Here is a 57671-nt window from a genome sequence, read left to right as displayed (position 1 = left end):
GATGGCGCCGGCGTGGCCCATGGTCTTGCCCTCGGGCGCGGTGAAGCCCGCGACGTAGCCGACGACCGGCTTGGTGACGTTGGCCTTGATGAAGTCGGCCGCACGCTCCTCGGCGTCGCCGCCGATCTCGCCGATCATGACGATCAGGTCGGTGTCGGGGTCCGCCTCGAACGCCGCGAGGGCGTCGATGTGCGTGGTGCCGATGACCGGGTCGCCACCGATGCCGACGGCGGACGAGAAGCCGATGTCACGGAGCTCGTACATCATCTGGTACGTCAGCGTGCCGGACTTCGAGACCAGGCCGATGCGGCCCGGCTTCGTGATGTCGCCCGGGATGATGCCGGCGTTGGACTGGCCCGGGGTGATGAGACCGGGGCAGTTCGGGCCGATGATGCGGGTCTTGTTGCCCTTCGACTGCGCGTACGCCCAGAAGGCGGCGGAGTCGTGGACGGCGATGCCCTCGGTGATGACGACGGCCAGCGGGATCTCGGCGTCGATCGCCTCGACCACGGCGGCCTTCGCGAAGGCCGGCGGGACGAAGAGGACCGAGACGTCGGCGCCGGTCTCCTTCATCGCCTCGGCGACGGAGCCGAAGACCGGGACCTCGGTGCCGTCGAAGTCGACGGTCGTGCCGGCCTTGCGCGGGTTCACGCCGCCGACGATGTTGGTGCCGTCACCCAGCATGAGCTTGGTGTGCTTCATGCCCGTGGCACCGGTCATGCCCTGGACGATGACCTTGCTGTCCTTGGTCAGGAAGATAGCCATGGTGTTCTGACCTCGTCCCTTACTTCGCAGCCGCGAGCTCGGCGGCCTTGTCGGCCGCGCCGTCCATGGTGTCCACACGCTGCACGAGCGGGTGGTTCGCGTCCGACAGGATCTTGCGACCCAGCTCCGCGTTGTTGCCGTCGAGGCGCACGACCAGCGGCTTGGTGACCTCTTCGCCCTTGGAGGCGAGGAGCTCCAGGGCCTGGACGATGCCGTTGGCGACCTCGTCACAGGCGGTGATGCCACCGAAGACGTTGACGAACACGGACTTGACGTCCGGGTCGCCCAGGATGATCTCCAGGCCGTTCGCCATGACCTCGGCGGAGGCGCCGCCACCGATGTCGAGGAAGTTGGCCGGCTTCACGCAGCCGTGGTTCTCACCGGCGTACGCGACGACGTCCAGGGTCGACATGACCAGACCGGCACCGTTGCCGATGATGCCGACCTCGCCCTCGAGCTTGACGTAGTTGAGGCCCTTGGCCTTGGCGGCAGCCTCGAGCGGGTTGGCTGCGGCCTTGTCCTCCAGCGCCTCGTGCTCGGGCTGACGGAAGTCGGCGTTCTCGTCGAGGGACACCTTGCCGTCGAGGGCCAGGATGCGGCCGTCCTTGGTCTTCACCAGCGGGTTGACCTCGACGAGGAGCGCGTCCTCGGCGACGAAGGTCTTCCACAGGGTGACCAGGGCCTCGGCGACGCCCTCGGCCACGTCGGCCGGGAACTTCGCCAGGGCCACGATCTCGCGGGCCTTCTCGATGTCGACGCCGTCGACGGCGTTGACCGGGACCTTCGCGAGGGCCTCGGGGGTCTTCTCCGCGACCTCCTCGATGTCCATGCCGCCCTGCACCGAGGCCATGGCCAGGAAGGTGCGGTTGGTGCGGTCGAGGAGGTACGAGACGTAGTACTCCGCCTCGATCTCCGGGGACAGCTCGGCGATCATCACCTTGTGGACCGTGTGGCCCTTGATGTCCATCCCGAGGATGTCCGTCGCGCGGGCGACGGCCTCGTCCGGGTTCGCCGCCAGCTTCACGCCGCCGGCCTTGCCGCGGCCACCGACCTTCACCTGCGCCTTGACGACCGACTTGCCGCCAAGACGCTCGGTGGCCTCGCGCGCCGCCTCAGGCGTGTCGATCACTTCACCGGCCAGCACCGGTACACCGTGCTTGGCGAAGAGGTCCCTCGCCTGGTACTCGAACAGGTCCACGCGCGTCCGTCCCTTTTCTGATGATCGCGGTTCGTTGTCTGCGTGGGCGTGCCGCGAAGGGCAACGTGACTGCTCTGTCACAAGGGAGGCGTACACGGTGTCCGTGGACGCGGCATGTCCGTCTCGCAGGTTATCGCCGAGGGCCGTAGGTCCCTAAATCGCAGATCACAACAGAGCGGTGATACGGGTCACAGATCGTAGGGGCGGGAGGGCGGTCCGTAGGGGGTGGGGGGTATCGGCAGGTGGTGCCCACGGCAGGCGTGGCTTGGCCTCCCGGCTCCTCACGACGCGCCGGGAGCGCGGGTGAGGGCCGTTCCGAAGGCTGTGTGATATGGGACTCAGTCACCCCGCGGGCACCCGTGCGGGTGGTCCGGAGCCTGCGGATTCCGCACCCGTCCGCGTGGTCCGCCACGACGGAATCCGCACTCCGTCCGGGGTGCGGCCGGCCCCGCGCGGAGGGGGATCGGCACGTCACGCGGCCGGTATCGGCAGGGGCCGCTTCTCCAGGGCGGCCGCCATGATCTCCGGGAAGAGGTCGGGGGTACAGGCGAAGGCGGGGGCGCCGAGCGCGGCGAGGGCCGCCGCGTGCTCGCGGTCGTAGGCCGGGGCGCCCTCGTCGGACAGGGCGAGGAGCGCGACGAACTGGACGCCGGACGCCTTCATCGCCGCCACCCTCTTCAGCATCTCGTCGCGGATTCCCCCCTCGTACAGGTCGCTGATGAGGATGACCACGGTGTCGGCGGGCCGGGTGATGCGCTCCTGGCAGTAGGCGAGGGCGCGGTTGATGTCGGTGCCGCCGCCGAGTCGGGTGCCGAAGAGGACGTCGACCGGGTCGTCGAGCCGGTCGGTGAGGTCGACGACGGCGGTGTCGAAGACGACGAGCCGGGTGGCGATCGACCGCATCGACGCGAGGACGGCGCCGAAGACGGAGGCGTGGACGACGGAGGCCGCCATCGAGCCCGACTGGTCGATGCAGAGCACCACCTCCTTCCGCACCGCCCGCGAGGCGCGCCCGTGCCCGACGAGCCGCTCCGGGACGACCGTGCGGTGCTCGGGCAGGTAGTTCCCGAGGTTGGCCCGGATCGTCCGGTCCCAGTCGATGTCCCGGTGGCGGGGGCGGCTGATCCGCGCGGAGCGGTCCAGCGCGCCGTTCAGCGTGGTCCGGGTCCGGCCGGCCAGCCGCTTCTCCAGGTCGTCGACGACCTTCCGTACGACGGCCCGCGCGGTCTCCCGGGTCGTCTCCGGCATCGCCTTCCCGAGCGAGATCAGGGTCCCCACCAGATGCACGTCGGCCTCGACGGCCGCCAGCATCTCCGGCTCCAGGAGGAGGTGCGCGAGTCCGAGGCGTTCGATCGCGTCGCGCTGCATCACCTGGACGACGGAGGCGGGGAAGTACGTGCGGATGTCGCCGAGCCAGCGGGCGACGGAGGGCGCGGACGCCCCGAGCCCCGCCGAGCGCTCCCGTCCCCCGCGCTCGTCCTGCGCCCGCCGCCCGTAGAGCGACGTGAGGGCCGCGTCCATGGCCGCGTCGGCGCCCGAGAGCGGCCGCCCCGTCCCCTCTGCCTCGCCTCCCCCCAGGACGAGACGCCAGCGCCGAAGACGCTCGTCGGCCGCCGGGTCCGTGGTCGGGTCCGTGGGCGGGCGGTCGGACGCGGGGTCCCCGGTCGGGTCCCCGGTCGGGTCCGTGGCCGGGCGGTCGGACGTGGTCGCGGGCGCGGCCGGATCCGCCGTCGGGGTGGTGGCGGGGAAACCGGCCGGGACGGTGGTCGGGTCGGCGGCGGCCTGGGCCGTGGTCCGGGCGGTGGTCATACGCGGGCCTCCGTGCCGAGGATCAGATGGAGGAGGGGCAGGACGCCGTCCGCCCGCTCCCGGTCGAGGCCGGCGGCGAAGCCGGGGGTCGCGCCGGGTGCCGGGCGGTCCTGACCGCCGGAGCGCGGGCCCCGGGCGACCAGCTCGCCGAGGGTGCGGCGGACGGCGGGCTCGTACGCGGAGAAGGTGCGGCGCAGCAGCGGCAGGACGTCGGTGAACGCCGCGGCCGGCACGGAGGCGAGCCAGCTGTCGACCAGGGCGAGCAGCCGCTCGTCGTGGACGAGGAGGAGGCCGCCGCCGGAGGCTCCGCCGACGAAGCCCTCGATCCAGGCGGCGGCGTCGGGCGGGGTGGTCCCCGGGGAGAGGGCGCGGCTCATGAGCGGGGCGGCCTCGTCGTCGGAGATCCGTCCGTCGTCGAGGAGGATCCGGGCCGCCCGGCCCCGCAGGAGGCCGGGCACGCGGTCGTGGTCGGCGATCCGGCGCAGGACGTCCGCCCAGCGGTCGGCGAGGCCGGCCGCCTCGGGCAGCAGGCCGAGCGCCTGGTGGACGTCGTCGATCCGCTCACGGAGGGCGGCGGCCGCGTCGGCGCCCGCCCCGGCGCACGCGGGCGGGAGGCCGACGCAGATCCGTTCGGCGAGCCCCGCGGCGACGTCGACCAGGGCCTCGGTGCCGGTGCCGCGGACGTCGCCGTAGCGGAGGGCGCGGGCCAGGGCGGGGAGTGCCTGGGCGAGGTGGGCGACGTCGGTGTCGAGGGCGGCCCGGTCGGCGAGCGCCCGCATGACGACGGGGAGGGCGTCGGCGAGTCCGGCGAGCAGGCAGTGCTCGGCGAGGGCGGTGATGTCGGTGAGGGTGGCGGCGCCCCGGGCCCCGGCCTCGGCCTTGGCGGTGGCGGCGGCCTCGACGGTGGTGCCCCAGACGCCGGCCTCGGCGACCCGGACGTGCAGTTCGGGCTCCCAGCGCAGCCGCCAGGTCTCCCGGAAGGTGCCGGTGCCGGTCCGGCCCGCGGCCGGTTCGCCCCAGCCGACGCCGAGGAGCCGCAGCCGGTGGAGCAGGCGGCTGCGCTCGCCGTCCGTCTCCTTGCGCAGGTCGAGTTCGAGCGTGCGCTCCTGCGCCTCGGGCCTGAGGCGCAGGGTGCGCCGACGGCGGGCGAGGTCGCGCTCCAGGGGGACGGCGGGGGCGGTGTCCGGGACCCGGCCGAGGACGTCGCCGACCACGAGGCGGTCCCTGACCAGGTCGAGGGGCACGTCGGAGCCGTCGCACAGGACGGCGCGGACGGCGTCCGTGGTCTCTTCGAGGCCGGGGAGCGGCCGGCCGCGCAGGGCGGCGAGGGTCTCGGCGAGCCGGACGGCCTCGATGACGTGGGCGGGCGAGACGGGGTGGTCCTCGGCCCTGAGGAGTCCGGCGACCTTGGTCATCCACCGCTCGACGGGCCGGTCGGGGGCGGTGAAGAGGTGTCCGTACCAGCCGGGCGCCTCGATGCCCGCGCCGTATCCGGAGCGGCGGGCGAGCCGGCGGTGGGTCCAGGGGACCCAGGTCGTCTCGGTCCGTACCTTGGGCAGGCCCTTGAGCAGGGCCCGGTCGGCGGCGACGGTGGTCTTCCGGGCGAGGGCGGGGACGTGCCAGGCGCCGCAGACGACGGCGACGTCGTCGCCGAACTCCTTGCGGGCGTCGCGCAGCCGGAGCCTCATGTGCGCCTCGCGGACGAGGTCGCGGGGGTGGCCGCCGTGCCCGTACGCCTCGCGCAGGGCGCCCATGGCCTCGGCGAGGGCCTCGAAGGGGGCGGCGGGGTCGCCGTCGCCGCGCAGTTCGACCACGTCCTCCCACCAGCGCTCGGCGTCCTCGTACCCGGCGGCCGCGGCGAGTTCGGCGACCGGGTCGATCCGCGGACCGCCGCCGGCGACCTCGTCCTCGCCGTCGTCCCAGGTGGGGTCGGCGGCGGCGAGGGTGTGCGCGGCGGGCAGGTCGACGAAGCGGACGGCGGCCCCGCGGTCGAGGGCCCAGCGGAGCGCGACCCACTCGGGCGAGAACTCCGCCATCGGCCAGAACGCGGCCCGTCCGGGGTCGTCCACGGCGTGCGCGAGCAGGGCGACGGGGGGACGCATGTCCTCCTCGCCGGCGAGTGCCGCGAGCGCGTCGGCCTCGGCGGGTCCCTCGATCAGCACGGCGGCGGGCCTCCGCGCCTCCAGGACCGCCCGTACGCCCCGCGCGGATCCCGGCCCGTGGTGGCGCACCCCGAGGAGCAGCGGTCCCGCACGCCGCGGCGCGGTCCCCGGGCCGGTCGCCGCGGTCCGGCCGGGGCCCTCGGCCGTGGCCGTGGCGACGGCGGTCACGCGCTCACCTCGCGGCAGGCGCGGTAGAAGTCCTTCCAGCCGTCTCTCTCCCTGACGACCGTCTCCAGGTACTCCTGCCAGACGACCCGGTCGGCGGCCGGGTCGCGGACGACGGCGCCGAGGATGCCCGCGGCGATGTCGGCGGGGCGCAGGACGCCGTCGCCGAAGTGGGCGGCGAGGGCGAGGCCGCCGGTGACGACGGAGATGGCCTCGGCCGTGGAGAGCGTGCCCGAGGGGGACTTGAGCTTCGTCCGCCCGTCGGTGGTGACGCCGTCCCTGAGCTCGCGGAAGACGGTGACGACCCGGCGGATCTCGTCCACGGCCGCCGGAGCGGCGGGCAGCGCCAGGGAGCGGCCGAGCTGGTCGACGCGCCGGGCGACGATGTCGACCTCGTCGTCGGGGGTGGCGGGCAGGGGCAGGACCACGGTGTTGAAGCGGCGGCGCAGGGCGCTGGAGAGTTCGTTGACGCCCCGGTCGCGGTCGTTGGCGGTGGCGATGAGGTTGAACCCGGGGACGGCCTGGATCTCCTGGCCGAGTTCGGGGACGGGCAGCGTCTTCTCGGACAGGATCGTGATGAGCGTGTCCTGCACGTCGGCGGGGATGCGGGTGAGTTCCTCCACCCGGGCCGTCATGCCCTGCGACATCGCGCGCATCACGGGGCTGGGGACGAGGGCGTCGCGGCTGGGCCCGTGGGCGAGGAGCCGCGCGTAGTTCCAGCCGTAGCGGACGGCCTCCTCGGGGGTGCCGGCGGTGCCCTGGACGAGGAGGGTGGAGTCGCCGCTGACGGCGGCGGCGAGGTGTTCGGAGACCCAGGTCTTGGCGGTGCCGGGGACACCGAGCAGCAGGAGCGCGCGGTCGGTGGCGAGCGTGGTGACGGCGACCTCCACGATGCGCCGCGGGCCCACGTACTTGGGGGTGATCACCGTCCCGTCGGGGAGGGTGCCGCCGAGGAGGTAGGTGGCGACGGCCCAGGGCGAGAGGCGCCAGCGGGCGGGCCGGGGGCGGTCGTCGGCGGCGGCGAGCGCCGCGAGTTCGCCGGCGAAGGCGTCCTCCGCGTGCGGCCGCAGGACGTCGGTGGCGGTCCGCGGCCGCCGCGGTCCGGTGTCCGTCTCGACACCGGAACCGGGCTGCGCGAGGGTTTCGGGCACGGGCATGGATCCCCCTTCAGATCGTTCGACCTGTTGTGCGATCCACGGTGCACCATGCCACTGACATTCGACGTCGTCGCCGGTCAGAGGCGTATCGAGGGGCTTCGCAAGTAAGTTGAGGGAGGGTCAGCCCACGATCGGCGAGACCGCGACGCAGCCGCCCGCCATCGCCTGCTCGGCCTTGGCCTCCTTGATGACCTTGCCCTGGTAGATGACCTTGCAGGTGAGGTCGGCGGGGTCGAGCGAGATCGGCATGACGGCGGGCGGCATGATGCCCTGCAACTTCACCGTCTTCTTCCACGGCGTGGCGGGCTTCTTCTCGGACACGACCTCGGGGGCCATCGCGGTGCCGTCGCCGGCGTGGTAGTCGATCGACTCCACGCCCTTGCCGCTGACCTCGTAGGTGACCTCGTAGGTCTGGCTGACGGTCTTGTCGACCTCTTCGGCGGCCTTGTCGGCGACCGCCGAGCAGGCGCCGAGGCCGAGGGCGAGACCGGCGGCGGCGAGGGCCGAGGCGGCGGTACGGGCGGTGCGCTTCATGGCGGGGGTCCCCCAACAACGTGGTGCGTACAAACGGTCGGTACCGCGCAGAGAATCGTAAAGGAACGGTAAAGTCAAATCGTCTTCCCGGAGTCGTCAGGTCACCCCCGCCAGGACCTCGCCGCAGCCGAACCCCCAGGCCGGAGCCGATCCCTGCGGCGTTGTCAGTGGCGGCCTCTACCGTCGGGGACATGAATGCCATGGGGGTGCGCTGGACGGCGGAACAGGTGCTGGCACTGGCTCCTGACGATGCGTCACGCGGAGCGGGGAGCAGACTCGGCACGCCCGGACCCTGGTCCGGCACGGGCCGGGCGGGGGGCGCCGTCTGGGGCCTGTGCAAGGGCAGCGGGGGCGCGCCGTACCGGACGGTCGTCGACACCACCGGTCCCGCGTACGCCTGCACCTGCCCCAGCCGCAAGTTCCCCTGCAAGCACGCCCTGGGCCTGCTGCTGCTCCAGACGGCGAACACGACGGCGGCCGGCGAGACCGCCGTGCCCGACTGGGCGGAGCAGTGGCTCGCCCGGCGCCGCGGTGACGACGGCGCCACGCCCCTCGGGGAGGGGACGGGCGCCGCGGCCTCCGCGCCGGCCGACCCCGAGGCGGCGCGCCGCAGGGCCGAGCGCCGGGCCGCCCGCATCACCACGGGCGCCCGGGAACTGGAGCAGCGCCTCGCCGACCTGCTGCGCGGCGGCCTGGCGACGGCGGAGCAGGCGGGGTACGGCCTGTGGGAGGAGACCGCCGCCCGCATGGTCGACGCCCAGGCACCCGGGCTCGCGGGCCGGGTCAGGGAACTGGGGTCCATCCCCGGCTCCGGACCCGGATGGCCCGTGCGACTCCTGGAGGAGTGCGCGCTGACCCACCTCCTGGACCGGGCCTGGCTCACCGCCGACCGGCTGCCCGACCCCTTCGCCGCCACCGTGCGGACCAGGGTCGGCCTCCACCCGGCGGTCGAGGGCCCGCCGGTCCGCGACCACTGGCTCGTCCTCGCCCAGTACGACTCCGCCGACGCCCGGCTGACGACCCGCCGGATCTGGCTGCACGGCGCGGCGAGCCGACGCACGGCCCTCGTCCTCTCCTTCGGCGCGGGCGGCCGGGCCCCCGCGCTGGCCCTCCCCGTGGGCGCGGTCCTCGACGGCGAGCTCACCCCGCACCCGGGCTCGGGCGGACTACGGGCCGAGCCCGGCGAGCAGTTCGTCCCGGTCGCCGGACCCGCCTCCCCGCCACCGGGCGGCCCGGTCGACGACGCCCTCGGCGCGTACGGCCGCGCGCTGCGCGACGACCCGTGGCTCGACTCGTGGCCCGTGACGCTGCGCCAGGTCGTGCCCAGCCGAGCGGAGTACGGCTGGCAGCTCGCCGACGCGGACGGCCGCGAGGCCCTGCCCCTGACACCCGCCGCCCAGTCGCGCCCGGGGCTCTGGCGTCTCGTCGCCCTGTCCGGCGGCGGCCCCCTCACCGTCTTCGGGGAGTGCGGCCACCGCGGCTTCACCCCCCTCGCCGCCTGGTCCCCGGAGGCCCCCGACGAGACCGTTCCCCTCGTATGACGTCCGGCCACCACCGCCCGCCCGACCGGAGGAACCCGATGGACACCGCCACGCCCCCCTCCGCCCCGCCCGCCGCTCGCCCCGGGGGCGCCGACGCCGACTCCGCCCGCGCCTGGGAGGAGCTCGTCACCTCGGCGCTGCTCGGCACGGACCGGCGGCCGCCCACCGGTCCGACGACGTCGGGGACGGCGCAGGACGTGCCGGGCGCGCTGCTCGACGCGGCCGCGCTGCACACCGTACGGCGCAGGGCGGGGCTGCGACCGGGCCCCGCCGCGCCGCCGCCGGAACGCGCGCCGGAGGATCCGCGGGGGCCACTGCCGGCCGCCGCCCGGGTCCGGCTCGACCAACTGCTCGCCGGACGGGCCGCGCCCTCACCCGCCGGACGACGCGGCGCGGCCCCGGACGTCGCCGAACTGCTCCCGCAGTGGCTGGCCCTGGCGAACGAGCTGGGCTACGGGGCTCCGCCCGCCACCCTGCCCGCCCTGCTCGACGCGGCCCGGGCGCGGACCGATCTGCGGCCGCAGGCACTGCGGCTCGCCGGACCGCGCGGCCTGTGGCTGGCCCGCCTCAACCCCGAGTGGAAGTTCGCCCTCCGGGGCACGGGCGCGGGCGGCAGGCTGCCGTCGACCGAGGACCCGAAGGAGGTCCGCGCGCTCTGGGACGAGGGCCTGTTCGCGGAGCGGGTCGCCCTGCTCACCGCCGTGCGGACCCGGGACGCGGCGGCGGGTCTCGCCCTCCTCGCGTCGACCTGGCCCACCGAGCGGGCGGAGGACCGGCTGATGTTCCTCGATTCGCTGCGGACCGGACTCTCCGACGCGGACGAGGAGTTCCTGGAGGCGGCCCTCTCCGACCGCAGCCGCAACGTCCGGTCGACGGCCGCCGAACTGCTCTCCGCGCTGCCCGCCTCCGCGCTCGCGGGCCGCATGGCCGGCCGGGCCGCCACCTGTGTCGGCCTCGACCGGACGGCGGGGTCGCCCGCGATCGTCGTCGAGGCCCCGCACGAATGCGACGCGGCGATGCAGCGGGACGGCCTGGCGGCGACCCCGCCGACCGGCCGGGGCGAGCGCTCCTGGTGGCTGGGCCAGCTCGTCGAGGCCGCGCCGCTGTCCTGCTGGCCGGCCCGGTTCGGTGGCCGCCGCCCGGAGGACATCGTGGCCCTGCCGGTCGCCGACGACTGGCAGGCCGAACTGCACGCGGCCTGGTGCCGGGCAGCCGTGCGACAGCGGGACGCGGACTGGTCGCGGGCCCTCCTCGGCTCCCCCGCTGCACCGCCCGCGACCGGCCCGGGGACCTCGTCACTGGCCGAGCGCGCCCAGCTCCTCTCGATGCTGCCCACGGACGAACGGGCTTGCTGGGTCGCCTCGTTCGTCGCCGCCCACGGCCTCTCCGAGGCGTTCCAGCTGCTCGGCGTCTGCGCCGTGCCGTGGGACGAACCGCTCGGGGCCGCCGTGATCGACGCCCTGGACATCGCCCGGGACGCGGGCAGCTACCCGTGGAGCTTCAGCGGGGTCATGGGCCTGGCGGAGCGGTGCCTCGACCCGGCGGCGGCCCACCGGCTGGAGTCCCTGACGGCCCTGCCGGACGAGACCGAGGACACCGCCCCCGGCGCGGGAGGCTACTGGTCGGAGGCGTTCCGGCGCCTGGTCTCCACCCTCCGGCTGCGCGCCGCGATGCGCGCCGAACTGTTGGCAGAGCGGTCCGTCTGAGCGGTCCGGCCGGGCGGTCCGAGGACGAGGTCCGGGTGAGGAGACCGGACAAGAGGTCCGGGCAAGCCGAAAAGGCCCTCCCGTACGGAAGGGCCTCGGCGAGAAGAGGTACCCGGGGAGGGGTACCGCGGGGGCGCCCGGAGGGGCGGCGCCCCGTGACTAGGCGGCGACGCGCACGTTCGCGTTCACCCAGTCGACGATGGACGTCGTCGTGGCGCCCGGCGTGAAGATCTCGGCGACGCCCTTCTCCTTCAGCGGCGGGATGTCGGCGTCCGGGATGATCCCGCCGCCGAAGACCTTGATGTCCAGCGCGTCACGGTCCTTGAGGAGCTCCAGGACCTTCACGAACAGCGTGTTGTGCGCTCCGGAGAGGATCGACAGACCGATCGCGTCGGCGTCCTCCTGGATCGCGGTGTCGACGATCTGCTCGGGCGTCTGGTGGAGCCCGGTGTAGATGACCTCCATACCCGCGTCGCGGAGGGCCCGCGCGATCACCTTGGCCCCACGGTCGTGTCCGTCGAGACCCGGCTTGGCCACCACCACGCGGATCGGACCGGCTCCGGTCACACCCATCACTGCCTCCACATGCGACCCCCGCGCCTCATTGCCGGGGGAAAGGTGAACGAACGTTATCCCCAGCATCCCGCACCCGGCTGTTTCGCGACGCCCGGGGAGGGGGAAATCACACGTGGGACATGTTCGCTCTGCGCCGTACCCCGCTTTCGGGCCCTCCTCCTGGGCCCACCAGCCGCAAGCGGGGCGCGGTCGCAAAGGGAGCCGCGACGAGGTCGTCGTAGCCTCCGCGCCGTCGTCCGTACGGCACGGAGGCCCGGCGCACCGGCGTACCGTTCGGCCCCGCGTGCCGTTCGGGAGGCCGGCCATGGAGCTCACCAAGGTCACCACCCTCGTGAAAGCCACCGTCCTCGAGCTGGCCGTGCTCACCGGCCACCTCGTCCTCTATCCCTCGGGAATCGTGGCCGAGCGCCTCGCTCCCGCCGCTCCCCCGGCCGTCCCCCTCGCAGGCCGGCGCCCGGTGATCCTGCTCCACGGCTTCGTCGACAACCGATCGGTCTTCGTCCTGCTGCGCCGCGCCCTCGCCCGGCACGGTCGTGACTGCGTCGAGTCGCTCAACTACTCCCCGCTCACCTGCGACCTGCGGGCCGCCGCCGAGGAGCTCGGCCGCCGGGTGGAGGAGATCCGCGCCCGCACGGGACACGCCGAGGTCGACATCGTCGGCCACAGCCTGGGCGGGCTCGTCGCCCGCTACTACGTGCAGCGGCTCGGCGGCGACGCGCGGGTGCGTTCCCTCGTCATGCTCGGCACCCCGCACTCCGGCACCTCCGTGGCCCCGCTCGCCGACGCCCACCCGCTGGTCCGGCAGATGCGGCCCGGCTCGGAGGTGCTGCGGGAGCTGGCCGGCCCCGCGCCGGGCTGCCGCACCCGGTTCGTGAGTTTCTGGAGCGATCTGGACCAGGTGATGGTGCCGGTGGAGACGGCCCGGCTCGACCACCCCGATCTCCTGGTGCACAACGTCCGGGTCAGCGGCATCGGCCATCTCGCGCTGCCCGTCCATCCGACGGTGGCCGCCGGTGTCCTGGAGGCCCTCGACGGCGCCGGGGCGGAGGCGTCCGCGGTGCGCGGGGAGGGGCCTGCGGCGGGCTCCGTCGCCTGAACGTCCGACACCGTTCTTCGAACGTTTCTCGAACACAAGGCCAAAGCTCTCTCCACGAGCTGGCGAAACACGGCCGATTGCCCGTTTCCTACGGGCGTGAACCCCTCGGAAGATTGTCCGCCGCGCGTACCGCCGGGTACAGTCGCGCCACTGCTTCCCCCGGGACACCCCTCGTCGGGCCCGCCCCGGACTGGTCCTGCTGCCGAGGCGAGAGAGACGTTGGTGAACGACCAGCACCCCCACGCCGGGTACGCCGGAGACGGCGCCCACTCCACCGGCAGCTTCCCCACCGACCCGTTCCACGGCACCTACGCCGGCGGCCAGGCGGACCACAGCGGCCAGTGGGATCTCGGCCAGTACGGCGGCGGCACCGGCTCGTACGACATGACGGGCCAGTACGACACCACGGGGCAGTACGACACCACAGGGCAGTACGACGCCACCGGCACGTACGACACGACGGGGCAGTACGCCACCGGCACCCCGTACGACACGACCGGCCCTTACGACACCGGCGGGCAGTACGACGCCACCGGGCAGTGGGACACCACGGGCCAGTGGAACGCGGCCGCCGCCTACGACGCCACCGGCACGTACGACACGACGGGGCAGTACGCCACCGGCACCCCGTACGACACGACCGGCGCGTACGCGACCGCGGGGCAGTACGACACGACCGGGCAGTACGACGCCACCGGCCAGTGGGACGCCTCCGCCTGGACCGAGGCCCAGGGCACCGGCCAGTACGAGACCGTCCACGCGGGCGCCTACGCCGCCCAGGGCGCGTACGGCTACGAGTCCTACGACGCCACCGGCCAGTGGGCCGCCCCCGCCTTCGCGGCCGACAACGGCACCGGGACCTACGACGCGACCGCGTGGAACCAGGCGGCCCCGGAGACCGAGCCGCACGTCCCGCAGCAGTACACCCCGCACGACGCCCCGCAGACCGAGCACGGCGTCGAGCACACCGCCGAGTTCTCCTTCGAGTACCTCGCCGAGGCCGAGAACGACGCGGAGGCGGACCTCGCCGCCTCCCACCGCGCCGACGAGACCGACTCCGACCTCGACCTCGTCGAGGCCGGCACGGACTTCGACGAGGAACTCCGGGACCTCCACGACGCCGAGTACGACACCGAGTACCCCGCCGACGCCGAGCCCGCCGCCGAGCTCCGCACGGACGCCCCGCTCGCCGGCCGCCCCGTGCGCCGCACTTCCGGCGGCAGCCGCGGCCGTCGCCGCACCCCCGCCAAGCGGTCCGCGCTGCTGACCGTCGCGGTCCCCTCCGCCTGCGTGATGGGCGTCGCCGGCATCGCCGCCGCGTCCGTCGGCGGACTGACCGGCACCACCGACGGCGGCCAGAAGGACAACACCACCGCCCTCGCCGCCGCGGACCCGGCCTCCGTCAAGCAGGTCGCCGCCAACAACGCGCTCGACACCCAGCTCGCCGCGCTCAGCGAGGACGCCCGCGACTTCGGCGACCGCGCCAGCCGCACCCAGGAGCGCATCGACCTCCGGATCCGCCAGGAGGCCGAGAAGAAGAAGCGCGACGAGGAGGCCGCGCGCAAGGAGGCGCTGCGCCCCAAGTACATGCTGCCGGTGAAGCTACACCGGCTCAGCGCGCGCTTCGGCCAGTCCGGCGTCAACTGGATGTCCGTGCACACCGGCATCGACTTCCCCGTCCTGACCGGCACCCCCGTGATGGCCGCCACCGACGGCACCGTCCGCACCCAGCTCAACAGCGCCTACGGCAACATGGTCATCGTGACCGCCCCGGACGGCACCGAGACCTGGTACTGCCACCTCAGCAGCGCCAAGATCCGCTCCGGCCACGTCAAGGCCGGCGACGTCATCGCCTACTCGGGCGACTCGGGCAACTCCACCGGCCCGCACCTGCACTTCGAGGTCCGGCCGAACGGCACCTCCGCGATCGACCCGCTGGCCTGGCTGCGCAGCCACGGCCTCGACCCGACCAGCTGAGCGTCTCCCCCACCCGCTTCACACGGAAAGGGCCCCGGCAGCACCTGCCGGGGCCCTCTCTCGTGGAGCGAGGCCCTACAGCTTCTCGACCGGCGCGTACCGCAGCAGCAGCCGCTTCGGCTTCTCGTCCCCGAAGTCGATCGTCGCCTGCGCGTCCGCGCCCGCCCCGGTCACCGTCATGACCGTGCCGAGCCCGAACTGGTCGTGCGTGACCCGGTCGCCGACGTGGAGGGCGATCACCGGCTTCTCCCCGGCACGCCGGGTGGCGAACCCGGAGGGGCCGGAGCGGGACCGGGAGGAGGAGAGCGAGGAGGTGATCCCCGAGGTGGGCCCGGCAGGCTTCACCATCGGGCCGGTCCGCTTCCACTCCAGGTACGCGGCCGGGATCTCCTCCAGGAAGCGCGAGGCCGGGTTGTACGAGGGCTGGCCCCAGGCGCTGCGCATCGAGGAGCGCGTCAGGTAGAGCCGCTCACGCGCGCGCGTGATGCCGACGTAGGCGAGGCGGCGCTCCTCCTCCAGCTCCTTCGCCTGGCCGAGGGCGCGCATGTGCGGGAAGACGCCGTCCTCCATGCCGGTGAGGAACACGACCGGGAACTCGAGGCCCTTGGCGGTGTGCAGCGTCATCAGGGTGATGACGCCCCGGCCCTCCTCGTCCTCGTCCGGGATCTGGTCGGAGTCGGCGACCAGGGCGACCTTCTCGAGGAACTCGGCGAGGGTCGCGGGCTCCTCGCCGCGCTCCTGCTCGAACTCCAGGGCCACGGCGGCGAGTTCCTGGAGGTTCTCGATCCGGGTCTCGTCCTGCGGGTCGGTCGACGCCTGGAGTTCGGCCAGGTAGCCGGTCCGCTCCAGGACGGCCTCCAGCACGACGGCGGGGCCGGCGCCGGACTCGACCACCGTGCGCAGCTCGTCCATCAGCGCGTTGAAGCGCTTGACGGCGTTCGCCGAGCGCGCGGCCATGCCGTACGCCTCGTCGACCCGCTTGAGGGCCTGCGGGAAGGTGATCTTCTCGCGCAGCGAGAGGGCGTCGATCATCGCCTCGGCGCGCTCGCCGATGCCCCGCTTGGGCACGTTGAGGATGCGGCGCAGCGGCACGTTGTCCTCGGGGTTGGCGAGGACGCGCAGGTAGGCGAGGACGTCCCGGACCTCCTTGCGCTCGTAGAAGCGCACGCCGCCGACGACCTTGTAGGGCAGTCCGACGCGGATGAAGATCTCCTCGAAGACGCGCGACTGGGCGTTGGTCCGGTAGAAGACGGCGACGTCCCCGGCCTTGGCCTCGCCCGCGTCGGTGAGCCGGTCGATCTCGTCGGCGACGAACTGCGCCTCGTCGTGCTCGGTGTCCGCGACGTAGCCGGTGATCTGCGCGCCCGCGCCCGCGTTCGTCCAGAGGTTCTTGGGGCGGCGGGACTCGTTGCGCTCGATGACGGCGTTGGCGGCGGAGAGGATCGTCTGGGTGGAGCGGTAGTTCTGCTCCAGCAGGATCGTCGTCGCGTCCGGGTAGTCCTCCTCGAACTGGAGGATGTTGCGGATGGTCGCGCCGCGGAAGGCGTAGATCGACTGGTCGGCGTCGCCGACGACGCACAGCTCGGCGGGGCCGAGGTCCTCGTAGCCCGTGCCGACGAGCTCGCGCACGAGGGTGTACTGGGCGTGGTTGGTGTCCTGGTACTCGTCGACGAGCACGTGGCGGAAGCGGCGGCGGTAGTGCTCGGCGACGTCGGGGAACGCCTGGAGCAGGTGGACCGTCGTCATGATGATGTCGTCGAAGTCCAGGGCGTTGGCCTCGCGCAGCCGCGCCTGGTACATCCGGTACGCCTCGGCGAGCGTCTTCTCGAAGCCGTCGACGGCCTGGTCGGCGAAGGACTCCTCGTCGATCAGCTCGTTCTTGAGGTTCGAGATCTTGGCGCTGAAGGACTTCGGCGGGAACTTCTTCGGGTCGAGGTCCAGGTCGCGGCAGACCAGGGACATCAGCCGCTTCGAGTCGGCGGCGTCGTAGATCGAGAAGGAGGACGTGAAGCCGAGCCTCTTCGACTCGCGGCGCAGGATGCGGACGCACGCGCTGTGGAAGGTCATGACCCACATGGCGTTGGCGCGCGGCCCGACGAGCTGCTCGACGCGCTCCTTCATCTCGCCGGCGGCCTTGTTGGTGAAGGTGATCGCCAGTATCTGGCCGGGGTGCACGTGCCGCGTGCCCAGCAGGTGGGCGATGCGGTGCGTGAGCACCCGGGTCTTGCCGGAACCGGCGCCGGCGACGATGAGCAGCGGGGTGTCGGTGTGGACGACGGCGGCGCGCTGCTGCTCGTTCAGCCCGTCCAGGAGCGCGGCGGGGTCCACGACGGGCCGCGGGGCGCCGTCACGGTAGTGCGCGTCGCGGGGCGGGGGCGCGTCGAAGTGCTCCCCGAAGAGGTCGTGCGGGACGTCCTCCCCGGCCGGGGAGCCGTGCTGCTCGTCGTCCTCGGCATGGGGCGGGGGCTCCTCCGAGGAGTGGTTCTGGAGACCGGCCAGGAAGCTGTCGTCAAAGAGGCTGCTCATCGCCTCACGAGTCTAGGACGCCCCGCCGACATCCGGGTCCGCCTTCGGAACGGTCTCTGTGGAAGGGCTCACACCCGGCCCGCCGCCGCGGGCCGGACGCGGGTCAGACCCAGAGCGTCGCGATGAAGATGTTCGCCGTGGTCAGGCCGCCGACGGCGGCGAAGAGGCCCTTGTCGACCTTCTCCTCGTCCCGCTTGACGTAGACGAGTCCGAGGATCACCACGAGGATCGCCAGCTTGATGCCGATCTTGAGGTTGTTCACGGTCTGGTCGTCGGCCTGGTTGAGGCCGACGAGCGCGACACCCGTGACCAGCATGGTCAGCGCACCGTGCAGCATCGCGGGGGTGAAGCGGGCCGTACCGGTGCCCATCGCCTTCATCTGCGTGAGGAACCCGCCGAGCAGGGAGGCGATGCCGATGATGTGCAGGGCGACGAAGACATTGATGAGGGCGTCCATGGGGCGGAGCCTAACCGGGGCCCTAGCACCGCTCTCCGGCCGGGTCCACCGCTTCCGCCGCTTCGGTCGGTCCTCCGCTCCGATCTCCCCCGGCCCGCCACAGGAACGGACGACACCGGTCCCCGACCCGTCAACTGGCGCCAATAGCGGTCAACTCTCCGCAGGGGCGTGACCCCAGGTTTAGCGTCCTCCACCAGGTGGCCGGCTCCCCACCACCGTCGGCGATCCGGCGGTCGTCGGCCATCCCCGCCGAGAAAACCCGGCGGCGGTCCGTCTCCCCTGTGGCGGCCGCCGTCGGCCCGGCGGGCCCCGTCCCCCTCAGGGAGAGGATGTGACCCGCCCCCGTGGCAGCGCACCGGAAGTCCCGACAGTCCCCCCTCGGTGGCCAGGCGGTCCGCACCGCCGCCACGCTCGCCCTCGCCTCCGCGGCGACGGCGACCCTCTTCGAGGGGTCCGGACAGGCGGCCCCCCGGCCCACCACCGCCGAGGTCAAGGCGAAGGTCGACCGGCTGTACGAGGAGGCCGAGGTCGCGACCGAGCGGTACAACGGGGCGAAGGAGAAGTCCGAGGAGGCCCGTGCCGCCTTCGACAGGCTGCGCGACGAGGCGGCCCGCAGGACCGACCGCCTGAACACCGCGCGGGCCGCGCTGGGGTCCATGGCCGCCGCCCAGTACCGCTCCGGCGGGCTCGACCCGGCGGTCCGGCTCGCCCTCACCTCCGACCCGGACCAGTACCTGGAGCGGGCCGCGCTGGCCGAGAAGGCCGGGAACCGCCAGGCCGTCGCCGTCGGCGCCGTGCGGCGTGAGCTGGCCGCGCTGCGTCAGCTACGCGACGAGTCGGCGGGGCGCCTCACGGCGCTGCGCGGGCACGAGGCGGAGCTGCGGCGGCAGAAGGCCGCCGTGATCGGCAAGCTCACGGCGGCCCGGACGCTGCTCTCCCGGCTCACCGCGGAGGAGCGGGCCCGGTACGAGGCCGCCGCCGCGAGCGGGAACCGCTCCGGGACGGCGGCGGGCACCGGCGCCACGAGCACCCCCGCCGTCCGGGCCGACCGCTCCTCGGGCGGCGAGCGCGGCCCGGTGACCGCGCCGAACTCCCGGGCCGCCGCGGCCATCTCCTTCGCCCGCGCCCAGCTCGGCAAGCCGTACGTGTGGGGGGCGACGGGGCCCTCCGCCTACGACTGCTCCGGCCTCACCCAGGCGTCCTGGCGCGCGGCCGGCGTCTCCCTGCCCCGCACGACCTACACCCAGATCAACGCCGGGCAGCGCGTCTCCCGCTCCCAGCTCGCCCCCGGCGACCTGGTCTTCTTCTACTCCGGCATCAGCCACGTCGGGCTCTACATCGGCGGCGGCCAGATGATCCACGCCCCCCGGCCCGGCGCACCGATCCGGGTCGCCCCCATCGACGAGATGCCCTTCGCCGGGGCGACCCGGGTGGGGTGAGCCGGGCCGAGCGGTCCCGGCCCGACCCCGCCCCGGGCCGGGGCTGGGCTGGGCGGGGCGGCGCGGGGCGGTTCAGACGAGGCGGCGGGCGGTGGCCCAGCGGGTCAGCTCGTGGCGGTTGGAGAGCTGGAGCTTGCGCAGGACCGCGGAGACGTGCGACTCGACGGTCTTCACCGAGATGTAGAGCTGCTTGGCGATCTCCTTGTACGCGTATCCGCGGGCGATCAGCCGCAGGACCTCACGCTCCCGCTGGGTGAGCCGGTCCATGTCCTCGTCCACCGGCGGCGCGTCCGTGGAGGCGAAGGCGTCCAGGACGAACCCGGCGAGGCGAGGCGAGAAGACGGCGTCGCCCTCCTGGACGCGGAAGACCGAGTCGACCAGGTCCGTGCCGGTGATCGTCTTGGTGACGTAGCCGCGCGCACCGCCCCGGATCACGCCGATGACGTCCTCGGCCGCGTCCGAGACGGACAGGGCCAGGAAGCGCACCGGGTCCTCGGCCGCGCTCAGCAGGCTCGCGCAGCGGCGCAGCACCTCGACCCCGCCGCCGCCGGGCAGGTGCACGTCGAGGAGGACGACCTCGGGGCGGGTCGCCGTGATGACGGTGACCGCCTGGTCGACGTCGGCGGCCTCGCCGACCACCTCGACGCCCGTGACCTCGGTCCGGCCGATCTCGGCCTGCACGCCGGTGCGGAACATCCGGTGGTCGTCGATGAGCACCACCCGCACCCGGCGCTCCGTGCCCGCCGCCCCCGCTTCGGTTCCGGTCTCGTCGCTCATCCGTCCGCCCTCTCCATCTCAAGCTCCACTTCGGTGCCCCCGCCCGGCACGGACCGCAGCCGGGCCGAGCCGCCGTTGCGCTGCATCCGGCCGATGATCGATTCTCGTACGCCCATCCGGTCCTCGGGCACCGCGTCCAGGTCGAAACCCGGTCCCCGGTCACGGACGGAGACGAAGACCGTGCGGCCCTCGACTTCCGCGTACACCTGAACGGCCCCTCCCTCGCCACCGTACTTGGCGGCGTTGACCATCGCCTCGCGTGCGGCCTGCATCTGCGCCGTCAGCCCCTCGTCGAGGGGGCAGTCGCCGACGACGACGACCTCCAGCGGGACCCCGTGCTTGTCCTCCACCTCGGCCGCGGCCCTCTTCACCGCCTCCGCGACCGTCTCCGGCTCCTCGTCCTCGTCCTTGCCGGTGCCCTCGGGCTTGTACAGCCAGTTCCGCAGCTCGCGCTCCTGGGCGCGGGCGAGCCGGCGGACCTCGCCGGGGTCGTCGGCGTTGCGCTGGATCAGGGTGAGGGTGTGCAGCACGGAGTCGTGGACGTGGGCCGCGACCTCGGCGCGCTCCTGGGCGCGGATGCGCATGGTGCGCTCCTCGGTGAGGTCCTGCGACATCCGCACCAGCCAGGGGCCGGCGAGCAGGGCTATGCCGGTGAGGACCGCGACGGCGGCGGTGAGGGCGGTCCCCAGCTGGGCGACCGAGCCGCGGACCACCACGAAGACCGCGAGCCCCGTGCCGACCAGGGCGACGCCCACGAGGCCGCGGACGAGCTGGAGGCGGCGGCGCCGTCCGGCGTCGGTCCAGCTGGCGCGGCGGGCGTTGTCCGCCTGCCGCCAGACCAGGGCGAGGCCGACGCAGACGAGGATGCCGGGCCAGATGTACCGCCCGGACTCCTTGTCCAGGCTGATGTTCCCGACGAGGACCGCGCCGCCGACCGCGAGGGCCAGGAGGGCCAGGATCTGGCCCCGGTCGGGCTTGCGCAGTCTGCGGCGGCCGTCCGGCGAGGTCTCGAAGACGGGGCGCGGGGTCTTGCGGCCGCCGACTCCGAGCGGGACGACGATCCAGAAGGCCGCGTACAGGACGAGGCCCAGGCCGTCCATGAAGAACAGGACGACGAAGACCGTCCGCACCCACACGACCGGGAGGCCGAGATGCCCGGCGAGACCGCGTGCGACACCGCCGAGCCACCGCCCGTCCGCGCTCCGGTAGAGCCTGCGCACGGGCGGTTCGTCGGTGTCGGTGACACGAGCGGCTGCGGACATGCACCGATCGTCACACGTTCGGTCCGCCCGGGACATCAGGGTCGGCCCTGAGATCGTCCCTGGTACCGCCTCGGGGGCGCCGGGGCGCCGAATATCAGGGTCGGGCCAGGGTCGGCCCCGGTGCCGCGGGGTGTCACGGGCCGTCACCATGGACGCATGACGAGTTCGACGCCTTCGCAGCACGAGGCCCCGCCGCCGGCGGAGGCCGTTCCCGCCCCGCCCCTGCAGCGCTCGCGGCGCAGCAAGGTCGTGGGCGGAGTCTGCGGCGGCCTCGGCCGGTACTTCGACCTCGACCCGGTGTTCTTCCGGGTCGCGGTCGGCGTCCTGGCGGTGCCGGGGGGCATCGGCCTGATCTTCTACGGCTTCGCCTGGCTGCTGCTCCCGCTCGTGGGCGAGGAGGAGAGCGAGGGCCGGAAGCTGCTGACCGGCCGGGTCTCCGGAGCCTCGCTGACCGCGCTGCTGATGGCCCTGGTGGGCTGCGGGATCCTCCTGTCGATGCTGCACAGCGGGACGATGCTGGGCTCCGGCATGCTGGTGGCGGCGGTGGTGTCCGCCGCCGCGGTGTGGTCGCGCCGCCGGCAGAGCGGTGTCGTGGAGCCGGAGAGCCGGGTGGAGGCGGCGGCCGCCGCCCTGGCGGCGCCCGAGACCAAGGCCCCGCCGCTCGTGGAGTTCCCGTCCTGGTGGAAGGACCCGATCGTCAAGGACGGCTCGACGGGCAAGGTGGCCGTGGGCTACCTGTGGGGGCCGCACGGGGTCCTGGACGAGAACGGCCGGGTGGGCGGCGAGGTGCCGAAGCCCGGCAGCCAGTGGGGGCCCGCTCCCGCCGCCCCCGGGCGGCCCGAGCCCTCGGTCCGGCGCAGCCCGCGCTCGATCGCCGGTCCGATCCATCTCCTGGCCGTGCTCGCGGCCGTGCTCGGCACGGCGCTGACGTGGGAGACCCGGCCGCTGGGCACGAGCCTTCAGATCGGCCTCGCGGCCGCCCTCGCGGTGTTCGGCCTCGGCCTGGTCGTCAGCAGCTTCCTCGGCCGGATCGGGTTCGGCACGGTCTTCCGCACGGTGGTCACGGCCGCCCTGCTCGCCGGGGCGACCGCGCTGCCGCAGCAGATCACCACGGACTGGGTCCGCGAGACGTGGACGCCGGCGTCCGTCGCCGCCGTCCAGCCCCGGTACGAGCTGGGCACGGGCGTCGGTCTGCTCGATCTGTCGCGACTCCCCGTCCCGGCGGGCACGAGCGTCTCGACGTCGGCCGAGGTGGGCGCGGGTCGGCTCAAGGTGATCGTCCCGAAGGACGCGGTCGTGAAGCTGCGCGCCCAGGTCGGCCTCGGCGATCTGCAGCTGCCGGGCGAGCCGCCCAACGACGTCGACGTCGCGCCGGACCGCGACGTGAGCCGGACGCTCGCCCCGCCGGCCGGGACCGTCCCGGCGGGCACCCTGGACCTCTCCCTGGAGGTCGCCGTCGGACAGGTGGAGGTCACCCGTGCTGCTTCATGAGTTCCGCCCGGGCCGGCTCCTCGCCGGTCTCACCGCCCTCGCCCTCGCCGCGCTCTACGCGGGCGACGCCGCCGGTGCCTGGACGACACCGTGGTACGCGGGGATCCCGGTGCTCAGCGGCGGGCTGGGCGCGGCCGGCCTCGCGACCTGGATCGCCTATCGGATACGGCGCCGCCGCTCGGCGAGGAAGGCGTCCACCGACAGCACCGACGCACCGGCGAGCAGCAGCGGGAGCCAGGACATGAGATAGGCGAGGTCGTTGCCGAGGTAGTACGGGTCCACCTGCCAGCTCACGGTCAGCCAGAGGCTCAGGGAGATCAGGGCGCCGCCGAGCGCCGCCAGGCGGCCGAAGAGGCCCAGCAGGGTCCCGAGCCCGACGGCGAGCTCTCCGAAGGCGATGGCGTACCCGAAGCCGGCCGGGCTCTTGAGGGCGAGGTCGACCATGGCGGGGATCGCGGAGGAGTCGCGGACGCCGCGCATCATCTCGCCGATGGAGCCGCTGCCGGTGTCCGCGAAGAAGCCCGGGTCGGCGAGCTTGTCGAGGCCCGCGTAGACGAAGGTGACCCCGAGGAAGATCCGCAGGGGCAGGAGGGCGTACCGGGAGGCGACCGCCTTCCACGCGTCGAGGCGGGTCCGCCACCCGGCGCCGCGCCCGTCGCCGCCGGTGCCGCCCGTGCCGCCGTCGCCGCCCGTGCCGTCCGCCCGGTCGTCCGTCCGTCCCGCCATCGCCGGCCACCTCTCCACGCCCCGTACGACTGTTCGCGGAACGATTCTCCCCGGATCCGGACGCGGCGACGAGGGAAGGGGGCCGGACGGTCAGTCCACCACGTCGATCGTGACCCGATTGGTCTCGACGCCCGCGGCCGTGACGACGGAGACCTCCACCCGGCCCGGCTCCACGTCCGCCGGGAGGGGGACGGTCAGGGCCACGTCGGTGGGGTTGGAGAAGCCGCCCGGGACCGGGACGAGCGGCACGTGGGCGTGGACGGGGCCGATGCGGACGACCAGGCGGGTCAGCGGGTCGGGGGCGCCGGCCCCGGGCGGGACGAAGCCGCAGCCGCGGATCTCGATGTCGTCGCCCGTGCGGATCGGCGCGTCGAGGTCGCCGGCCTCCCGGGAGCGGACGACGGAGTGGATCGTGGGGCGGACGCCCTCGGTGCACTTCGCGGCGAGGTGCCAGGCCGCCGAGACGCCGAGGAGCAGGACGAGGGACCAGGGCACCTCGGGGAGCCGGGCGGGGTCGCGGGCGAGGCCGACGGCGACGAGGGCCAGGACGGCGGTGGAGACGGCGAGGTACTGGACGTCGGCGAGACCGGCTCGGCCGCTGTCGTCGCAGAAGAGGTCGGCCGCGCGGGGGCGGTCGGCGCGGATCTTCTGGAGCCGGCGGGAGGCGATGCCCACGGCGACGACGAGGCGGGCGGCGACGGTGACGGCCGAGACCAGGGCGAGGACGGTGAGGAGGCCCGCGCCGCGGGCCAGGCCGAAGGCGGCCGTGCCCGCCGAGCCGAAGGCCAGGAAGAGGAGGGTGAAGCCGAGGAGCAGGAGCCAGGCGGCCGCGGCGGCCCGGGTGGTGGAGAGCCGGTTGTCCTCGCCGATCAGGGGCGCGAGCAGACCGCCCCGGGCCCGGTGGGCGTGGGCGGCGGCGCTGAGCAGGAGGGCGAGGACCAGGGCGGTGCAGAGGCCGGCCGTGCGGGCGCCGGTCCAGCCGTCCTCGATCGCGGTGAGGGCCTGGCCGAGGAGGAGGGCGAGGACGGCGCCCCACACCGCGCCGAGACTGCCGCGCCGCACGCGGTCGAGCCAGGCGAGCCCGGCCTCCCGGCCCCGGACGGCCACGGCGCGGGCGGACTGGGCGAGCTCGTCGGAGACCCACTGGCGGGCGGCGACCGGCGAGTGGGCGACCGCCGCGGGGACGCCGTGGCCGGCGGCGAGTTCGTCGCGCCGGGCGAGGAAGGCGGCGACGGCGCGCCGGTGGCCGGCCTGGCCGCAGTGGGCGCAGCCGGCGCAGGCCGTCGCGTGATCGCCGTACTGTCTCGCCTCTTGAACCGCCACGGTGCTCACTTCCCGAGCTCACTTCACGCCACGTGCCGGTGCGTCCCGTAGGGCCAACCAACCGTTCATTGCTGGGAATTGTGCCGTACCGGCGCCTTTCGCGCCTGCCGCGTGCGCCCCGCCGGAGAGTGATTGCCGCGTCGTCTCATTGACGTACAGAAAGCTGAGGCGATGGTGTTACGACAGGAGTTCGGGCTCCGCTCGGCTGATCCTGCGCCACAGGGGCTGGTAGTTGATCCAGGCGACGAGGTCGCTGCCGAGCTGCTCCCGGGTGGCGACCGCGTCCCGGTGGTCGATCAGGACGGGCTTGCCGGCCGCGCGGGCGGCGAGCTGGATGCGGGCGCAGCGTTCCAGGGCGATGAACCACCAGGCCGCCGCGTCGACGGAGCCGCCGACGGTGAGCACGCCGTGGTTGCGGAGCACGATGGCCTTGAACGTGCCCAGGGCGACGGCGATCCGGCGGCCCTCCTCCGCGTCCACGGTGACGCCCGTGTAGGCGTCGTAGAGGGCGTGGTCCTGGTAGAAGGCGCACGCCTCCTGGGTGATCGGGTCGAGGAGTTCGCCGAGTGCGGCGAGGGTCCGCCCGTGCGAGGAGTGGGTGTGGGCGACGGCGACGACGTCGGGCCGGGCCCGGTGGACCTCGGCGTGGACGGTGAAGGCGGCCTGGTTCACGTGGTGGCCGCCGTGGACGACCTGCCCGTCGCCGTTGACCAGGATGAGGTCGCCCGCGGTGAGTTCGTCGAACGGCGCCCCGAACGGGTTCACCCAGAAGCAGTCCGGGTACTCGGGGTCGCGGGCGGTGATGTGGCCCGAGACGCCCTCCTCGTACCCGAGCCGCCCGAAGAGCCGGAGCGCGCCCGCGAGCCGCTGTCTGCGGTGGGTGCGTTCCTCCTCGGCTGTCGCGTGGACGGGCGGCATGGCGAAGTGGAGCCGTTCGACGGGGACGGGGTCCGGTATCACGCTCATGCGCCGGAAGGTAACGCCCGGCCGGGCAACTCACCAGAGCCCGGACGCGACGAAGCCGCCGCCCCGCGCGACGGACGCGGGGGCGACGGCTCCGAGGGGCTCAGGGAGCGGGTGCGACTACTCCCACTCGATGGTGCCCGGGGGCTTGCTCGTGACGTCGAGGACGACGCGGTTGACGTCGGCGACCTCGTTGGTGATGCGGGTCGAGATCTTGGCCAGCACGTCGTACGGCAGGCGCGACCAGTCGGCCGTCATGGCGTCCTCGGAGGAGACGGGGCGCAGCACGATCGGGTGTCCGTAGGTGCGGCCGTCGCCCTGGACGCCGACCGAGCGGACGTCGGCGAGCAGGACGACCGGGCACTGCCAGATCTCGCGGTCGAGACCGGCCGCCGTCAGCTCCTCGCGGGCGATGGCGTCGGCCTCGCGCAGCAGGTCGAGACGGTCCTTGGTGACCTCGCCGACGATGCGGATGCCGAGACCGGGGCCGGGGAAGGGCTGGCGCTGGACGATCTCCTCCGGCAGGCCGAGCTCCTGGCCGACCATGCGGACCTCGTCCTTGAAGAGCTGGCGGAGCGGCTCGACGAGCTCGAACTCCAGGTCCTCGGGGAGGCCGCCCACGTTGTGGTGGGACTTGATGTTGGCGGTGCCGGTGCCGCCGCCGGACTCGACGATGTCCGGGTAGAGCGTGCCCTGGACCAGGAAGGCGACCTCGGGGCCGTCCTCCTGGAGGATCTCCAGCTGGGCCTGCTCGAAGACGCGGATGAACTCGCGGCCGATGATCTTCCGCTTGGTCTCCGGGTCGGAGACGCCGGCGAGGGCGGTGAGGAACCGCTCCTGCGCGTCGACGACCTTGAGGTTGACGCCGGTCGAGGCGACGAAGTCCTTCTCGACCTGCTCGGTCTCGCCCTTGCGCATCAGGCCGTGGTCGACGTACACGCAGGTGAGCTGCGAGCCGATGGCCTTCTGCACGAGGGCGGCGGCCACGGCGGAGTCGACGCCGCCGGAGAGGCCGCAGATGGCGCGCTTGTCGCCGACCTGGGCGCGGATGGCCGCGACCTGCTCCTCGATCACGTTGCCCGTGGTCCAGCTGGGCTCGATGCCGGCGCCGCGGTAGAGGAAGTGCTCCAGGATCTGCTGGCCGTGCGTGGAGTGCAGCACCTCGGGGTGGTACTGGACGCCGTACAGCTTCTTGGCGTCGTTCTCGAAGGCGGCGACCGGCACGACGTCCGTGGAGGCGGTGACGGTGAAGCCCTCGGGAGCGGCGGAGCAGGCGTCGCCGTGCGACATCCACACCGACTGCTCGACCGGGGTGCCCTCGAAGAGGGTGGAGCCGGCCTTGGAGACGTGCAGGCCGGTCCGGCCGTACTCGCGCGCACCGGTGTTGTCGACGGTGCCGCCGAGGGTCGTGGCCATCAGCTGGAAGCCGTAGCACATGCCGAAGACGGGGACGCCCGCCTCGAAGATCGCGCGGTCGAGGCGGGGGGCGCCCTCGGCGTACACGGAGGACGGGCCGCCGGAGAGGATGATCGCCTTCGGGTTCTTGGCCAGCATCTCGGCCACCGGCATGGTGGACGGGACGATCTCGCTGTAGACCCGGGCCTCACGGACGCGGCGGGCGATGAGCTGGGCGTACTGGGCGCCGAAGTCGACAACGAGGACTACGTCCGGGTTGGAGACGTCGGGCGCGGCAGCGGGGGTCGCTGATGACACTACGGCGGCCTTCCGGCGGTAGGAGAGGGTCCCCCGAAGGGGGGTGCTATTTGTCGATTCTACCGGCGCGCCGGTCGCACTTTTCGTCTCACCATCCGAACCCGGGTTGGCCCCGGTCCGCCGGCGGGGTCCATACTGTCGCCATGCGAAAGCTCACGACCTTCGTCTTTACCTATGGCAACCGGCCCACCGGCTGCCATGGTCGTGCTGCTTGAGCAACTGACAAGCGACTTCCCAGGCGCCCCGGGCCGACAAGGCCCGGGGCGTTCTGCTTTCTCCGGGCCGTGTCGCTCCGGGGCACCCCACCTCACGAGGAGCCCCACATGACCGCGATGACGCAGACCGAGAAGACCGGCGCCCGCACCGACGAGGCGGCGACGCTGATCGGAGACGCCCGTGAGCGCATCGACGCGCTCGACGACCGGATCATCGGTCTCATCCAGGAACGGATGGCCGTCTCGGCCGTGATCCAGGAGGCCCGCATCTCCTCCGGCGGGCGCCGCGTGAACCTCGCCCGCGAGATGGAGGTGCTCGGCCACTACAGGGACGCCCTGGGCAAGCCGGGTACGGCGCTGGCGATGACGATGCTGGAGCTGTGCCGCGGCCGCATCTGACGCACGCGGACCGGGCCACGCGCGAGCCGGGGGGTCCGGCCGCCAACCGGGCGGTCCGGCCGCGAGCCGGTGGCCCGCCCGGCCGGGCCACCGCCCGCATCTGAGTTCGGGCCCGCTCTCACCCGTACGGCGCGTGACCGGCCGAGACCCGGCTTCGTTGGTCCGGGTGTCCGTGCCAGCCAGGGGCGGGCCCGAACAAACCACGCGTGGCTTCGCTGGGGCGTGTGGCGTACCTCAGGTACGTCGTGGGACCTCGCACCAGCGCGTGTGACCGGACAGCAGGGGACAGCAGCCCGGTCACCCAGAAAGGGCGGTCGGTCCCGGGGACGCCCGGGGCCGGCCGCAATCGGCCGAACTCCCGACCCTTCCGTCCCCCGATCTCCCCCGATCCCCTCCCCTCCGCGGCGCAACCCCCCGGCGCCGCCCCGCTCGGCACCGCCGCTGCCCTGACACCGGTGCCGACCCCAAGGGCCCCGTGCCGCGACCGGAATCGCGCCACGGGGCCCTTGCCGTCCCCCGAGTCTCGAACGTGACGCGCGTCACACGGAGATCCTGTGCAACCGCTACAACCAATCCCACCGGTGGCGGGTCATCTATGCAGCACCACCAAGAACTGGAAGGGCGCTGCACTCGGAGGGGGGTGCAGCGCCCTTTCCATGACCGGGTTCCACCCGGGCCGGACGGGTCAGGGCTTCTTCGGCGGGACGGTCGGCATCCCGAGGAACGGCAGCCGCAGGGCGCCGAAGGCTTCGGCGGGGACGACGGGCGACTTCGGTTCGACCGCCGCGAGCCGCGCGTACGCCTCGCCCTGCCGCGGGCGGAGGTCCTCCTCGCCCTTGTTCGGCCAGAAGGACATCGCGCGCTCGGCCTGGGCGGTGATCGTCAGGGAGGGGTTGACGCCGAGGTTGGCGGAGACCGCCGCTCCGTCGACGACGGAGATCCCGGGGTGGCCGTAGAGCCGGTGGTAGGGGTCGATGACGCCGGACTCGGCGTCGGCCCCGATCGGGCATCCGCCGAGGAAGTGGGCGGTGAGCGGGGTGCCCATGAGCTCGCCGACGTTGGAGCCGGCGAAGCCGTTGATCTCCTCGGCGAGGAGCGAGGCGGCCCGGGTGGCCTCCGGGATCTGGACCGGGTTGGGCGCGCCGTGTCCCTGGCGGGCGGTGAGCAGGCCCTTTCCGAGGCCGCCGGGCTTGCGGTAGGTCGTCAGCGAGTTGTCGAGCGACTGCATGACGAGGCCGATGATGGTCCGTTCCGACCAGTGCCGGTTGGAGAGCGAGCGGGCGGCGAGGGTGGGGTGCCGGAGCAGGTTGAGGAACCAGTTGCGCACCCGGTGGGCGCCGTAGGGGACCTGGAGGACGGTCAGGCCGCCCATGGAGTTGGAGCCCTTGCCGTAGCGCACGGGCTCGATGTGGGTGTTCTCGTCCGGATGGATCGAGGAGGTGATCGCGACGCCGCGGGTGAAGTCGACCTTGTCCTTGCCGTGCTTCCTGCGGTAGCGGCGGTCGGTGGTCTGGGCGCCGACCAGGCCCTCGGAGTTGGTGCGGGTGAGCTCGCCGAGCCGGTGGGAGATCCGGGGCAGCAGGCCGGTGTCCTTCATCCGGTGCAGCAGGGTCTGGGTGCCGTAGGTGCCGGCCGCGACGACCACGCGGCGGGCGGTGAAGGTGCGGCCCTCGCCCTTCCTGCGCCGGTCGGTGGGGAGGGTCCTGACCGCGAAGCCGCCGCGCGAGTCCTCGGTGACGGTGACGACGGTGGTCATGGGGTGGACGGTGGCGCCGGCCTTCTCCGCGAGGTGCAGGTAGTTCTCGTTGAGGGTGTTCTTGGCGCCGTGGCGGCAGCCGGTCATGCACTCGCCGCACTCGGTGCAGGCGCGCCGGGCCGGGCCCGCGCCGCCGAAGTAGGGGTCGGCGACCTCGCCGCCGGGCTTCGCCTTCGTCGTCCCGTCGGCGTCGTCGCCGTCCCCGAAGAAGACGCCGACCGGGGCCATGTGGAAGGTGTCGCCGATGCCCATCGCCTGCGCGGCCGACTTCAGGTGCTCGTCGGAGGGGGTCATCGTCGGGTTGAGCCGGACGCCGAGCATCCGCTGGGCCTGGTCGTAGTAGGGCCGCAGCTCGTCCTGCCAGTCCGTGATGTCCTTCCACTGCGGGTCGTCGAAGAACGGCTTGGGCGGTACGTACAGGGTGTTGGCGTAGTTGAGGGAGCCGCCGCCGACGCCGGCGCCGGCGAGCACCATGACGTTGCCGAGCAGGTGGATGCGCTGGAGGCCGTAGAGACCGAGGGCGGGGGCCCACAGGAAGTTCTTCAGGTCCCAGGAGTTCTTCGGCAGGGTCGCGCGGGTGAAGCGGCGTCCGGCCTCCAGGACGCCGACCCGGTAGCCCTTCTCCGTGAGGCGGAGGGCGGTGACGGACCCTCCGAAGCCGGAGCCGACGACGAGGACGTCGTAGTCGTACGCGGCGTCCTCGGCCTGCTCCTGATTTTGGGTAGGGGGTACCGCGGTCATGGCTCTCCTCGTACGGAAAGGGCGAAGTTCGGGCGGGGAGTCCGGGGCGGCCGCGGAGACCGCCCCGGCGGGGTGTCAGCGCAGGCGCAGGGCCTTCATCGCCTTCAGGGAGACGCTCATGAAGGCGGCGTACTTCTCGTCGTCCATGCCGAAGGAGGGCGCGAGGGGCATCAGCCGCTGCTGGGCGACGGTCTGCGCCTCGGTGTACTTGAGGATGCCCTCGGAGCCGTGGCGGCGGCCGAGTCCGGAGTCCTTCATGCCGCCCATCGGGGACTGCACGCTGCCGTAGGCGGGGGCGTACCCCTCGTTGATGTTGACGGTGCCGGTGCGCAGCCGGGCCGCGACGGCGTGGCCGCGGCGGGAGTCCTTCGTCCAGACGGAGGAGTTCAGGCCGTACGGGGTGGCGTTGGCGGCGTCGACGACCGCGTCCTCGTCGGTGAAGCGGTAGACGGAGACGACCGGGCCGAAGGTCTCCTCGGCGCAGACGGCCATCGGGGCCTCGACGCCGTCGAGGATGGTCGGCTCGAAGAAGAGCGGGCCGATGTCGGGGCGGGCGACGCCGCCGGCGACGAGCCTGGCGCCCTTGGCGACGGCCTCCTCGACGTGCCGGCTGACGGTCTCCAGCTGCCGCTCGCCGACGAGGGAGCCCATGTCGGCGCCGTACGCGAGGGAGCCGCCGAGCCGCATGGCCCTGGTGCGGGCGGCGAAGCGCTCCAGGAAGGCGTCGGCGACGGACTCGTGCACGTACAGCCGCTCGATGGAGATGCAGAGCTGGCCGGCGGAGGAGAAGCAGGCGCGGACGGCTCCGGCGGCGGCCTTCTCGATGTCGGCGTCCGCGAGGACGAGCATCGCGTTCTTGCCGCCGAGTTCGAGGGAGACGCCGACGAGCCGGGCCGCGGCGCCCTGGGCGACCTCGCGGCCGGTGCGGGTCGAGCCGGTGAAGGAGACGTAGTCGGCGTGCTTGACGACCTCGGGGCCGACGACCGGGCCCTCGCCGAGGACGACCTGGAAGACCTCGGCGGGCAGCCCGGCCTCGATCAGCAGGTCACGGGCCCACAGCGCGGTGAGCGCGGTCTCGGTGTCGGGCTTCATGACGACGGCGTTGCCGGAGACGAAGGCGGGCAGGGCGTCGCCGACGGAGAGTTCCAGCGGGTAGTTCCAGGGCGCGATCTGGCCGACGACGCCGCGGGGCTGGCGCAGTTCGGTGACCTTGGTGAGGGTCGGGACGACGCCGGTGTGGCGCTTGGCGCGCAGGTACGCGGCGGCCCTGCGGCCGTAGTGCCGGGCGGCGACGGCGACCGCCTGGACCTCCTCGTGCGCGTGCAGGCGGGCCTTGCCGGTCTCCAGCTGGATGAGGTCGAGGACCTCGGCCTGGCGCTGGAGGACGAGGTCGTGGAAGCGGAGGAGGACGGCGGCGCGGGCCTTGACGGGGACGGCGGCCCAGGCGGTCTGGGCTGCGCGGGCGCGCGCGAACGCCTCGGCGACGTCCTCGGGGGTGGACTCGGGCAGGTCCGCCAGCTTCTCCCCGGTGAAGGGGGTGTGGTTGGCGGTGCGTCCGGAGCCGACGACGCCGCGGGTGAGGCGGGCGACCACCTCGGGCGTCACGACGTCGGCGGCGGTCCGCGCGCCGGCGGGCGCGGGCGCGACCGGGTTGGTCGCACCGGCGGGGGCGGCCGCTCCGGCCTTCGCTGCGGGTGCGTCGGAAACCGTGGGGGCGGCGGGGGCCTGCGAGTCCGTCATGAGGGCGAGCGTAAGCCGCCTTCCGCCCTTTGGGTACCCGTCGGTAACGCGTTTTCACCGGGCACACACATCACGCCAGCGATCACTGGCACATAAGCCCTGATCAGGGGCTTACGACAGATGGAGGCCGGGCGGGGAGAATTCTCCGCGCCCGGCGGCCGTCCGTGCGGGCCGCTCAGTCGACCGGCGCGCGCCAGTGCTGGAGGACGATGTCGAACTGCTCGCGCGTGGTCTCCCAGCTCGACTCCGGCGCCGACATGTAGATGGCGTACTCCGTGCCGTCGTCCTCGTAGTACATCTGGTCGATCGCGCGCCGCGGCCCGGGGAAGGTCTGCTTCTCCGTCCAGGTGAACTCCCAGAGGCAGGAGCGGACCTGGTCGCGGTAGGTGTTCTGGAGGAGCTTGACCCGCTGGTAGTTCATCCGCCGCTCCAGGACGCGCTCCAGGTCGATCGCGTGCATGTACGGGTTCTCGAAGTCGGGGGCCTTGTCGATGCTGATCCGGATGCGGTGGCGGCCGTTGTCCGGGGTGTAGTCGACCTGGTCGCCCTCGGTCTGCCGCTTCCACCCGTCCGGCACGAGGATGCTGAAGCCCTTGGGGTCGTCGACGCGGTGCCAGCCCTCCGGGACGGCCTTGCCGGCGCCCTTGGAGGCCGGGGCGGAGGCGGGGCCCGTCGCCGAGGTCCGTCCGCCGCCCCCGGCGCGGTCGCCCCCGGCGTAGTTCATCGCGGCGAAGACGGCGCCGCCCGCGACGACACCGGCGAGCAGCGCCGCCAGGACGGCGGTGCGCCAGCGGCCCCGGCCGGACCCCTCGGGCGGGGACGACGGCACCAGGGTGGGGGGCGACTGCGACGGGTGGGACGGCGGGGTCTGCCGAGAGGAGGGGGACGAGTCGGCCGGGTGCGGCCAGGCGCTGGTGGAGCCGCGGGGAGCGATCTCCGCGCCCTCGGCACCGGGCTGCCGGGCCGTGTCGCCCGACCGGGCGCCGTCGGCCGGCGCACCGGGCGCCGGGGTGCTCCCGCCCTCCGGCGTCTCCAGTTCCTCCCAGGCGACGCGCTGGGTCGGCACGTACGCCTGCGCCGCCTCCGGCCTGCGCCCCTCCATCGCGTCGAGCAGCATCCGCTCGGCCTCGTCCGCGCGCGGACGCTGGTCCGGGTCCTTGCGCAGCAGCGCCACGATGACGGGCGCCAGCGGGCCCGCCTTCCCCGGATGCGGCGGCTCCTCGGTGACCACGGCCTGCATGGTGCTGATCGGGGAGCTGCGGCGGAACGGCGAGACGCCCTCCACCGCCGTGTAGAGCGTCGCGCCGAGCGACCAGAGGTCGGAGGCGGGGCCCGGGTCGCCGCCGCGCACCCGCTCGGGCGCCAGGTAGTCGATGGAGCCGACGATCTCACCGGTCCGGGTGATGGTCGAGTCGCCCTCGATCGCCGCGATGCCGAAGTCGGTGATCAGCACGCGCCCGTCGCGCGCGAGCAGCACGTTGCCCGGCTTGACGTCCCGGTGCAGCACCCCGGCCGCGTGTGCGGCGCGCAGGGCGCCGACGACGTGCAGGCCGATCCTGGCCGCCTCGCGCGGCTCGATCGTGCCGGCCTCCTTGGCGGCGTCCGCCAGCGAGGGCCCGTCGACGTACTGCATGACGATCCACGGCCGGCTGTCGTGCTCCAGGACGTCGTGGACGGTCACGACACCCGGATGGGTGATCCGGGCGGCCGCCCGCGCCTCCTTCTGCGTACGGGCGTGCAGGACGAGCCGGTCGGCCTCGGCCACGAACCGGCCCGCCGTCAACTCCTTGACCGCCACGACACGGTGCAGCACCTCGTCGTGCGCGCGCCAGACCTTGCCCATGCCGCCGCGTCCGATGGACTCGCCCAGCCGGTATCGCCCGGCGAGCAGCAGTCCCGCACCTGTGCTCTGAGAATGTTCCACGTGCCCCCGCATTCCTTCGGAGAACAGGTTACGGAGGGGGGGACGGGAGGCGGAACCTCGGGGCGGTCATAGGAACAGCACTGTGACCAGGGGGCGGTGGGAATCCTTCCGCTTCACCGTCACGGCCGGAAGGCCCGGGTGGCCTCCTCGTGGATCGCGCTGACCTTGTCCCGTTCGGTGTACGGGCCGATGACCTGCACGACGTGGTACCGGCCGCCGTCGATCAGGGCGAGGTTGCGGACGAAGACCTCGCGCCCGCTGCCGTCCAGCCACCAGTAACTTCCGGTGGCCGTCGCCGTCCTGCCGATGTCGACCCGGCGGGTGCGCTCCGCCCCCGACCAGCTCGAAGCCCGCCACGGCTCCAGTTCGCGCTCCCGGCTGCTCTGGTACTCCAGCGGGTCGCCGCCGTTGTCCCGCACGCTGTCCCGGCCCGGTACGACGATCATCGTGAAGTCGCCGTTGGTGTACCGCACTTGACCGGCGTCGTTGATCGGGCTGCGCCTCCACCCGTTCGGCACCCCGATCCGGAAGCCCTCCGGGTCCTGGCGCACGGTGTAGCCGGCGGCCGGGGCGGGGCCGGACGGGTCGGCGGCGGGCGGAGTGGTCGGCGGCTTCGCGGACGGCGTGCCCGTCGGCCCGCCCGACGGCCCGGCGGTCGGCCCGGCCGAGGTGCCGCCCGGCCGTGCCGTGGGTGTCGCTCCGGCCGTGGAACCGGTCGCCCCGGTGGGGTCCTCCCCCTTGCCGGGCATGAGGAACACCGCGTACGCGACCGCGCCGCCGAGCAGCACGAAGACCAGGATCAGCAGCGTGCGTCCGAGGGACCGCGGGGAGTCGGCGCCGCGGGCGGACGGCGAGCGCGGGGCGCGGGGCGCGCGCGGGGCCCGCTGCGGGATCTCCTCGCGGTACTCCTCGTACTCCGCGTACTCCGCGTACTCCTCCCGGAACCCGCCGGGATGGTCCACCGGTCCGCCGCCGTGGTCGGGCCCGGACGCCACGCCGTGCTCGTACGCCCGGTCGTGCTCGCGGACCTCCTCGCGGCGGGCCGCGGCGCGGGGCTCCTTGGCGCGCTTGTGGCGGTGCCGGCCCGCCCCCGCTCCCCCGCGCCACCGGCGCACCAGCTCGCCGCGCCGCCGCACGATCGGCAGCCGCGTCTCGTCGAAGGACGGCAGCGGGACGACGCCGACCCCCGCGTCCGGCTCGGGCGCCGACCGCACGAGCGACCGCAGCCAGCCGCGCAGCTCCTCGAAGTCCGGCCGCTCCGTCGGATCCTGACGCAGCAGCGACTCCACGACCGGGCGCAGCGGCCCGCACTCCTCGGCGAAGGCCGGCGGTTCGGCGCAGACCAGCTGGACGAGCTCGGCCGCGCTGTCCTCCGGGTAGGGGGCGTGCCCCTGGACGGCCCGGTAGAGGAGCGCGCCGAGCGCCCACAGGTCGGTGGCGGGACCGATCGGCGGCGCGAGGCGCCAGTTCTCGTGCACCGGGCCGGCCTGCTCGGGCGCCCAGCGCTCGGTGACGGCACCGACCACGGCGATACGGGTCTGGCGGGCCCGCTCGGCGTCGAGCCGGGTCGTCGGCCCGCGGTGCGCCGGGGCCGGCACCCCCGCCCGCTCCCCGTCGTCGTCCCGCGGCGACGCGGGCGCCGGCAGCCGCGCCGGCTCCGGGGCCGCGGCCGTGTACCCGGCGGGCAGCGCCGGGCGCCCCGAACCGGGGAGCACGGACCCGCCGCCGGCCGGGACCGGCCCGGAGCCGTCCCGCGACGCGTGCGGACCGTCGCTCCAGCTGCCCGCCAGCATCACGCGCGGCGGGGGACCCTGCCGCGGACCGCCGCCGTACGGCTCGTCGCCGTCGTCCTCGTCGTCGTCCTCGTCGTCCACCTGCGACCACCACTGCGGCCCGGGCGGCGCCGCGGGCGCCCGAGGGGGCGGCACCTCCGACGGGCCCGCCTCCGCCTCCGGCTCCGGGCCCCGCTCCCGCTCGGCGTCCGGCGGCACGGGGCGCTGGGCCGGGAGCGCCCCCGTCTCGCCCAGCCGCGCCGCGGCCCGCGCGCCCGCCCGGTACGCGGCGATGGCGCCCGCCCGCGCGGCCCGCACATCGGCGGTCGGCGGCGCGGCCGCCGGCTGCGTCGCGGCGGGCTGCGCGGGGGTCGCGCGGCCGTAGGGGTCGGACCCGTAGGGAGCCGTGCCGTACGGGGCGTCGTCGTAGGGGTCGGGGTCCTCGTCGTCCTGCGCGTCGTCGTCCCACGAGGCCCCGACGGCGGGGGCGCCCCCCGGCGGACCGTCCGCGTCCGCGTCGCCCGGGCCGCCGTCCTCGTGGATCTCGTCCTCGTGGATCGCACCCTCGTGGACTTCGGCCTCGTGGATCTCGGTCCCGTGGATCTCGGTCCCGTACTCCTCCGTCGGCGCGTGCCACTCGGGCGCGTACGGCTCCTGGGCGTACGGCCCGGGCTCGTAGGGCTGGGGCTCGTAGGGCTGGGGCTCGTAGCGCTCGGGTGCGTGGGGCTCCGGTGCGTACGGCCGGAGCGCGGGGGACTCGTACGTCGCCGGCTCGGGCTCGTAGGGCGCAGGGGCGTACGGCTCCGGGGCGTACGGGTCGGGCGCGAACCGCTCGATCGCGAACGGCCCGGCCTGCGACGGCTCGGGCTCGGACGGCTCGGGCTCCGCCGCGGCGGTGTCGAAGGGACCCGAGGCGAACGGGTCGGGCGCGGGAGGCTCCGTGTCGGTCGGCACCGGGGCGTACCCGCAGAGGGCCTCCTCGGCCGCGCCCGCCGCGAGGCCGGTGAGGACGACGCGGCCGTCGTCGCAGACGAGGACCGTGCGGGCGGTGATGTTCCGGTGGACCCAGCCGTGGGCGTGGAGCGCGCGGAGGGCGGTGAGGACGTCGGCGCCGATCTCGGCGGCGCGGTAGGGGTTGAGGGGCCGCTCGGCGAGGAGCGCGGCCAGCGGCCTGGCCGCCACGACCTCGCTCACTATCCACAGCGATCCGGCCTCGGCGAAGACGTCGAAGACCTGGTCGAGGAGGGGGTGGTCGGGGATCTGCGCGGCGGCCTGGGCCGCCTCGATCGCCCGGCGCACGACGGGTTCGGCCGGACGTCGGGTGGCCCGCCCCGCACTGCCGTAGGGGTCCGCGGGGCCGCCGTCGCCGTCGAGCACCTCGGCGTCGACGAACTCGGGCAGCGGGACCTGGCGGACCATGACCTCCTGGCCGCTGTACGTGTCGAACGCGCGCGTCTCCGCAAGCGCGTACGTGTCCGCGTCCGCCGGCGGCAGCGGCAGGCGGTAGCGGTCCGCGAGCACCCTTCCCGCGTAGTCGTCCACGACGCCTCCCCACGCGCGCGGTGGCCTCCCGTGGGCCCGCGGATCCCTCGGGATCGTGCGGGATCACGCGAGTCCGTCAATTCCGGTCCGGCACCGTGCAGTTAACGGCTCTGTTCGACTGCGTACGGTCCACGAACTCTCACGATACGTGGCACCGGTCAGTCCTTGGGCGTGAACGTGGCGAACGCCGTCTCCCGCAGGGTCCGGCACTCGGCGCCGTTCCACTCGTCCGCCTTGCAGCTGACCATGATGGAGTAGCCGTGCCGGGCGTCCACCTTGAAGCCGCGGTTGAGCACATGGACGCGGATGCCCTTCTGGGTGCGCTCGAACTCCCAGTCGGCGACGGTCGGGTAGCCCTTGTACGAGACCGGGTGTATCCCGATGTGCCGGTAGTCGTTGCTGCTGGCGGCGACGCCGGCCATCGCCAGGCGCCAGGCGGCGGCCGCGTCGTCCTTGGGGCTGTCGTTGAAGTCGACCTGGACCCGCGGGAAGCCGCCGCTCGCGCTGAATATCCCGCCGGAGTCGTATCCCGCTATGGCGCGGAGCCGGAAGGTGGAGGGCATCGCCATCGAGAAGTGGAACTTGGCGTTGGTGACGAGGGTGTAGCCGGCGGGCAGTCCGGCGCCGGTGCCGCCGCCGGGCTTGGCGGTCGGCGTGCCGCCGGTGGCGTTCGACCCGTCCGTGGAGCCCGTCGTGCCGTTCGCACCGGTCGCTCCGGTGGAGTTGGTGTCACCGGGCTGGGCGCCGCCCTGCTGACCGGGGCCGCCCGGCGTCTGGCCCTTGCCGCCGTCGGAGCCGCCGGAGGCGTCGCCGCCCGTCGCGTCGCCGGTCGAGGCCGTCGTGCCGCCGCTTCCCTTGCCCTGGTTGCCCGCGTCGCCGCCCCCGCCGAGGGAGACGGCCAGGATCGTGCCGAGCACGGCGAGGACCGCGACCGCCGCGATGATCACCAGCGTGCGGCGCGGCACGACGTCGGTCAGCGTCGCGCGGGCCGCGGCGGGCTTGCCGCCGGGCCGGCTCGGTTCGGTCCGCGGCGCGGTGGAGGAGGCCGCGTTGCGCACGGACTTCAGGGCACCGCGCATCCGGTCGGCAGCGGCCTCGGAGCCCTGCTTGCGGTCGGCCGCCGGGGCCGGCGGCACGGTGGGCGCCGCCGGCACGTGCGCCGGGCGGGGCGGCAGCGGTACGACCTTGGTGACCTCGGGCGAGGCGACCGGGGCCGCCTCGGGCGCGTCGAGCACGGCGCGCAGCAGGATCCGCGCGCCGGCGTCGTCGAGCCGCTGCGCCGGGTCCTTGGCGAGCAGGCCGTAGATGACCTGCTCCAGCTCGGGTCCCGCGTTCTTCGGCGGGTCGACCGGCTCGGTCATGACGGCCGTGAGGGTGGCGATGGCGGAGCCCTTGTCGTACGGCGGGCTGCCCTCGACCGACGCGTAGAGCAGGCCGCCCAGGGACCAGAGGTCGGCGGCGGGGCCGGGCTTGTGGCCGCGGGCGCGCTCCGGGGAGATGTACGAGGGGGCGCCGACGAGCATGCCGGTGGAGGTGATCGAGGGGTCGCCCTCGACCTGGGCGATGCCGAAGTCGGTCAGGACGACCCGGCCGTCCTCGGCGATCAGCACGTTGGACGGCTTCACGTCGCGGTGCAGGATGCCCTCGCGATGGGCCGAACGCAGCACGTCGAGGATGGCGAGGCCGACCTCGGCGGCGCGCCGGGGCGTCAGGGTGCCGTCCTCGCGCACGGCGTCCGCGAGGGACTTGCCCTCGATGAGCTCCATGACGATCCAGGGACGGTCGTCCTCGTCGACGACGTCGTACACGGTCACGGCGCCGTTGTTCCGGATCCGGGCGATGGCCTTCGCCTCGCGCAGGGTCCGGGTGATGAGACGGCGCTTCTCGTCGTCGTCGATGCTGGTGGGGAAGCGGAGCTCCTTGACGGCGACGGTGCGGCCGAGGATCTCGTCGACCGCGCGCCAGACGGTGCCCATGCCGCCGCGCCCGAGGACCACGCCGAGCCGGTAGCGGCCGGCGAGGAGCCGCCCCTCGCCCACCGGGGCCTTGCGCAGCCTGTCGCCGCCGGACGTGCGCGCGGCGCCCGCCGCGGGCGCGCGGCCGCTCTCGCCGTCGCCGTCCCCGGCGCCGAAGCCCGCCCGGCCGGTCGAGGGCTCGGTGCCGCGGAGCCGTCCGGTCGGTACGTCCTCGACGGGGCCGCCGGCCGGGGCGGAGGGGGTGCCGGCGGCGCCGGGGCGCCCACCGGAATCCTTCACTCCGTCAGACGGCGCGTCCGTGCCGCCCTTCGCCGCCGGGTCGCCGCCGGCGTCCTCGACGCCCTGCGCGGGCTGCCCGGGACGTGCGTCCTCCGGAGCCTTCGCACCCCGTCCGACCTGCGCGTCCTGCTCGTCCCGCCCCGGTTCACGCGCGGCCGGGACCGCTCCTCGGTCGCCGTCGGTCGCGGCCCCCGCGGCGGCGTCCCGCCTGGGGTCCTTCGCCGTGTCCCGCGACTGCTCCGCCTCCGACATGCGTCCCCTCTGCGATCCCTGATCCGCGCCGCGTCTGCCGCTTCCCGCGCGATGCGGTAACCCGCCCTGGAAGAGAGCCCATTGTCCCTCACCTCGGGACGGGCGGCGCCCCCGGGTCCGTACTCCGGGATGACGACGCTTCCGCACGCCCTCCAGGTTCCCACCGTATTGCGGACGACCCGGACGTCCTGTCAGATCGACGTCCGATCCGTCCCCGACCGTCCCCCGCCGGGACGGGCGCCGCCGCCGGCTCCGGCCCGGCCGGTGCGCCCGTCCCGGCCGGGCGGGCCGTCAGATCGGCACGATGTCCGGCGCGCCGAGCCGCGCCGCGTCGGCCGTCAGGTCGTCGGGCTGGCGCTGCGACTCGCGCTCGGCCTCCACCCGCTTCTCGTAGTGCTCGACCTCCTTCTCGATCTGGAGGTCGTCCCAGCCGAGGACCGGCGCCATCAGTTCCGCGCACTCGCGGGCGCTGAGGGTGCCCCGGTCGAAGGTCTCGATGGAGATCCTGGTCCGCCGGGTGAGGACGTCGTCGAGGTGGCGGGCGCCCTCGTGCGAGGCGGCGTAGACGATCTCGGCGCGCAGGTAGTCGTCGGCGGCGGCGAGCGGCTCGCCGAGACCGGGGTCGGCGGCGACGAGGTCGAGGATCTCCTGCGTCAGGGAGCCGTAGCGGTTGAGGAGATGCTCGATGCGGACGACGTGCAGTCCGGTCCGGGCGGCGATCCTGGCGCGCGCGTTCCACAGGGCCCGGTAGCCCTCGGCGCCCAGGAGCGGGGTGTCCTCGGTGACGCAGGGGGCGACGCGCTGGTCGAGGCCGTGGACGGCCTCGTCGACGGCGTCCTTCGCCATGACGCGGTACGTCGTGTACTTGCCGCCGGCGACGACGACCAGTCCCGGCACCGGGTGGGCGACGGTGTGCTCGCGGGAGAGCTTGCTCGTGGCGTCCGACTCGCCGGCGAGGAGGGGGCGCAGGCCCGCGTAGACGCCCTGGACGTCGTCGCGGGTCAGCGGGGTGGCGAGCACGGTGTTGACGTGCTCCAGGAGGTAGTCGATGTCGGCGCTGGACGCGGCGGGGTGCGCCTTGTCGAGGTCCCAGTCGGTGTCGGTGGTGCCGACGATCCAGTGCCGCCCCCAGGGGATGACGAAGAGCACGGACTTCTCGGTGCGCAGGATGAGTCCGGTGGTGGAGTGGATGCGGTCCTTGGGGACGACCAGGTGGATGCCCTTCGAGGCACGGACGTGGAACTGGCCGCGCTCGGCGATGAGGGCCTGGGTGTCGTCCGTCCACACCCCGGTGGCGTTGACGATCTGCTTCGCCCGGATCTCGTACGCGACGCCGGCCTCGACGTCCTGGACGCGGGCGCCGACGACCCGCTCGCCCTCGCGCAGGAACCCGACGACGCGGGCCCGGCTGGCGACCCTGGCGCCGTAGGAGGCGGCGGTGCGGACGAGGGTGGTGACGAAGCGGGCGTCGTCCATCTGGGCGTCGTAGTACTGCAGGGCGCCGACGAGGGCGTCCTTCCTGAGGCAGGGCGCGACGCGCAGGGCGTTGCGCCGGGAGAGGTGCCGGTGGACGGGGAGTCCGCGGCCGTGGCCGGAGGAGAGGGACATCGCGTCGTAGAGCGCGACGCCCGAGCCGGCGTAGAACCGCTCCCAGCCCTTGTGCTGGAGCGGGTAGAGGAAGGGGACCGGCTTCACCAGGTGGGGGGCGAGCCGCTCCAGGAGGAGTCCGCGCTCCTTGAGCGCCTCGCGGACGAGGGCGAAGTCGAGCATCTCCAGGTAGCGCAGGCCGCCGTGGATGAGTTTGCTGGACCGGCTGGAGGTGCCGGAGGCCCAGTCGCGGGCCTCGACGATGCCGGTGGTGAGCCCTCTCGTGACGGCGTCGAGCGCCGTACCCGCGCCGACCACGCCGGCGCCGACCACCAGTACGTCGAGTTCGTGCTCGGCCATGGCCGCGAGCGCCTCGACGCGCTCGGCGGGTCCCAGTGTCGCTGTCCTCACGGCTGCTGCCTCCCGTCGTCCCCCGTCCGTTCCGTACGGGCTCCTTTTCCCGCACGAGCGGTGGGCACCGCACGAACCGGGCCGTGTGTGGCCCGGCTCACAGTCCTGATTCTGTCCCGGTCCGGTGACTTCAGCCACCGCCTCGCCGCCACCCTGTGGATAACACTCGGCGACCTTGAGGCGCACAATGCCGCATGTCGGTCATATTTACGCCTAGTCTGACATTGCGCGCGACTCGATCTGTCCACCGGGCTTGCGCCTCGCGTCCCCTCCGGCTACAGGGAAGGACGGCCCACCCCCCATGCCCGCTGATCTCGCCGTCATCGGCCTCGGCCACCACGGACTGCCCCTCGCCCAGGCCGCCACCGCCGCGGGCATCGACACCGTCGGCTACGACACCGACCCCCGCCCCGTCGCCGAACTCGCCGCCGGCCGCTCCCCCGTCGACGGCTCCCTGACCACACCCGAGATCCGCCGCATGCTCGCGGGGGGCTTCCGGCCGACCACCGACCCGGCCGAGCTCGGCCGGGTCCGCACCGCCGTCCTCTGCGCCCCGACCCCCCTCGGCCCGGACCGCACCCTCGACCTCACCGCCGTCACCGAGGCGGCCCGTGCGCTCGCGGCCCGGCTCCGCCCCCACACCACCGTCCTCCTGGAGTCCCCCGTCCCGCCGGGCACCACCGAGGGCCTCCTCCGCGACGTCCTGGAGACCGGCTCGGGCCTCCGCGCCGGCCGCGACTTCCACCTCGCGTACTCGCCCGGCCGCATCGACCCCGGCAGCCGCACCCACGGCTACGCCGGCACCCCCAAGGTCATCGGCGGCCTCACGCCGGCGTGCACCGAGTCCGCCGCCACGTTCTACGGCCGGCTCACCGACAAGGTGGTACGCGCGCGTGGCCCCCGCGAGGCGGAGACGGTCAAGCTCCTGGAGACCAACTTCCGGCACGTCAACATCGCCCTCGTCAACGAGATGGCGGTCCTCTGCAACGAGCTCGGCGTCGACCTGTGGGACGTCATCCGCTGCGCCGAGACCAAGCCGTTCGGCTTCCAGGCGTTCCGCCCGGGCCCCGGCGTCGGGGGCCACGGCCTCCCCGTCGACACCGTCGGCGCCCACCGGCCGCTGCGTCTGGTCGAGCTCGCCGGCCAGGTCAACGAGCGCATGCCGGCGTACGTCGTCCAGCGCGCCGCCACGCTCCTCAACGAACACGGCAAGTCGGCCCGCGGCGCCCGGGTGCTGCTGCTCGGCATCACGTACAAGCCCGACCTCCCCGACCGGCAGGGCTCCCCCGCCGACGAGATCGCCCGCCGCCTCATGGACCTCGGCGCGACCGTCAGCTACCACGACCCGCACGTCCCGGACTGGCGCGTCCGCGAGCTCCCCGTCCCCCGCGCCGACTCCCTCTACGAGGCCGCCGCCCACGCCGACCTGACGATCCTCCTCCAGCACCACCGCACCTACGACCTCCAGGGACTCGCGGTCAAGGCGCAGCTCCTGCTCGACACCCGCGGCGCCACACCCACCGGCACGGCCCACCGCCTCTGAAATCCCCTGGGCGGCCGGGTGGGCGGACTGCTAGCCTCCGGGCTCTTGTTCGCACATCCGTGCGCCCGTGTCCCTGGGGGGGATCACCGCATGTCTCAGCCCGTTCCGCCGCCGTCCGGCAACCCGTTCGCCGAAGGCGCCGCCCCGCAGCCCTACCCGATGGCTCCGCCGCCCGCGCCGGCCCGCGACAACGTGGCGCTCGGCCTCGTGGCCGCCCTCGTGACGGCGATCGTCACGGGCGTGGTGTACGGAGCCGTCATCGGCGGCATCGAGCGCGAGATCGGCTGGGCCGCCGTCGGCGTCGGCTTCCTGGTCGGCCTCGCCGCGGGCAAGGTCGGCGGCCGCAGCCCCGTCCTGCCGTTCGCGGGCGCGGTGTTCTCCCTCGGCGGCGTCTACCTCGGCCAGCTCGTGGGCATCGCGATCCTGGCGGGCAAGCAGCTGCACGTCTCCGCCTCGGAGCTCTTCTTCCAGGAGTTCGGCACGCTGACGGAGGTGTGGAACGCGGACAAGGACGTCCTGACCTTCCTGTTCTTCGCGCTCGCCGCCTTCGCCGCGTTCTCGGGCGCCAGGAAGGCCGCGTAGTCACCGGCGTACGCCGAGGGGCCCCGCACCGGACGGTGCGGGGCCCCTCGGCGTACGGAGCGTGCCGGGCGTCAGCGCTTGTGCTGGGCGTCCGCGACGGTGACCTCGACGCGCTGGAACTCCTTGAGCTCGCTGTAGCCGGTGGTGGCCATGGCGCGGCGCAGGGCGCCGAAGAAGTTCATGGAGCCGTCGGGGGTGTGCGACGGACCGGCGAGGATCTCCTCGGTGGTGCCGACGATGCCCAGGTCGACGAGCTTGCCGCGCGGCACGTCCTCGTGGACGGCCTCCATGCCCCAGTGGTGGCCCTTGCCGGGCGCGTCCGTGGCGCGGGCCAGCGGGGAGCCGATCATCACCGAGTCGGCGCCGCAGGCGATGGCCTTCGGCAGGTCGCCGGACCAGCCGACGCCGCCGTCGGCGATGACGTGCACGTACCGGCCGCCGGACTCGTCCATGTAGTCGCGGCGGGCCGCGGCCACGTCGGCGACGGCGGTCGCCATCGGGACCTGGATGCCGAGCACGTTGCGCGTGGTGTGCGCCGCGCCGCCGCCGAAGCCGACGAGGACGCCGGCCGCGCCGGTGCGCATCAGGTGCAGGGCCGCGGTGTACGTGGCGCAGCCGCCGACGATGACCGGGACGTCGAGCTCGTAGATGAACTGCTTCAGGTTCAGCGGCTCGGAGGCGCCGGAGACGTGCTCGGCGGAGACCGTCGTGCCGCGGATGACGAAGATGTCCACGCCGGCGTCGACGACGGCCTTGGAGAACTGCGCGGTGCGCTGCGGGGAGAGCGCGGCGGCGGTGACGACGCCGGAGTCGCGCACCTCCTTGATGCGCTGGCCGATCAGCTCTTCCTTGATCGGGGCCGCGTAGATCTCCTGCAGACGGCGGGTCGCGGTCGCCTCGTCCAGCTCGGCGATCTCGTCGAGCAGCGGCTGCGGGTCCTCGTACCGGGTCCAGAGACCCTCCAGGTTCAGGACGCCCAGGCCGCCCAGCTCGCCGATCCGGATGGCGGTCTGCGGCGACACGACCGAGTCCATCGGGGCGGCCAGGAAGGGGAGCTCGAAGCGGTAGGCGTCGATCTGCCAGGCGATCGAGACCTCCTTCGGGTCCCGGGTGCGCCGGCTCGGGACGACGGCGATGTCGTCGAACGCGTACGCCCTGCGGCCGCGCTTGCCGCGCCCGATCTCGATCTCAGTCACGATGTGTGGCCTTTCCCTCTACGTCTGCGCCTACCAGTATCCCCGACACAAGCGTGGGGGGCGGCTCCGGCCACATGCCGGAACCGCCCCCACGCGTCGCGCTGTGTTACTTCCTGCTGTAGTTCGGCGCCTCGACCGTCATCTGGATGTCGTGCGGGTGGCTCTCCTTGAGGCCCGCCGAGGTGATCCGGACGAAGCGGCCGTTCGACTGGAGCTCCGGCACCGTGCGCCCGCCGACGTAGAACATCGACTGGCGCAGACCGCCGACCAGCTGGTGCACGACCGCGGAGAGCGGACCGCGGTAGGGCACCTGGCCCTCGATGCCCTCGGGCACGAGCTTCTCGTCCGAGGCGACGCCCTCCTGGAAGTAGCGGTCCTTGGAGAAGGAGCGCTGCTCGCCGCGGGACTGCATGGCGCCGAGCGAGCCCATGCCGCGGTACGACTTGAACTGCTTGCCGTTGATGAAGAGCAGCTCGCCCGGGGACTCCTCGCAGCCCGCGAGGAGCGAGCCGAGCATCACGGTGTCCGCGCCGGCGACGAGCGCCTTGGCGATGTCGCCCGAGTACTGCAGGCCGCCGTCGCCGATCACGGGGACACCGGCCGCCTTGGCGGCGAGGGACGCCTCGTAGATCGCGGTGACCTGCGGGACGCCGATGCCGGCGACGACGCGGGTGGTGCAGATGGAGCCGGGGCCGACGCCGACCTTGATGCCGTCGACACCGGCGTCGATGAGCGCCTGGGCGCCGTCGCGGGTGGCGATGTTGCCGCCGATGACGTCGACGGAGGAGTTCGACTTGATCTTGGCGACCATGTCGCCGACCAGGCGGGAGTGACCGTGGGCGGTGTCGACGACGATGAAGTCGACGCCGGCCTCGATCAGGGCCTGGGCGCGCTCGTACGCGTCGCCGGCGACGCCGACGGCGGCGCCGACGAGCAGCCGGCCTTCCTTGTCCTTGGCGGCGTTCGGGTACTTCTCGGCCTTGACGAAGTCCTTGACCGTGATGAGGCCCTTGAGGATGCCCGCCTCGTCGACCAGGGGCAGCTTCTCGATCTTGTGGCGGCGCAGCAGCTCCATGGCGTCCACGCCGGAGATGCCGACCTTGCCGGTGACCAGCGGCATCGGGGTCATGACCTCGCGCACCTGGCGGCTGCGGTCCGTCTCGAAGGCCATGTCGCGGTTGGTGACGATGCCGAGGAGCCTGCCGGCCGGGTCGGTCACCGGGACGCCGCTGATGCGGAACTTGGCGCAGATCGCGTCGGCCTCGGCGAGCGTGGCGTCGGGGTGCACCGTGATCGGGTCGCTGACCATGCCGGACTCGGAGCGCTTCACGAGGTCGACCTGGTTGGCCTGGTCGGCGATGGAGAGGTTGCGGTGCAGCACACCGACACCGCCCTGTCGCGCCATGGCGATCGCCATGCGGGACTCGGTGACCTTGTCCATCGCGGCGGAGAGGAGCGGGATGTTCACCCGCACGTTCTTCGAGATGTACGAGGCGGTGTCGATCTGGTCGGGCGCCATGTCGGACGCGCCCGGCAGGAGCAGCACGTCGTCGTAGGTCAGCCCGAGTGTCGCGAATTTCTCGGGCACTCCGTCGACGTTGGCAGTCATGACACCTTCCCAAATGGCCTTGATCGGTGCGGGATGTCCATGCTAACGGGCTGAAGCGGTGTCTCATTCCACGATCAAGATCAGCGGGAAGCTTTGGACGTTCACACGTGTACGAAAGGGATGACTGGCGCCGGCGAGACTTACTGCTCGGCCAGCGCACGGAGCCGGCTGAGGGCACGGTGCTGGGCGACCCGGACGGCGCCGGGCGACATGCCGAGCATCTGGCCGGTCTCCTCCGCGGTCAGGCCGACGGCGACCCGCAGCACCAGCAGTTCGCGCTGGTTCTCCGGGAGGTTGGCGAGCAGCTTCTTGGCCCACTCGGCGTCGTCGCTGAGCAGGGCGCGCTCCTCGGGACCGAGGGAGTCGTCGGGCCGCTCGGGCATCTCGTCGGAGGGCACGGCCGTGGACCCCGGGTGCCGCATGGCGGCGCGCTGGAGGTCGGCGACCTTGTGGCCGGCGATGGCGAAGACGAACGCCTCGAACGGCCGGCCGGTGTCCTTGTAGCGCGGGAGCGCCATCAGGACGGCGACGCAGACCTCCTGGGCCAGGTCCTCGACGAAGTGCCGGGCGTCGCCGGGCAGCCGGTTGAGGCGGGTGCGGCAGTACCGCAGGGCGAGCGGGTGCACCCGTGCGAGCAGGTCGTGCGTCGCCTGGGCGTCACCGTCGACCGCGCGACCGACGAGCGCGCCGATCTCCCCCTGCCCGGCGGGCATGGGGGACCTCACGGTCTCGTCGTCACGCATCGCTCCATGGTGCCCCGACGCTTCTGCGTTCGCGGCACCGCGTCCGTAGTTGTGCACCGAAGCGTTATGAGCAGGTGCGCCGGAACTCATCTCCCGCGCCCTCCCCTCCCGCTCGATCGACTCGTCCCCGAGGAACTCCACATCTCAAGGATGCGTCATCCGGCGGGGAAGTGACACAAGCCGGCCCCGTCCGCCCCGCGACGGACGCGGACTCGGACGGGGACATGGCGGGTGACCTGCGATTCAGCGGACCAGGCCCCAGCGGAATCCGAGCGCGACGGCATGCGCCCGGTCGGACGCACCCAGCTTCTTGAAGAGGCGACGCGCGTGCGTCTTGACCGTGTCCTCGGAGAGGAAGAGCTCGCGCCCGATCTCCGCGTTGGACCGGCCGTGGCTCATGCCCTCCAGGACCTGGATCTCGCGCGCGGTGAGGGTGGGCGCGGCGCCCATCTCGGCCGAACGGAGCCGGCGCGGGGCGAGCCGCCAGGTGGGGTCGGCGAGCGCCTGGGTGACGGTGGCCCGCAGCTCGGCGCGCGAGGCGTCCTTGTGCAGGTACCCGCGGGCGCCCGCGGCGACCGCGAGCGCGACGCCGTCGAGGTCCTCGGCGACCGTCAGCATGATGATGCGGGCGCCGGGGTCCGCGGAGAGCAGCCGGCGGACGGTCTCCACGCCGCCCAGACCGGGCATGCGTACGTCCATCAGAATCAGGTCCGAGCGGTCCGCGCCCCAGCGGCGGAGGACTTCCTCGCCGTTGGCCGCGGTGGTCACGCGCTCGACGCCGGGCACGGTCGCGACCGCGCGGCGGAGCGCCTCTCGGGCAAGCGGGGAGTCGTCGCAGACGAGGACGGATGTCATGCCTGACCTCCGCGGCTCTCGCAGCTGTAGCGCGTCACCTTGAGCCTCCAGGGCTGTACGTAATCGTCACCTGTGCGATTGACGCTCTCGGACACCTGCCCGATCACTTGTTCCTTCAACCGCTTCCACACACTCAACGACGGTCACTCGAAAGAGTTACGGGGCGGACGCACGACTTCGGCACTCTGCGTGAGGGGCCGCGCACGGAGCAGAGCGTTGGGGTCGCTCGCCCCAGATCGAAAGCTATGCCCCATTTAGCGGCTTTTCTTCCCTTTTCGCAGTGTCTGTGGCTAGATTCGCAATGAGTCATATTTACATCTACTTCGACAGTAGGTGTGCACACCTCGACCTGTCGGGGACCCGGAGGCCCCGCTGATCAGCCATCCACCCGCCCACCTATCCGTTCGACACGGTTTCAAGGGGACAAGCGCAATGGCAGATTTCTCCCGCCTTCCCGGACCCAACGCCGATCTGTGGGACTGGCAACTGCTCGCGGCCTGCCGCGGCGTCGACAGCTCCCTGTTCTTCCACCCCGAGGGAGAGCGCGGCGCGGCACGGAGTGCGCGTGAGAACTCGGCGAAAGAGGTCTGCATGCGGTGCCCGGTACGCGCGGAGTGCGCGGCACACGCACTCGCCGTGCGGGAGCCCTACGGCGTATGGGGCGGCCTCACCGAGGACGAACGCGAAGAGCTCATGGGACGCGCCCGGAACCGCCTGATCTCGGCGGCACCGACGACCGCGTCGGCCGCGAGCACGGCGCCCATGACTCCCATGACACCCATGACGACATCGCCCGCGGCCGCGGGCCGGCCGATCGTGGAGCGTATGTGAAGGAACGTTTCTTCAACTGATCCGGTAAGCCGCGCGCACGCGCGTGTCGGGCATGCCCGCGCGCGCGTGGCGGACTCTGGCCGTCGCGGCGGGCCCCTGCGCGCGCCGGACGCGCCCCGACGGGCGCCGTCCGGCGCGGGGGATGCCCTCTACGCGCGCGCGGCGGCGCGCGTCAGCTCGTCCAGCGTGGCGGCGACGGCCGGGACCTGGGCCAGGTCGGGCAGCGTCAGGGCGACGATCTCGCGCTCGACGGCCGGCTCCACGGTCACCGTCCGGGCGCCCTTGGGGCGGACGGACTCGATGGCCAGCTCCGGCAGGACGGCCACGCCGAGGCCCGCGCCCACCAGGCCCACCACGGCCGGGTAGTCGTCGGTGGCGAAGTCGATGCGGGGGGTGAAGCCCGCCTCCTCGCAGACGTCCACGAGCTGGCGGCGGCAGCGCGGGCAGCCGGCGATCCAGGACTCGTCGGCGAGTTCCGCGATGCCGACCGCGCCCGCGTCGGCGAGCCGGTGTCCCTCGGGCACCAGGCCCACGAGCCGGTCGGCGAGCAGCGGCCGGACGACCAGGTCGTCCCACTCGGCCTGCCCGGCTCCGTACCGGAAGGCGAGGGCCACGTCGCAGTCGCCCTCGCGGAGCATGTCGATCGAGCGCGGCGGTTCGGCCTCGACGAGCGAGACCCGGGTGCCGGGGTGCGCGGCCCGCAGCGCGGCGAGCGCGGTGGGGACGAGGGTGGAGCTGCCGCTCGGGAAGGAGACCAGGCGGACGCGGCCGGCCCGGAGCCCGGCGATCGCGGCGACCTCCTCCTCGGCCGCGGTGAGTCCGGCCAGGATGCCGGAGGCGTGCCGGACCAGGACCTCGCCGGCCTGGGTGAGCCGCATCTCGCGGCCGGTGCGGATCAGCAGCGGGGTGCCGGCCGACGCTTCGAGGGCCTTCATCTGCTGGCTGACGGCGGGCTGGGTGCAGCCCAGTTCCCGCGCCGCGGCGGAGAAGGAGCCGGTGGCGGCGACGGCGCGCAGGACGCGGAGGTGGCGGGCCTCGATCATGGTTCAAGCATAAGCGAATCTTGGGTTGCACGGGCAATATTCGCCACAGACTTTGACTTCGATGCCCTTAAAGTGCTCTCATGACCTTGCTGAGTGTGAATGTGGGCCGTGCCCGGGCCGCGGAGTACACCGACTCCGCGACGGGAAGGACGGGCATCGACAAGCGCCCCGTCGACGGGCCGGTGCGGATCTCGGCGCCCGGGCCGCCCGGCGTCGGCGGCGGCGGGCTGGCCGGGGACGCCGTCTGCGACCTGCGCTTCCACGGCGGGAACGACCGGGCCGCGTACGCCTTCGCCCGTGAGGACATGGACCGGTGGGAGGCGGAGCTCGGCCGCGAGCTGGCCAACGGCTCCTTCGGCGAGAACCTCACCACCCGCGGTCTCGACGTCAACGGGGCCCTGATCGGCGAGCGGTGGCGGATCGGCGACGAGGTGGTCCTGGAGGTCACCGGCGGCCGCATCCCGTGCCGCACCTTCCAGGGCTTCCTCGGGGAGAAGGGCTGGGTCAAGCGGTTCACGGCGTCGACGGCCGGTCCCGGCGCGCTGCTGCGGGTCGTCGAGCCCGGAGAGGTGCGGGCCGGCGACCCGATCACGGTCGTGCACCGGCCGGACCACCGCGTCACCGTCGCCCTGCTGCACCGGGCCGCGACCACCGAACGCACCCTGCTTCCGGACATGTTGGCCGCCGCGGAGTGGATGGAGTCGGGACTGCTCGCGCTGGCCCGGCAGTACGCCGAGAAGTACGGCCGGCCGTAGCGCTCCGGCGGGGCATTACCGTGCCCGTATGACGACTGCACTGATTACGGGCGCCACCGCGGGCATCGGGGCCGCCTTCGCACGGAGACTCGCCGCGGACGGCCACGACGTCGTGCTCGTGGCACGGGACATGAAGCGGCTCCGTGAGCAGGCGACCGAGCTGCACGACCGCCACGGCATCGAGGCCGAGGTGCTCTCCGCGGACCTCTCCGAGGAGAAGGGGATCGCAGCCGTCGAGGCCCGGCTCTCCGACCCGAAGCGGCCCGTGGACGTGCTCGTGAACAACGCGGGCTTCGGCAACAAGGGCCGTTTCCTGGAAGTCTCCATGGCCGACGAGCTCAAGATGCTCACGGTGCACTGCGAGGCGGTGCTGCGGCTGACCTCGGCCGCCGCCGCATCGATGAACGAGCGGGGCCGCGGGGCCGTGGTGAACGTGGCCTCGGTGGCCGCCTTCGTGCCCCGTGGGACCTACGGGGCCTCCAAGGCGTGGGTCGTGCAGTTCACCCAGGGCGCGGCGCGCGACCTCGCGGGCAGCGGGGTGCGGCTGATGGCGCTCTGCCCCGGCTTCGTGCGGACCGAGTTCCACGAGCGGGCCGGGATGGGCACGGACAACATCCCGGGCTGGATGTGGCTCGACGCGGACAAGCTGGTGACCGCCGCGCTGACGGACCTGGACCGGGGGAAGACGCTGTCGATCCCCGACCCGCGCTACAAGGCCCTCATGGGTGTCGTGAAGCTCGCGCCGCGCGGCCTGCTGGGCGGCGTCTCCTCCAAGGCGGGCCGCAAGTACGGGCCGAAGTAGCCTCCGCACTCCCCCGGTTCACTCCGGCCCGGCCTCCGGGGCATCGAGCGGCAGCCGGGTGGCGGAGCCGTCGTGCCAGGTCACGTGCAGGGTGCGGCCGGTGACCCGGACGCGCGCCAGGTCGGTGAGGGGCACGGGGTCGGGCGCGCCCGTGAGCGAGGCGAGGGCGACGAAGAGGCTCTCGCGGCCGCTCGTGGTGCCGTGCAGGGCGAGGGTGCGGGTGCCGGGCCCCTGGAGGGTCTCCCCGGTGGGGAGTGCGCCGGCCTCGTGCCCGGCCGGGTAGCCGTGCGCCGGGTGGAGCCGGGCGTGCGGCCCGCCGGGGGTGGTGGCCCATCCGGTCTGCCGTACGGGGGTCCCCTCCGGGGCGCCGGTGACGAGATGGGCGCGGACCTCGGCGCGGCCGTGCGCGAGGGTCGCGGAGAGCACCCGGACGCCGGGCAGCGGCCGGTGGAGCGAGGCGGCCCAGCCGGGTCCGGTGCCGGCCGGGGTGGCGGGGCCGCGGGTGGTGGGCCTCCCGTCGACGACCAGGGCGAAGTGGTTGTCGGCGGGGGCGGGCGGGCCGGTGGGCCCGGTGCGGGTGGAGTAGGCGTGGCGGGCGTAGCCGGGGTCGTCCTCGGCTCCCTCCGCGCTGTGCACGTGGTTGCTGCCGTGGTTGTGGAGACGTACGAGACCGTCCGCGGCGGTGGTCTGGACGAGCAGCCCGGCGGGGGCGAAGGGGCGGACGGTGTCGGCCCGTTCGGCGGGCAGCGGCTCCTCGGGGTCGGTCCAGGCGGGGTGGCCGGCCGGCAGGAGGAGCCCGAGGAACCCCTTGGACGCCCAGTAGGGCGACCCCGGTCCCGAGTACTCCTGGACGAGCGGCGGGTGCGGGCCGTGCCAGCCGAGGGTGAGGAGCCCGCGCTCGTCGGCGGCGCCGCGGTCGAGGAAGTACCGCAGGGAGCCGGAGGCGAGGCGGCGGGTGGCGCCGGGGGTGAGCGGCGTGTGCCCGGTGAGGGCGCCGAGCCAGGGGGCGGCGGCCGCGGCGAAGCGGTAGATCAGGGAGCGCCCGTACGGGAGGGGTGCGCCGTCGGCGTCGAAGAGGTGCACGTAGTCGTCGAGATGGGCGCGGAGCCGGGGGCCGTAGCGGTCGAGGAGCTCCCGGTCGCCGGCGAGGTGGGCGTGGAGGACCGGGTAGAAGTGGAGGGCCCAGGCGTTGTAGTGGTCGAAGGCGCGGTTGTCCCCGTCGCTGTACCAGCCGTCGCCGAGGTACCAGTCCTCGACGCGGGACAGGGAGCGGTCGACGGTGGCGGCGGCGCGGTCGGTCTCGACGCCGGCGTCCTGGAGGAAGCCGGCGACGGTGAGCCCGAAGAGCCACCAGTTGTTGTCGACGGGGGACGGTCCGAGGGCGGGCAGGAGCCAGTCGGCGACCCGTCGGCGGGTGCGGTCGTCGAGGCGGTCCCAGAGCCAGGGGCGGGTGAGGCGCAGGCCGAGGGCGACCGAGGCCGATTCGACGACGGCCTGGCGGGTGTCGGCCATCAGGGGCCAGGAGTCGGGGTCGTCCCGTCCCGGGTTCCGGGTGCCGGCGGCGAGTCCCTCGGCGTACCGGTCGAGGTGGCCGTGCGGGTCCTCGCCGTGGGCGCCCGCGACCCGGAGGGCGGCGAGGAGGAAGGTGCGGGCCCAGCCCTCCAGGCCGTCGGAGCGGACTCCCGACCAGCTGGGGCGGGGGCCGGGGAGGTCGATCAGCGCGCGGCCGGGCGAGGCGTACGGGCGGACGGCGAGGAGCAGGCGATCGGCCGTGGCCTCCCAGTGGGGGCGGGTCCAGCCGGTGTACGGGCTGAGCTCACGGTTCTCGGGCGGCGTGGGCATGATGCTCCCTGAGGGCTCCCTGACGACGTCTGCGTCGCCCGGAATCCTGGACGGGCTCCGATCGAACCGTCAAGAGATCACGAGCGAATGATCGAAAATCCTGTCGTTCGATCATTTCTGGGACTAGGGTCGAGGGACCACCACCACCGCGAGGGGGAACTGCGCCGTGCGCGAGAGTGCTGCCGAACGACACGACCGACTGCTGGCCCTGGTGCGCGAGCGCGGCACCGCCCGCGTCTCCGAACTGGCCGAGCGGCTCGGGGTGTCCCCCGTCACCGCACGCCGGGACGTCGAGGTGCTGGCCGGGCAGGGGCTGCTCGACCGGGTGCACGGCCAGGTCTCCTGGCCGCGGGGGCAGAGCGCCACGGGCGCCGGACGGCCCGGCGAGGGCCTGGTCCTCGGCCTGCTCGCCCCCTCCGCCACGTACTACTTCGCCGAGGTCATCCGCGGCGCGCACGAGGCGGCGGCCCGCGCCGGCGCCCGGCTGGTGCTGCGCATCTCGGACTACCGGCCCGAGGAGGACCGCGCCCGCACCGAGGGGCTGCTCGCCGCCGGCGCCGAGGGCGTGCTCGTGGCCCCCGGCTGGCGGGGCCCCGAGGACCGGCTCGCGTACGGGGACTGGCTGGCCGGACTCCCGGTGCCGACCGTCCTCCTGGAGCGCAGGGCCGAGCCGGGCAGCCCGCTGGACGACCTCGACCGGGTCGTCTCCGACCACGGCCACGGCGTCCTGCTCGCCCTGCGCCACCTGCTCTCCCTCGGCCACGCGACGCCGCTGCTCGTGGCGCGGCGGGACTCCCCGACGGCGCTCGCGGTACGCGCGGGATACACCGAGGCACTGGGCACGCTCGGACTGAAGGAGCCGCGCCCGGTCATCGACTCCGTACCGGCCGAGGCGGACCCGGAGGGCTTCGAGCGGGCGGTGCGCGCCCTGCACGACGCGGTCCGCTCGGGCCTCGCGGGCGCGGCCCTGGTCCACAACGACGTGGACGCGATCGAGATCGTGCAGCGCCTGGCCGAGCTGGGCGTGCGGGTGCCGCAGGACCTCGCCCTGATCGCGTACGACGACGAGGTCGCGGCCCTGGCCGACACCCCGCTGACGGCGGTCGCGCCGCCGAAGCGGCAGGTGGGGCGGCACGCCGCCGAGCTGCTCGTGGAGCGGCTCACCGAGGGTCGGGACGAGGAGCCGGCGCGGCGCCATCTGAGCCTGCTGCCGCGGCTGCGGGTGCGGGCCTCGTGCGGGGCGCGGGGCGACTGACGGCCTCCGCGGCGGGGTGGCGGCGTCTCACGATCGATCTGATCTTTTTTCGATCAATCAATCTTTCGCTCTTGACTTCGGTCATGAACGGTCACAGGATCACGGCCACAACCTCCCCAGCCGCCCCGCCCTCAGGAGCCGAGCCGTGACCCGTAGTTGGAGCAGAACGTCCCGCGTCATAGCCGGCACCGCCACCGCCCTCGCCGTCCTCACGGCCTGCGGCGGCGGCGGTGACGACACCGCGAACAAGTCGAACGGGCCCGTGACCATCACCTTCTGGGGCTGGGCCAAGGGCTCCAAGGACGTCGTGGACGCCTTCAACGCCTCCCACACCGACATCCAGGTGAAGTTCGAGGAGATCCCCTCCGGCACCGCCGGCGGCTACGCCAAGATCTCCAACGCCGTGAAGGCCGGCAACGCCCCCGACCTCGTCTCCATCGAGTACTCCTCGCTCCCCGAGTTCGTGAGCTCCGGAGCCCTCCAGGACATCGGCGGCGAGTTCACCGAGGCCGACCGCGCCAAGCTGCTCCCGCAGACCGTCGAACTCACCACCCTCGGGGGCAAGTCCTGGGCCGTCCCCTTCGACGCCGCCCCCCAGGCGTTCTTCTACCGCAAGGACCTCTTCGCCACGTACAAGGTCCAGGTCCCCACCACCTGGGACGAGTTCAGGAAGGCCGCCGAGCAGGTCAGGAAGGCCGACGCCAAGGCCCGCATCGCCACCTTCTTCCCCGACGACCCGACCACCTTCGAGGCCATGGCCTGGCAGGCCGGCGCCCAGTGGTTCAAGGCCGAGAACGAGACCTGGAAGATCGACACCACCGACCCCGCCACCACCAAGGTCGCCGGCTACTGGCAGGGCCTCCTCGACGCCGGACTCGTCCACAAGAACGCCTCCTTCAGCCCCGAGTGGACCGGCTCCCTCAAGAACGGCACCACCATCGGCTACCTCGGCGCGTCCTGGGGCGCGGGCGTCCTCAAGGGGACCCTCCCCGAGCAGGACGGCAAGTGGGGCGTCGCCCCCATGCCCACCTGGGACGGCAAGCCCGCCAGCGGCATGCTCGGCGGCACCTCCTTCGCCGTCACCAAGGACAGCGGGCAGAAGGCCGCGGCCGTCGCCTTCGCCGAGTGGATGTCCACCACCGAGGACGGCGTGAAGGCCCGCATCGCCTCCGGCACCTCCTCCGCCTTCCCCGCCGCCGCGGCCCTGCGCCCCGTCGCCAAGAAGGCGTTCGACGCGAGCTACTACGGCGGGCAGGACATCTACGCCCTCTTCGAGGCCGCGGGCGCGTCCATCAGCCCGAACTGGGCCTGGGGCCCGACCACCGGCACCACCAACACCGCGATCAAGGACCAGTTCGGCAAGATCGCCCAGGGCGGCCCCGGCATCGCCGACGCCGTCAAGGCCGGCCACGACGCCACCGTCGCCGAACTCACCAAGCGCGGCCTGAAGGTCGAGGGCTGACATGAAGGCCCGAACCCGCGCCGCGGCGATCCTGCTGACCCCCTTCTTCCTCCTGTTCACCGCGGTGATGGTGGTGCCGATCGGCTACGCGGTCTGGCTCAGCCTCTTCACCGAGAAGCAGTCCGGACTGGGCTTCGGCGGCACCGAGACCGTCTTCACCGGCCTCGACAACTACACCGCCGCGCTCGGTGACCGGGCCTTCCGCGAGGGCTTCGGCGTCCTGCTCGGATACTGCCTGCTCTACATCCCGCTCCTGCTCGCCGGAGCCCTCGGCCTCGCCCTCCTGCTGGACTCGGCGCTCGCCCGCGCCCGCCGCTTCTTCCAGCTCGCGCTCTTCCTGCCGCACGCCGTCCCCGGCATCATCGCCGCGCTGATCTGGGTCTACCTGTACACGCCCCAGCTCAGCCCGGTCGTCAAGGCGATGGAGGCCGGCGGCGTCGGCTTCGACTTCTTCTCCCCCGAAGGCGCGCTGCCCTCCGTCGTCAACATCGCCCTGTGGGAGTGGCTCGGCTACAACATGGTCATCTTCTACGCGGCACTCCAGGCCATCGACCGCTCCGTCCTCGAAGCGGCCACCGTCGACGGGGCCGGCGCCTGGCGGATCGCCTTCGCCGTCAAGATCCCCCTCGTCAAGGCATCCCTCGCCATGGTCGGCCTCTTCACGGTCATCGGCTCCCTCCAGCTCTTCACCGAGCCGCTGATCCTCAACAAGGGCACCGGCTCCGCCGTCACCTCCACCTGGACGCCGAACATGTACGCGTACACCGCGGCCTTCGACCGCAACGACTACGGACTCGCGGCCGCCGCCTCCGTGCTCCTCGCCCTCACGGCCGCCCTGCTCTCCTTCGCCGTCACGCGGTTCACCGGCCGCCGCAAGGCCGGCACGGCACGGAAGGAGCGCACCGCATGAGCACCCGCTCCCCCGGCCGCTGGCTCTCGAAGACCGCCGTCAACGGCGCCCTCGTCCTCGCCGTCGTCTACATGCTCTTCCCGCTGATCTGGCTGCTCACCGCCGCCACCAAGGACGCCGGCGGCCTCCTCGCCGGAAACGCCTTCTCCTTCGACGGCTTCGACCTCGGCGGCAACCTGAGCCGGCTCGCCGAGTACAACGACGGCATCTACTTCCACTGGTACGCGAACAGCCTGCTCTACGCCGGACTCGGCGCCCTCGCCTGCTCGCTGGTCAGCGTCGCCGC

The 57671-nt window shown here is 73.5% G+C and carries 43 protein-coding genes and 1 pseudogene (2 of these 44 cut by a window edge); 17 read left to right on the top strand and 27 right to left on the bottom strand.

Annotation, left to right across the window (positions count from 1 at the left end):
- The 6 genes from sucD to AB0424_RS13150 form a co-directional block, all read right to left on the bottom strand.
- Positions 1-765, bottom strand: the 5' portion of a protein-coding gene (gene sucD / locus AB0424_RS13175) for a succinate--CoA ligase subunit alpha (protein ID WP_366304716.1). The gene continues 120 nt to the left of window position 1, outside the view; the window shows 765 of its 885 coding nt (coding positions 1-765); its start codon is at positions 763-765; its stop codon lies off the left edge, out of view.
- Between the two features lie 19 nt (positions 766-784).
- Positions 785-1963, bottom strand: coding sequence for an ADP-forming succinate--CoA ligase subunit beta (sucC, locus tag AB0424_RS13170; RefSeq protein WP_366304714.1), 1179 nt, complete (start codon positions 1961-1963; stop codon positions 785-787).
- A 471-nt stretch (positions 1964-2434) separates the two neighbouring features.
- On the bottom strand, positions 2435-3772 hold the full coding sequence (locus tag AB0424_RS13165; protein WP_366304712.1) for a VWA domain-containing protein: 1338 nt from the start codon (positions 3770-3772) through the stop codon (positions 2435-2437).
- The gene (locus AB0424_RS13160) at positions 3769-6003 is read right to left on the bottom strand and encodes a DUF5682 family protein (RefSeq protein WP_366304793.1); all 2235 of its coding nucleotides are present in this window, start codon (positions 6001-6003) and stop codon (positions 3769-3771) included. Before AB0424_RS13160 ends, AB0424_RS13165 begins: the two co-directional genes overlap by 4 nt.
- Positions 6004-6098: 95 nt before the next feature.
- Complete coding sequence (locus AB0424_RS13155; protein ID WP_366304710.1) at positions 6099-7256, bottom strand: AAA family ATPase; 1158 nt, start codon at positions 7254-7256, stop codon at positions 6099-6101.
- A gap of 120 nt (positions 7257-7376) precedes the next feature.
- Complete coding sequence (locus AB0424_RS13150; protein WP_366304708.1) at positions 7377-7790, bottom strand: hypothetical protein; 414 nt, start codon at positions 7788-7790, stop codon at positions 7377-7379.
- Between the two features lie 191 nt (positions 7791-7981).
- Here AB0424_RS13150 and AB0424_RS13145 point away from each other — a divergent pair, with 191 nt between their 5' ends.
- Together AB0424_RS13145 and AB0424_RS13140 are read left to right on the top strand one after the other, a co-directional pair.
- Positions 7982-9331, top strand: a complete 1350-nt coding sequence (locus AB0424_RS13145) for an SWIM zinc finger family protein (RefSeq protein ID WP_366304706.1) — start codon at positions 7982-7984, stop codon at positions 9329-9331.
- Between the two features lie 38 nt (positions 9332-9369).
- Positions 9370-11037, top strand: a complete 1668-nt coding sequence (locus tag AB0424_RS13140; RefSeq protein ID WP_366304705.1) for a DUF5691 domain-containing protein — start codon at positions 9370-9372, stop codon at positions 11035-11037.
- 159 nt (positions 11038-11196) lie between these two features.
- Here the strand turns inward: AB0424_RS13140 and AB0424_RS13135 are convergent, their stop codons facing one another.
- The gene (locus AB0424_RS13135; RefSeq protein ID WP_366304704.1) at positions 11197-11610 is read right to left on the bottom strand and encodes a cobalamin B12-binding domain-containing protein; all 414 of its coding nucleotides are present in this window, start codon (positions 11608-11610) and stop codon (positions 11197-11199) included.
- A 307-nt stretch (positions 11611-11917) separates the two neighbouring features.
- Between AB0424_RS13135 and AB0424_RS13130 the strand changes: the two genes are divergently transcribed.
- Together AB0424_RS13130 and AB0424_RS13125 are read left to right on the top strand one after the other, a co-directional pair.
- Positions 11918-12709, top strand: coding sequence for an alpha/beta fold hydrolase (locus AB0424_RS13130; RefSeq protein ID WP_366304702.1), 792 nt, complete (start codon positions 11918-11920; stop codon positions 12707-12709).
- Positions 12710-12928: 219 nt separating this feature from the next.
- On the top strand, positions 12929-14686 hold the full coding sequence (locus tag AB0424_RS13125) for a peptidoglycan DD-metalloendopeptidase family protein (protein ID WP_366304700.1): 1758 nt from the start codon (positions 12929-12931) through the stop codon (positions 14684-14686).
- A 75-nt stretch (positions 14687-14761) separates the two neighbouring features.
- Here AB0424_RS13125 and pcrA read toward each other — a convergent pair whose 3' ends face one another.
- Positions 14762-17212: a DNA helicase PcrA gene (gene pcrA / locus AB0424_RS13120; protein ID WP_366304698.1), complete on the bottom strand. Its 2451-nt coding sequence runs from the start codon at positions 17210-17212 to the stop codon at positions 14762-14764.
- A gap of 103 nt (positions 17213-17315) precedes the next feature.
- Positions 17316-17669 carry a hypothetical protein gene (locus tag AB0424_RS13115; RefSeq protein WP_366304696.1) on the bottom strand — a complete coding sequence of 118 codons (354 nt, stop codon included), beginning with the start codon at positions 17667-17669 and terminating at the stop codon, positions 17316-17318.
- A 344-nt stretch (positions 17670-18013) separates the two neighbouring features.
- Here AB0424_RS13115 and AB0424_RS13110 point away from each other — a divergent pair, with 344 nt between their 5' ends.
- Positions 18014-19108 carry an NlpC/P60 family protein gene (locus AB0424_RS13110; RefSeq protein WP_366304694.1) on the top strand — a complete coding sequence of 365 codons (1095 nt, stop codon included), beginning with the start codon at positions 18014-18016 and terminating at the stop codon, positions 19106-19108.
- Positions 19109-19180: 72 nt separating this feature from the next.
- Here the strand turns inward: AB0424_RS13110 and AB0424_RS13105 are convergent, their stop codons facing one another.
- Together AB0424_RS13105 and AB0424_RS13100 are read right to left on the bottom strand one after the other, a co-directional pair.
- On the bottom strand, positions 19181-19885 hold the full coding sequence (locus AB0424_RS13105; RefSeq protein ID WP_366304692.1) for a response regulator transcription factor: 705 nt from the start codon (positions 19883-19885) through the stop codon (positions 19181-19183).
- Entirely contained in the window at positions 19882-21147 is a 1266-nt protein-coding gene (locus AB0424_RS13100) for a PspC domain-containing protein (RefSeq protein WP_366304690.1), read from the bottom strand. The genes AB0424_RS13105 and AB0424_RS13100 overlap by 4 nt, the downstream gene beginning before the upstream one ends.
- A gap of 156 nt (positions 21148-21303) precedes the next feature.
- Here AB0424_RS13100 and AB0424_RS13095 point away from each other — a divergent pair, with 156 nt between their 5' ends.
- Together AB0424_RS13095 and AB0424_RS13090 are read left to right on the top strand one after the other, a co-directional pair.
- Entirely contained in the window at positions 21304-22638 is a 1335-nt protein-coding gene (locus AB0424_RS13095) for a PspC domain-containing protein (protein WP_366304688.1), read from the top strand.
- A complete protein-coding gene (locus tag AB0424_RS13090; protein ID WP_366304687.1) occupies positions 22625-22888 on the top strand; it encodes a hypothetical protein in 264 nt (87 codons plus the stop codon). The genes AB0424_RS13095 and AB0424_RS13090 overlap by 14 nt, the downstream gene beginning before the upstream one ends.
- On the opposite strand, the gene AB0424_RS13085 is transcribed toward AB0424_RS13090, so the two are convergent.
- The 4 genes from AB0424_RS13085 to guaA form a co-directional block, all read right to left on the bottom strand.
- Positions 22795-23364 (bottom strand): DoxX family membrane protein, encoded by a 570-nt coding sequence (locus tag AB0424_RS13085; RefSeq protein WP_366304685.1) that lies wholly within the window; start codon positions 23362-23364, stop codon positions 22795-22797. The two genes, AB0424_RS13090 and AB0424_RS13085, sit on opposite strands and share 94 nt — an antisense overlap.
- Before the next feature lie 90 nt (positions 23365-23454).
- Positions 23455-24696, bottom strand: coding sequence for a hypothetical protein (locus AB0424_RS13080; RefSeq protein ID WP_366304683.1), 1242 nt, complete (start codon positions 24694-24696; stop codon positions 23455-23457).
- 168 nt (positions 24697-24864) lie between these two features.
- Positions 24865-25653 carry a class II aldolase/adducin family protein gene (locus AB0424_RS13075; protein WP_366304682.1) on the bottom strand — a complete coding sequence of 263 codons (789 nt, stop codon included), beginning with the start codon at positions 25651-25653 and terminating at the stop codon, positions 24865-24867.
- Positions 25654-25770: 117 nt separating this feature from the next.
- Entirely contained in the window at positions 25771-27363 is a 1593-nt protein-coding gene (gene guaA / locus AB0424_RS13070) for a glutamine-hydrolyzing GMP synthase (protein WP_366304680.1), read from the bottom strand.
- Positions 27364-27686: 323 nt separating this feature from the next.
- Between guaA and AB0424_RS13065 the strand changes: the two genes are divergently transcribed.
- Complete coding sequence (locus AB0424_RS13065; RefSeq protein WP_366304678.1) at positions 27687-27977, top strand: chorismate mutase; 291 nt, start codon at positions 27687-27689, stop codon at positions 27975-27977.
- 685 nt (positions 27978-28662) lie between these two features.
- On the opposite strand, the gene AB0424_RS13060 is transcribed toward AB0424_RS13065, so the two are convergent.
- The 6 genes from AB0424_RS13060 to AB0424_RS13035 form a co-directional block, all read right to left on the bottom strand.
- The gene (locus AB0424_RS13060) at positions 28663-30474 is read right to left on the bottom strand and encodes a GMC family oxidoreductase (protein ID WP_366304677.1); all 1812 of its coding nucleotides are present in this window, start codon (positions 30472-30474) and stop codon (positions 28663-28665) included.
- A 75-nt stretch (positions 30475-30549) separates the two neighbouring features.
- The gene (locus AB0424_RS13055; RefSeq protein ID WP_366304675.1) at positions 30550-32214 is read right to left on the bottom strand and encodes a succinic semialdehyde dehydrogenase; all 1665 of its coding nucleotides are present in this window, start codon (positions 32212-32214) and stop codon (positions 30550-30552) included.
- A 175-nt stretch (positions 32215-32389) separates the two neighbouring features.
- A complete protein-coding gene (locus AB0424_RS13050) occupies positions 32390-34138 on the bottom strand; it encodes a protein kinase (RefSeq protein WP_366304673.1) in 1749 nt (582 codons plus the stop codon).
- A gap of 119 nt (positions 34139-34257) precedes the next feature.
- Entirely contained in the window at positions 34258-37452 is a 3195-nt protein-coding gene (locus AB0424_RS13045; protein WP_366304672.1) for a protein kinase, read from the bottom strand.
- A 158-nt stretch (positions 37453-37610) separates the two neighbouring features.
- Positions 37611-39959, bottom strand: a complete 2349-nt coding sequence (locus AB0424_RS13040) for a serine/threonine-protein kinase (protein ID WP_366304670.1) — start codon at positions 39957-39959, stop codon at positions 37611-37613.
- Between the two features lie 291 nt (positions 39960-40250).
- A complete protein-coding gene (locus tag AB0424_RS13035) occupies positions 40251-41957 on the bottom strand; it encodes a glycerol-3-phosphate dehydrogenase/oxidase (RefSeq protein ID WP_366304669.1) in 1707 nt (568 codons plus the stop codon).
- Positions 41958-42258: 301 nt separating this feature from the next.
- Here AB0424_RS13035 and AB0424_RS13030 point away from each other — a divergent pair, with 301 nt between their 5' ends.
- Together AB0424_RS13030 and AB0424_RS13025 are read left to right on the top strand one after the other, a co-directional pair.
- Positions 42259-43500: a nucleotide sugar dehydrogenase gene (locus AB0424_RS13030; RefSeq protein WP_366304667.1), complete on the top strand. Its 1242-nt coding sequence runs from the start codon at positions 42259-42261 to the stop codon at positions 43498-43500.
- Positions 43501-43590: 90 nt separating this feature from the next.
- Complete coding sequence (locus AB0424_RS13025) at positions 43591-44082, top strand: hypothetical protein (protein ID WP_366304665.1); 492 nt, start codon at positions 43591-43593, stop codon at positions 44080-44082.
- Positions 44083-44153: 71 nt separating this feature from the next.
- Here the strand turns inward: AB0424_RS13025 and AB0424_RS13020 are convergent, their stop codons facing one another.
- From AB0424_RS13020 to AB0424_RS13005, 4 genes are all read right to left on the bottom strand, one after another.
- Positions 44154-45278 carry a GuaB3 family IMP dehydrogenase-related protein gene (locus AB0424_RS13020; RefSeq protein ID WP_017239635.1) on the bottom strand — a complete coding sequence of 375 codons (1125 nt, stop codon included), beginning with the start codon at positions 45276-45278 and terminating at the stop codon, positions 44154-44156.
- Positions 45279-45384: 106 nt separating this feature from the next.
- The gene (guaB, locus tag AB0424_RS13015; protein ID WP_366304663.1) at positions 45385-46887 is read right to left on the bottom strand and encodes an IMP dehydrogenase; all 1503 of its coding nucleotides are present in this window, start codon (positions 46885-46887) and stop codon (positions 45385-45387) included.
- A 140-nt stretch (positions 46888-47027) separates the two neighbouring features.
- Positions 47028-47630 carry a sigma-70 family RNA polymerase sigma factor gene (locus AB0424_RS13010; protein WP_026058283.1) on the bottom strand — a complete coding sequence of 201 codons (603 nt, stop codon included), beginning with the start codon at positions 47628-47630 and terminating at the stop codon, positions 47028-47030.
- A gap of 243 nt (positions 47631-47873) precedes the next feature.
- Positions 47874-48485, bottom strand: coding sequence for a response regulator transcription factor (locus AB0424_RS13005; RefSeq protein WP_003948568.1), 612 nt, complete (start codon positions 48483-48485; stop codon positions 47874-47876).
- A 432-nt stretch (positions 48486-48917) separates the two neighbouring features.
- Between AB0424_RS13005 and AB0424_RS13000 the strand changes: the two are divergent.
- Positions 48918-49220 (top strand): annotated as a pseudogene (locus AB0424_RS13000) (WhiB family transcriptional regulator); the annotation flags it as partial.
- Positions 49221-49465: 245 nt separating this feature from the next.
- On the opposite strand, the gene AB0424_RS12995 reads toward AB0424_RS13000, so the two are convergent.
- Complete coding sequence (locus AB0424_RS12995; RefSeq protein WP_366304661.1) at positions 49466-50359, bottom strand: LysR family transcriptional regulator; 894 nt, start codon at positions 50357-50359, stop codon at positions 49466-49468.
- An 80-nt stretch (positions 50360-50439) separates the two neighbouring features.
- On the opposite strand from AB0424_RS12995, the gene AB0424_RS12990 reads away from it, so the two are divergent.
- Both AB0424_RS12990 and AB0424_RS12985 read left to right on the top strand, forming a co-directional pair.
- Positions 50440-51114, top strand: a complete 675-nt coding sequence (locus AB0424_RS12990; RefSeq protein WP_366304659.1) for an MOSC domain-containing protein — start codon at positions 50440-50442, stop codon at positions 51112-51114.
- Positions 51115-51142: 28 nt separating this feature from the next.
- Positions 51143-51916 carry an SDR family NAD(P)-dependent oxidoreductase gene (locus AB0424_RS12985; protein WP_366304657.1) on the top strand — a complete coding sequence of 258 codons (774 nt, stop codon included), beginning with the start codon at positions 51143-51145 and terminating at the stop codon, positions 51914-51916.
- Positions 51917-51934: 18 nt separating this feature from the next.
- Here AB0424_RS12985 and AB0424_RS12980 read toward each other — a convergent pair whose 3' ends face one another.
- Positions 51935-53758, bottom strand: a complete 1824-nt coding sequence (locus AB0424_RS12980) for a DUF2264 domain-containing protein (RefSeq protein ID WP_366304655.1) — start codon at positions 53756-53758, stop codon at positions 51935-51937.
- A 166-nt stretch (positions 53759-53924) separates the two neighbouring features.
- Between AB0424_RS12980 and AB0424_RS12975 the strand changes: the two genes are divergently transcribed.
- The 4 genes from AB0424_RS12975 to AB0424_RS12960 all read left to right on the top strand — a co-directional run.
- Positions 53925-55013 (top strand): substrate-binding domain-containing protein, encoded by a 1089-nt coding sequence (locus AB0424_RS12975; protein ID WP_366304653.1) that lies wholly within the window; start codon positions 53925-53927, stop codon positions 55011-55013.
- Positions 55014-55158: 145 nt separating this feature from the next.
- Positions 55159-56475, top strand: coding sequence for a sugar ABC transporter substrate-binding protein (locus AB0424_RS12970; RefSeq protein ID WP_366304651.1), 1317 nt, complete (start codon positions 55159-55161; stop codon positions 56473-56475).
- Position 56476: 1 nt separating this feature from the next.
- Positions 56477-57385, top strand: coding sequence for a sugar ABC transporter permease (locus AB0424_RS12965; protein ID WP_366304649.1), 909 nt, complete (start codon positions 56477-56479; stop codon positions 57383-57385).
- Positions 57382-57671 carry the beginning of a carbohydrate ABC transporter permease gene (locus AB0424_RS12960; RefSeq protein WP_366304647.1) on the top strand. Its footprint extends 562 nt past the window's final position, so 290 of the gene's 852 nt are visible here — the first part of the coding sequence; the start codon lies at positions 57382-57384; its stop codon lies beyond the right edge, outside the window. Before AB0424_RS12965 ends, AB0424_RS12960 begins: the two co-directional genes overlap by 4 nt.

The sequence above is a fragment of the Streptomyces sp. NPDC051180 genome, assembly GCF_040689545.1.
In the GTDB taxonomy this organism is placed as follows: domain Bacteria; phylum Actinomycetota; class Actinomycetes; order Streptomycetales; family Streptomycetaceae; genus Streptomyces.
Note: the sequence above shows the minus strand (reverse complement) of the source record. Positions and strands in the feature narration are given on the sequence as shown.

Coding starts and splice junctions, on each gene's coding strand:
- AB0424_RS13165 (WP_366304712.1), bottom strand. CDS start 3,772: ATGACCACCGCCCGGACCACGGCCCAGGCCGCCGCCGACCCGACCACC.
- AB0424_RS13155 (WP_366304710.1), bottom strand. CDS start 7,256: ATGCCCGTGCCCGAAACCCTCGCGCAGCCCGGTTCCGGTGTCGAGACG.
- AB0424_RS13150 (WP_366304708.1), bottom strand. CDS start 7,790: ATGAAGCGCACCGCCCGTACCGCCGCCTCGGCCCTCGCCGCCGCCGGT.
- AB0424_RS13145 (WP_366304706.1), top strand. CDS start 7,982: ATGAATGCCATGGGGGTGCGCTGGACGGCGGAACAGGTGCTGGCACTG.
- AB0424_RS13140 (WP_366304705.1), top strand. CDS start 9,370: ATGGACACCGCCACGCCCCCCTCCGCCCCGCCCGCCGCTCGCCCCGGG.
- AB0424_RS13135 (WP_366304704.1), bottom strand. CDS start 11,610: ATGGGTGTGACCGGAGCCGGTCCGATCCGCGTGGTGGTGGCCAAGCCG.
- AB0424_RS13130 (WP_366304702.1), top strand. CDS start 11,918: ATGGAGCTCACCAAGGTCACCACCCTCGTGAAAGCCACCGTCCTCGAG.
- pcrA (WP_366304698.1), bottom strand. CDS start 17,212: ATGAGCAGCCTCTTTGACGACAGCTTCCTGGCCGGTCTCCAGAACCAC.
- AB0424_RS13115 (WP_366304696.1), bottom strand. CDS start 17,669: ATGGACGCCCTCATCAATGTCTTCGTCGCCCTGCACATCATCGGCATC.
- AB0424_RS13105 (WP_366304692.1), bottom strand. CDS start 19,885: ATGAGCGACGAGACCGGAACCGAAGCGGGGGCGGCGGGCACGGAGCGC.
- AB0424_RS13100 (WP_366304690.1), bottom strand. CDS start 21,147: ATGTCCGCAGCCGCTCGTGTCACCGACACCGACGAACCGCCCGTGCGC.
- AB0424_RS13095 (WP_366304688.1), top strand. CDS start 21,304: ATGACGAGTTCGACGCCTTCGCAGCACGAGGCCCCGCCGCCGGCGGAG.
- AB0424_RS13085 (WP_366304685.1), bottom strand. CDS start 23,364: ATGGCGGGACGGACGGACGACCGGGCGGACGGCACGGGCGGCGACGGC.
- AB0424_RS13075 (WP_366304682.1), bottom strand. CDS start 25,653: ATGAGCGTGATACCGGACCCCGTCCCCGTCGAACGGCTCCACTTCGCC.
- AB0424_RS13065 (WP_366304678.1), top strand. CDS start 27,687: ATGACCGCGATGACGCAGACCGAGAAGACCGGCGCCCGCACCGACGAG.
- AB0424_RS13060 (WP_366304677.1), bottom strand. CDS start 30,474: ATGACCGCGGTACCCCCTACCCAAAATCAGGAGCAGGCCGAGGACGCC.
- AB0424_RS13055 (WP_366304675.1), bottom strand. CDS start 32,214: ATGACGGACTCGCAGGCCCCCGCCGCCCCCACGGTTTCCGACGCACCC.
- AB0424_RS13040 (WP_366304670.1), bottom strand. CDS start 39,959: ATGTCGGAGGCGGAGCAGTCGCGGGACACGGCGAAGGACCCCAGGCGG.
- AB0424_RS13030 (WP_366304667.1), top strand. CDS start 42,259: ATGCCCGCTGATCTCGCCGTCATCGGCCTCGGCCACCACGGACTGCCC.
- AB0424_RS13025 (WP_366304665.1), top strand. CDS start 43,591: ATGTCTCAGCCCGTTCCGCCGCCGTCCGGCAACCCGTTCGCCGAAGGC.
- guaB (WP_366304663.1), bottom strand. CDS start 46,887: ATGACTGCCAACGTCGACGGAGTGCCCGAGAAATTCGCGACACTCGGG.
- AB0424_RS13010 (WP_026058283.1), bottom strand. CDS start 47,630: ATGCGTGACGACGAGACCGTGAGGTCCCCCATGCCCGCCGGGCAGGGG.
- AB0424_RS13005 (WP_003948568.1), bottom strand. CDS start 48,485: ATGACATCCGTCCTCGTCTGCGACGACTCCCCGCTTGCCCGAGAGGCG.
- AB0424_RS12995 (WP_366304661.1), bottom strand. CDS start 50,359: ATGATCGAGGCCCGCCACCTCCGCGTCCTGCGCGCCGTCGCCGCCACC.
- AB0424_RS12990 (WP_366304659.1), top strand. CDS start 50,440: ATGACCTTGCTGAGTGTGAATGTGGGCCGTGCCCGGGCCGCGGAGTAC.
- AB0424_RS12985 (WP_366304657.1), top strand. CDS start 51,143: ATGACGACTGCACTGATTACGGGCGCCACCGCGGGCATCGGGGCCGCC.
- AB0424_RS12980 (WP_366304655.1), bottom strand. CDS start 53,758: ATGCCCACGCCGCCCGAGAACCGTGAGCTCAGCCCGTACACCGGCTGG.
- AB0424_RS12965 (WP_366304649.1), top strand. CDS start 56,477: ATGAAGGCCCGAACCCGCGCCGCGGCGATCCTGCTGACCCCCTTCTTC.